This window comes from Proteus sp. fly-1067, assembly GCF_040139345.1.
GTDB classification, from domain to species: domain Bacteria; phylum Pseudomonadota; class Gammaproteobacteria; order Enterobacterales; family Enterobacteriaceae; genus Proteus; species Proteus vulgaris_B.
Map to the genome: position 1 here is coordinate 894,647 of NZ_JBEEUL010000001.1, position 57,671 is coordinate 952,317.

The window sequence follows — 57,671 nt, forward strand, 5'->3', positions numbered from 1 at the left end:
ATTTCTCTTTATCCTTTTTTCTAATATTTTCTCATCTTACCTACCCTACAAAATAATTAATTCAGCTTGCAAAAATTTATTGCGCAACAAAACGTTTAAAAAACAAGCAGTCAGCACCGTATTTTGATCACATCACTTAAATTTACCTTTTTTCGATTTTCTTCATAGAAATTAACCTCTATAATACGAAACATAATTTTGTTGAAAGGTTTCAGCGTATTGATTTACGGGCATCTTTAGAAAACAGAACAAATGAAACGTGATAGACTATAATGTAAGATGTCTACCAACCATTGATACAAAATAGTGACAAGTTTTTTATGGTGTTGCTAGATCATTAACATGTTGCGCAACTTATCCATTAGAGATGAGTTTACATATTCTGTTTCGCACAGTTGATTAAAAATAGCGACATTAACCCTTATTCATCCATTACAATACAACCATTAAATAGACTGCCATGAAAAAGACAAAAATTGTTTGCACCATCGGACCAAAAACCGAATCTGAAGAAAAACTGAATCAATTACTGGACGCAGGCATGAATGTTATGCGTCTAAACTTCTCTCACGGTGACTATGAAGAGCATGGCAACCGTATCAAAAACCTGCGTAACGTATGTGCTAAAACAGGCAAAAAAGCCGCTATTTTATTAGATACTAAAGGCCCAGAAATCCGCACCATCAAATTAGAAGGTGGTAACGATGTCGCTTTAGTTGCTGGCCAAACTTTCACTTTTACTACAGACAAATCTGTTGTTGGTAATAAAGATCGTGTAGCTGTAACTTATGAAGGTTTCGCAAAAGATTTAACCGTTGGTAATACTGTATTAGTTGATGATGGTCTTATCGGTATGAAAGTAACAAAAGTTACTGATACTGAAGTTGTTTGTGAAGTTTTAAACAACGGTGACTTAGGTGAAAACAAAGGTGTTAACTTACCGGGCGTTTCTATCGGTTTACCCGCATTAGCTGAAAAAGATAAACAAGATCTTATCTTTGGTTGCGAACAAGGCGTTGATTTCGTTGCAGCATCATTCATTCGTAAACGTTCTGATGTTGAAGAAATGCGTGCACACTTAAAAGCACACGGTGGCGAAAACATCATGATCATCTCAAAAATTGAAAACCAAGAAGGTTTAAACAATTTTGATGAGATCTTAGAAGCTTCTGACGGTATCATGGTTGCTCGTGGTGACTTAGGTGTTGAGATCCCTGTTGAAGAAGTTATCTTTGCACAAAAAATGATGATTGAAAAATGTAACGCTGCGCGCAAAGTAGTTATCACTGCAACGCAAATGTTAGATTCAATGATCAAAAATCCACGCCCTACTCGTGCTGAAGCAGGTGACGTTGCGAATGCTATCTTAGATGGTACTGACGCGGTTATGCTGTCAGGTGAAAGTGCAAAAGGTAAATACCCAGTAGAAGCGGTAACTATCATGGCAACTATCTGTGATCGTACAGACCGTATCATGCAATCTCGCCTTGATTACAAACAAACCGCTGCAAAATTACGCGTCACAGAAGCAGTTTGTCGCGGTGCGGTAGAAATGGCTGAAAACTTAGATGCACCTCTGATTGTTGTTGCAACTTTCGGTGGTAAATCAGCTCGTTCTATCCGTAAATATTTCCCAACTGCGCCAATCTTAGCATTAACAAACAACGAAGAAACTGCTCGTCAACTTCTATTAGTTAAAGGTGTAACAACTCAATTAGTTAATGAAATTTCTTCTACTGATGACTTCTACCGTATCGGTAAAGAAGCCGCATTAGCGAGTGGTTTAGCTCATGCTGGTGATCGCGTTGTTATGGTAACAGGCGCATTAGTTGATAGTGGTACAACAAATACTTCATCTGTTCACGTTCTGTAGTTTGCACAGTATATTAATTGTTCAAAACGCCGCTTTTTAAGTGGCGTTTTTTATTATTCACCCACATCTCGTTTATTTATTCACTTTTCTTTACCACTTCTTCTATCCTTTTAGTAAGCCTTTTATTCATATACGCTAAATAAGGATATAAAATGCCTGATGATAAAATAAATACTAATGTCTTCGCTTGTACTACCCTCGCGATTAAAGATAAAAAAAATCGTATTTACCATGGTAGAACAATGGAGTTCTCAACAGATAAACCCGCTTCAATATTTGCATATTATCCTAAAGCACATACTTTCCAACAGAATGCACCAGACGGTACACCAGGGCTAAAATATGCCGTTAAATACCCTTTTATTGCCATTACAGCCCCCATTAATTTAGAAGGGACAAAAGACGTACTTGAGGGCGTCAATACTCAAGGTCTTTCTTTTAGCTTAAATATGCTTCCTGATTCAAAGCTCGATGATATTACCCCGCAAGATTACTCAACGTCAGTACCTATTGCGGCAATCGGTGAATGGGCTTTAGCACAATATGCAACCGTTGAAGAGTTAAGGAAAGCCATTCCTAAAACGGCTTTTTGGTCACAAAAACTATTACTTTTACGCAACTTACCCAGCCCTTTTCATTATGCTTTTTATGATAAAACAGGAGCTTGCATTGTTGTTGAGGTTTCAGAAGGGAAATTGCATATTTATGATAATCCTACTTATTGCATGACCAATGGCCCATTATTCCCATGGCATCTTACTAACTTAAATAATTACACTCACCTTTCTAATGTTAATATTTCCACCAGCACATTGGGAAATATTAAAGTCAAACAACCAGATAGTGGAATTGCTTTAGCTTCCTTACCAAGCTCTGATACTTCTGTCGATAGATTTATTCGTGCGGTTTACTATACAACGTATTATCATCAGGTGTCTGATCCTGATATACAACTTGTTGAATTAGCACATATCATGAACCGTTTCGATCGCCCTAAAAATTCCACAATCGATCCATTGCTAGGCCATGATACGTTAAAAGCGCTTCATACAAGTGAATTTTCAGTGTGGACAACGCTCACCGATTTAGAACGAGGAATACTCTTTTTTAGAGGGTATAACAATCTTAACTTTCAAAAGTTTACGCTTGAAGCATTTAAAAATGAAGCAGAACCTATTTTCATAAAAGTAAATTTAGAAGGTCATTTATAGATAAAAGCGTGAGCAATAATAAAAAAGGACAGATAATATATTTTTCTATCAGACTTTTATGAATAAAATTCTTTTGTGAAATAACACGCATTTTTTGTACTGAATATTTGCGTTTTAGGTGTTATTTTTTCTATTGTTCAGTTAATGAGTAAGTAGAATATAGTAAATAAATCCAGCATTTTCTTATATCTGTGCCATACTTATTAATGGTTTCATATAAATGCTACTTGTTCCTTTACACAAATTAATAATAGAGGTTGTAACTATGAAAGCGAAACTTGTACTAGGTGCGGTAATTCTGGCTTCAGGCTTATTAGCAGGTTGTTCTTCTAGTAATAATGCACAGTTAGATCAAATCTCTTCTGATGTAAGTAGCCTGAACTCTCAAGTTCAACAACTAAGTAGTGATGTACAATCTGCGCGTGCTGAAGCTAAATCAGCTTATGACGAAGCAGCTCGTGCTAATCAACGTTTAGATAACCAAGTCACTACTTATAAAAAGTAATTTGACTCACCAATAAGCTGAAAACAGCTTTAGGTAAGCATTAATAGCAAAGCCCTAACAATGTTAGGGCTTTGGTTTTTATAAGGTTTTTAATTATTATTAAGTGTATCAATGCCAAAAGCTTTTATACGCTCATTTAAATTAAGATTCGTTGCTAGGTATGAGTTATATCTGATATTTTTGTCTGTTTGAGTAGATATCTGACTAAATGTATCCTTAATTTTATCAACATTTTTTTGTTGATTTTTCGTCAGTACAAAATATTCCATGTCACTGACTTTGAATACTTTGAGTAAGATACTCTGGAGCTAACCTTATCAGGCAAAGTCTCTATTTCAATTAACTCATATGCCCTACATCCCTCTTTAGGAATGACTCGCTGAAGAAGCTCCTCGCACATTAATTGAATATTTTCACTTTTTAGCTTTTTATCCCCAATTAAAAATGTTTTACAGCTATTTATCACCTGAGATAACTTATTAAATAGCAAACCAGAATTATCCGCCATGCTAGGCGTGATACTGTTATTTCTCTTTATCAGATTTTCATTATTAGCTGAAACTCTCATTAAATTTCCTTATTATCAGTAAAATAATATTACTTATAGTAAGGTATCTTTAACGCTATTGATTTTATAAAGCAGTCTTTTGCTACTTATAAACTATCATTCAAACTTAGTAGACTGTAACCTCTACAGGAATACCAGAACGACGAATAAGCTCTGCATCGACTTTATCTTTATCGACTTTGCCACTTTCATACCAAGCATTAAATTGCTTTGTAAATGTAAAAGGCATGGTTTGGGGGTCGTCATTCTCATTGCGTGATAGTGGCTGATGGACTTCAATAAATTGCCTACCGTCTGCAGTTTCAGTAAATTTAATCGGTTTATTGATAACCTGAACTCGGCTTCCTTTGGGTACAACATTAAATAATGTCTCAATATCATTCGGACGTAAACGAATGCAACCTGAGCTCACTCTTAAACCGATACCAAAATCAGCGTTAGTACCATGAATAAGGTATTCGCCCCTGCTATGAGCCAATCTTAACGCATAAGCCCCCATAGGGTTTTCAGGGCCAGCAGGAACAACCGCCGGCAATGTTATCCCTTTTGCCGCATAATTTTTGCGAATATTGGTCGTTGGTGTCCAAGTGGGATCTTTTATAAGTTGGGAGATAGAAGTCACCATTTCAGGTGTTTCACGCCCTAATTGACCAATACCGATAGGATAAACATCAACCGTACCACCTTTTTTGGGATAATAATAAAGGCGCAATTCGGCAAGATTGATAACAATACCTTTTCGTACAGTGTCCGGTAAAATCATCTGTAACGGGATCGTTAATGCCTTACCAGCATCGGGTAAAAGAGGATCAATTGCTGGGTTTGCTTCCATCATATTGAGCAATCCCACTTGATATTCAGACGCTATCGCTTCTAGTGAACGCTTATCATCCGGCACAATGTAAGATTGATTATTACCAATAATACGCTGGCCATCATCGGGTAATAGGTATTCTGTAGCATAAGATAAGTGACTACTCATTCCTAATAGCGATGCACCCAAGAGAGTTAACCATTTTTTCATCGTTTATCCCGTGTGTTAGAAATAAAATAAACTGACTATTATGATGATAACATTATCATTGTTATGCTATTCATATAATTAGTCAGTTTAGATCATTAATGAGGGATAAGATAACATTTACGCTACAGTGTATTCTGAAAAACGCCTAATAAGCGTTGTCACCATTGCATGTAAACCTTGTGTTCTAGATGGCGTTAAGTGACTTTCTAGTGCTAATGATGAGAAATAATGTTTTACATCCGTCGCTAAAGCTTGCTCAACTGTTTTACCTTGGAATAAGATAATAACCAAGGCGACTAACCCTTTAACAATGCCTGCATCACTATCACCAGCAAGGATAAGTTGTTTATTCTCATTAAGAGAAACAGCAATCCAAACTTGGCTTTGGCAACCTTCAATAAAGTTAGCTGAAATACGTTGTTCTTCTGTTAGAGAAGGAAGACGCTCACCTAGCTCCATCATATAAAGATAACGTTGTTCCCAATCCTGACAACGAGAGAAATTGCGTAATAATTTTGCTTCATCTGGCAAATTGGCAACTGCCATGAATAACCTCTTTGTTTTAATCTTTAACCTAATAGCATTTCGACACGCAATAATGCATTAACCAGTGCATCTATATCGTTTTTATTAGTATACAACCCAAGAGATGCACGACACATTGCAGGAACCTGATAATAATCCATAATTGGCATAGCACAATGATGCCCAGTACGGATCGCAATACCATAATTATCAAGAAAAGCACCTACATCATAAGCGTGATGTTTACCTAAATTAAAGGCTATCACACCTTGGCGAGAATCATTGCCATACAGCGTTAATGATTTTACTTTTTGTAGCTGCTCTTGTGCATACTTCATTATACTATTTTCATATTTCGCAATATTATTCATGCCTAAATCTGAAAGATAATCTAATGCTGCACCTAACCCAATCATCCCCATAATGTTAGGCGTACCCGCTTCAAAACGCCAAGGCGCATCCGCATAGGTAATATCACCATTGATATGGACATGTTTTATCATTGCACCACCACCTTCCCAAGGTGGCAATTCATCGAGAACTACCTTTTTACCGTACAACAAACCAATTCCTGTTGGTCCATAAAGCTTATGAGCACTACAAACAAAAAAGTCACAATCAAGTTGTGAAACATTAATGGGTTGATGCATTACGCTCTGCGCACCATCAACCAAGATATGTAATTCACCACCTTGTTGAGAAGCATATTGCCGAGCATCATAAATAATGTTTGCAACTGGGTTCACTGTGCCTAATACATTTGATTGATGAGTAATACTAAGTAATTTTGTTCGCTCATCAATTAAACTAGGTAACTGACTTAAGTCCAGCGTACCATCTTGTAATAACGGTAAAATGCGAACATGAAAACCATACTGTTTTGCCAGCATATACCATGGAACAATATTCGCATGGTGCTCCATTTCTGTGATGATGATATTGTCACCATCATTTAAAAATCGTTGGCTATAAACATTTGCAATTAGGTTGATCCCTTCCGTTGTTCCTTTAACAAAAACAATCTCTTCTTCGCTATTGGCACCTAGAAAATCACAGGCTTTTTTACGGACATTTTCAACCAACGTTGTCGCATTTGCACTTAACGTATGAATGCCGCGATGAACCGCGGCATATTGTGTTAAGGCAAACTGTTTTTCATGTTCAATGACGCAAGCCGGTTTTTGAGCACTTGCGGCACTGTCGAGGTAGACCAGTGGTTTTCCTTTCACTTGTTGTGAAAGAATTGGAAAGTCATCTCGCGCTTTTTCAATGGAATGCGTCATAATGCCTTATTTTATACCTCTAATAAGCGCTGATTAATTCTGTCTAATACAAGCGATTTAATCACTTTATTTTCTAACGATTCAGTTAATTCAGCAGCAAATGCATGAATAATCATTTTACGAGCATCACTTAAAGGGATGCCGCGTGAGCGTAAATAAAACAACTGTTCATCATCAATTCTACCCACTGTAGCGCCATGGCTACATTTTACATCGTCGGCATAAATTTCAAGTTGTGGTTTAGTATCGATTTGCGCCTTATCACCCAGCAACAGATTGTTATTCGTCATTTGACCATCTGTTTTTAATGCTTGTGGCGTAACAGTGATCATACCGTTAAATACGGCCTTTCCTGCATCCATTGCAATACTTTTATGTAGTTGACGACTTTGGCAATTTTTCTCACCATGAACCAACCAAGTACGAGTATCAGCAATTTCTCCGGCCTTAGGTAATACAACGCTATTCATCGAAAGCTCTGTATTTTCACCTTTTAGCGCAGAGCTAGTATGGTGCCGACTGAGTTTAGCGCCCAATAAGAAAGCATAACTATTAACACGAGCATCACGACCAATAGTCAGATCGTTATGCGCAAAGTGCTGACTTTCTGCATTTTCAAAACTTAATTTGATATGGCTAAAAGAGGCATTATCACCAATCGTTGCCGTTAATCTCGCGCCAGTAAAATGACGATTTTCATTATTACTGCTGATATAATGCTCAATGACCTGCATTTGTGTATTAGCACCCACATCAAGATGAAAACGATAATTCGCGTTATTCACCTTAGCACCATGCTCACCTTGTGTAATATTAAGGATATAAAGCGGTTTATCCGCAATAACACCGTTTTTCAGTGTAATAAGCAAAGGGTGTGGCGCTAAACTTTCAACTAAATGCAGAAAAATTTCACCATTGACGGCCTCAGGTAGCTCACTCTGATTATCAAGTAAGGTCACCTGATAAGGGCCGAATTCTTTACTACTTTCTGTTGGCGAAAACGTACCATTCACCATTACAACACGATAGCAATCAAGTGCTAAAGCATGTTTAGTAATTAAGCTTTGCACATCAAAAGGGGGTAACTGTTGATAACTTTGGCTTAACGTCTCATCTAATGGTGTATAGTGCCAATCTTCATGGCGATAAATAGGAAAACCTACTTTCTCAACTTGCAACCAATGATTACGAGCGTTGAAGTTATCGTCACCTTTACGTTGATGATATAACTCAGAAAATATTTTTAGTGCTTGTTGATTACGTAATTCAACTTGGCGCTGCTTTTCACGCTTTTCATTGAGGGTCAATAAGCCAGCCATAACCTTGTTCCTCCAATTTTTGCGCCAATGAAAAATCACCTGATTTAATGATTTTTCCCTGATAAAGCACATGTACAAAATCAGGTTTAATATAATCAAGAATACGTTGATAGTGTGTTACAACAATAAACGCACGTTTACCATCACGTAGGCTATTAACACCATTAGACACGATTTTTAATGCGTCAATATCAAGACCGGAGTCTGTTTCATCTAAAATGCACAGTTCTGGTTCTAGGGCGGCCATTTGCAAAATATCGTTACGTTTTTTCTCACCACCTGAGAAGCCCACGTTAACAGAACGTGTTAACAAATCTTGAGGCATATCCAGTAATTTGATTTTATCTTCAATAAAATCTTCAAAATCAAAGCGATCTAATGGCTCTTGTCCACGATATTCTCTTACCGCATTCACTGAAGATTGTAAGAAAAACTGATTACTGACACCGGGGATTTCAACAGGGTATTGAAATGCCATAAAAATACCCTCACCTGCGCGATCTTCAGGTTCTAATTCTAATAAATCTTTATTTTTGAAAGTAATAGAACCTTCATCTACTTCATATTCTTCACGGCCAGCGAGTGTTGCGGATAAGGTACTTTTACCTGAACCATTTGGCCCCATAATCGCATGAACTTCACCTGCACGAACTTGCAAATCTAGCCCTTTCAGGATTTCATTGCCTTCAACACTGACATGTAAATTTTTAATATCTAACATAATATATGCCTTAGGTATCGTTACACCCAGAATTTGATTAATACTTAACCAACGCTATGTTCTAAGCTGATTGCTAATAATTTTTGTGCTTCTACAGCAAATTCCAGCGGTAATTCTGAGAACACGTCTTTACAAAACCCGTTTACAATCATTGAGATTGCATCATCTTCACTTAATCCACGTTGACGACAATAAAACAGTTGATCTTCACCAATACGTGACGTTGTCGCTTCGTGTTCAAGCTGTGCTGAGTTATTCATTACCTCAACATATGGAAAAGTATGTGCGCCACATTGCGTACCAATTAACATAGAATCACATTGTGTAAAATTACGGGCATTTTTTGCACCAGGGAGGACTTTCACAAGTCCACGGTAACTATTTTGACTTTTACCCGCTGAAATACCTTTAGAGATAATGGTTGATTTGGTATTTTTGCCAATATGGATCATCTTAGTACCGGTATCTGCTTGTTGATTACCGTTAGTTAGAGCAACCGAGAAAAATTCAGCCGTAGAATTATCCCCTTTTAAAATCACGCTTGGGTATTTCCAAGTGATTGCAGAGCCCGTTTCTGACTGCGTCCACGACATCTTGGCATTTTCGCCTTCGCAGATAGCGCGTTTAGTTACAAAGTTAAGAATGCCACCTTCACTATCGCCACCAGAGAACCAGTTTTGTACAGTAGAATATTTTACTTCAGCATCTTTATGAATAATGACTTCAACCACAGCAGCGTGAAGTTGATAACTATCACGAACCGGCGCTGAACAACCTTCGATATAACTGACATAACTGCCTTCATCAGCGACCAAAATAGTTCGTTCAAATTGACCTGTTTGAGCCGCATTAATACGGAAATAAGTCGATAACTCCATTGGGCAACGTACCCCTTTTGGAATATAGACAAAAGTTCCATCAGACGCGACGGCAGCATTCAGTGCGGCAAAGTAGTTATCATGGCTTGATACAACAGTACCTAAATACTGACGCACTAAATCAGGGTATTCTTGAATAGCTTCGCTAAATGAGCAGAAAATAATGCCATGTTCAGCAAGCTCTTCACGATATGTAGTTGAAACTGAAACAGAGTCAAAAATTGCATCAACCGCAACCGCTTGCCCTTCTCTTACAGGAACACCCAGTTGGTTAAAGGCATCTTCAACTTCTTTAGTTAAATAATCTTGCACAGCTTGCTTATCACTAGTTACTGCTTCATTTGTACCACCAGCACAACTGCCGTTAGCACAACATGAACTGCAAGAAGGTGCAGAATAATAGCTATAATCTTGGTAATTAAGCGATGGATAATCCGCTTTTAGCCAATGTGGCTCTTCCATTTCTAGCCAATGCCGATATGCATCTAAACGAAATTCCAGCATCCACTCTGGCTCGTTTCTTTTTGCCGATATTGCACGTACAACCGCTTCATTTAATCCTTTTTCTAAGGTGTCAGTTGATATATCGGTATAAAAACCTTCTTTATAGTGGTGATCGCTTAGCCATCCCTGAACTTCATCACCAATTTCAACATTGCTCTGAGACATAATCTGACTTCACTATGTTATACCCCAAAGCTCTCACCACATCCGCAGACGTTTTGAGCTTTAGGATTATTAAATTTAAACATTTGATTAAGTCCTTCACGAACATAATCAACAACAAGCCCATCGATGAATGGCATTGCTTTCAATGAAACAAACAGTTTTGCGCCATTATGTTCATACACAATATCATCTTCATTAGGGCCTGCTACGAGTTCAATAACATAACCATACCCAGTACAACCAGAGGGTTTGATATTTAAGGAAAGCCCCTGTTTTTCAGGGTTTTTCTCAACTAAATGGCAAATATGTTTTGCTGCATCATCCGTCAGTACAATGCCTTGCCAAGCTGTGTCGTTAAGAGAAAAAGTTTCAACGTTGTTTGTCATTTCTGACCTCATTTCGAAAGGAGATTGATATCTTTCCTGACACTAATGGTAATGATAACCCTTATCACTTCAACCATGTCTTTTGAAAGGATATTATGCAAATGTATGTTTTTTGTTCTATTATTGCGTTAAATTTGTTAAATTTTATTTTTAACGCTATGTAATATATCACTTTTGTCTTTTTTTATAACAAAAAATAAAACTTTTAATTTTTCTTATAATTCGCACAATAAGCATATAAGTTGCAATATAAATGCACTTTATATGTTATCACTGAAATCGAGAGAAAAAAGCATAAAAATATGTATCTACACGATGGTATTTACAATACAGACATTTCATTTTTATGCTTGTCATGAGGGATAAGATAGCACCACTGATGGAATAACTTCTTATTGTATTGTGTGTTTGCTGAACTTATTTATTAATTGAAATGGTTTGAATATGTTCTCTTGTACATTCAATAAGTTGTTTGTATTTTTGCTTGTTCGACTGGCTATTTATCGTACTAATAAATTGCAATTGCCAAACGCGATTAGTGCTAAGGTCTGCCACTAAAACACCTTCATAGCTCACATTTTCTCTTGCCATATTTCCTTCAAAAAGAACATGACGGCTTTCAACATTTGGAATGGTTAATGGTTTTATTGATGTGAAAATCTCATTCATACCATCAATTATCGCAATATTATCAATGATGCCTTGTGCTCCAGCATCCACATCGTAAGTCATTGCATCGGCCATTTTAAAATAAACCAGACGAACTTCCGACAAATCACAAATAGGATTTGATTTATAAACTATCATTTCTGTTGTAACGTCCTGAACATTATCAGGCAATATTTTAAAATAGTTTTCAGTATCTTCTCTGCTCATTGAAAATGAAGTGGGATACGCCATATTAAAACCAGAAATATTTTGTACTGGAATATTACTTATATTGTTACTCGCTTTAGAGGTAGAATTATTATCACATCCGGTGAGTAATAAACCTGCAATTAATAATGCTGCGGTGTTGAGTTTTGAAATAGTTAACATTGTGAGCGTCTTTTCTTTTATTATGAAGATAATGATTATCATTAAAAATAAAGTCTAAATAAAGAATAATTTCTATTTTCGTTCTCTATTTTTATTCTTTTTCTCATTACCTATAAACATAAAAACGCACAAAGCGAGTATTTCACTTTGTGCGTTTAATTTTTTACTTTCTTAAGAAATAACCGATGTGGTTAACCTTGAAATACACACTTGACGATCCTCATCATCAAATATTTCTATTGACCACACTTGATGAGAACGCCCTAAATGAATAGGTTTACATACCCCTCTCACCTTACCTTCTCTGGCTGAACGAATATGATTGGCATTAATTTCTAAACCCACAATTTTCTGTTCTCCTTCGGTACAAAGATACCCAGCAACCGATCCTAGTGTTTCAGCTAAAACAACAGAAGCGCCGCCATGCAACAAACCTAAAGGTTGTTTTGTACGATGATCAACAGGCATTGTTCCTTCAAGATAATCATCACCGAGGCACGTTAATTCAATACCTAAATGGCTCATCATATTGTTTTGGCCAATATGATTAAGATGCTCGATTGTCGTTTCACGTTTCCATATCATGGCATAATCTCCAATAGCGCCTGTAGTGGGTGTTTAAGCTCAATATTATCAATACGTTTTACTTGGCTACGACACGAATACCCTGTGCTTAAGCAACGCATTGTCGGCAATGTTTTTAGTGCATTACCCCATGAGAGTTGGTAAATGCCTAATGAGTTTTCATAATTGTTCAGTTCATGTCCATAAGTACCAGCCATTCCACAACATCCAGTGCTTACAAATTCGAGTTGTTGCCCATAACGTTGGAAAATTGTCTGCCACTGTTTCATACTTTGTGGTAGTGCCGTCACTTCCGTACAATGCCCGAAAAGATACCATTTTTCAGCATCATCGCGAACAGCCATTGGTTCACTCACTAATTTATTTAACCATTCATGAACGAGCTGAACATTAAAATCACCACGCTTATCACCCAGTATTTCACGATATTCATCGCGATAACAAAGCACTAATGCGGGATCAACTCCCACCATTGGAATGTCTAATTTTGCAACACGATTAAGCATAATTGATGTTTTTTGTGCTGTTTTACTAAATTTTTGTAAAAAGCCTTTAATATGTTGCGCCTTTCCATTAGGTGAAAAAGGCAGTAAAACAGGTTTAAACCCAATTTTTTCAATGAGTTTGATAAAATCTGCGACCACTTTTGCATCGTAATAGCTAGTAAAAGGATCTTGCACCACCAACACATAATGACTTCGTTGCTTATCTGATAAACGTTCTAAATCTTCTAACGTCATATCTAGAGCGTGGTGACCAGCTAGTTGTTGTTTTAATGTTGGCGATGACAGTAACGGTAAATCTACCATTCCTATGGTATGTTTACTTAATGACTGCACCAAAGGCTGCTTCATAAAGAAATTAAAGAATTCCGGCGCTTTAGCCATGATAGGAGTTGTTAATTCAACATTCGCAACAATATGATCTTTTAATGGCCGTAAGTAGCGCTGGTGGTACAATTCAGTAAATTTAGAACGAAATGACGGTACGTCAATTTTAATCGGACACTGAGTTGAACAGGCTTTACAAGCTAAACAGCCATTCATAGCCGCTTTTACTTCATGAGAAAAGTCATATTCGCCACGTTTGGCTTTCCATGTATTACGTGTTTTTTCAATCAAACTTCTTAAGCTAGGTTTGTTATTTTCTAGGCTAGATCCAAGTTGTTTTGGGTTAACACCTTGCTCTGTTAATAAGCGTAGCCACTCCCTTACAAGTGTAGCTCGCCCTTTGGGTGAATGAATGCGTTGCCCACTAATTTTCATGGAAGGACACATCGGGCTTTTCGCATCAAAATTAAAGCAAAGCCCATTACCATTACAGTCTAAAGCCCCTTTAAAATCTTGACGGACAGATAAAGGGATGGTGCGATCAAAGGTGCCTCGTTTAATGGTATCAACTTGTTTCATAGGTTCATCAACCTCTAACGGAGGGCAGATTTTCCCAGGATTAAGTCGATTTCGAGGATCAAACACCGTTTTTATCTGGCGAAGTTCGTGATAGAGCGTTTCACCAAAAAATTCAGGGCTGTATTGCGCTCTAAAGCCTTTTCCATGTTCACCCCAAAGTAACCCACCATATTTGGCTGTTAACGTAACAATGTCATCTGAGATAGATTTCATCAGCAATTCTTGTTGTGGATCGCACATATCAAGTGCAGGTCTTACGTGCAATACACCCGCATCAACATGCCCAAACATGCCATAATTGAGTTGATGACTGTCAAGTAACGCTCTAAATTCTGTAATATAATCAGCAAGATGTTCTGGTGGTACACAGGTATCTTCTACAAAAGGAATAGGCTTTGCTTGCCCTTTTGCATTACCTAATAAACCAACCGCTTTTTTACGCATGGCATAAATGCGGTTAATATCCGCTAAATCATCACACACTTGATAACCAATAACACCGCTTTGTCCCTCTTTCATTAATGAGTCTAAACGCTGACATAATGATGTAACTTGAGAATGAATTAATGCTTCATCATCCCCCGCAAACTCAACAATATTAAGGCCTTGCATATCTTTATCTGCCACATCCGTGATCAGTTCTTTGACGGAATGCCACACAATATCTTCACGAGCAAGATTCAAGACTTTGGAATCAACGGTTTCAACAGAAAGTGCATTGGCTTTAACTAAAAAAGGTGCGTTACGCAATGCAGAATCAAAAGAATCATATTTTACATTTACTAAGCTACGTTGTTTAGGAATGGGCGTGATATCCAGCGTTGCTTCAGTAATAAATGCCAGTGTACCCTCTGAACCGGTTAAAATTCGCGTTAAATCAAAGCGTTTCATGTCATCACTAAAAACATGACGCAAATCATATCCCGTTAAAAAGCGGTTTAATTTAGGGAATTTTTCAAGAATAAGTTTTCGTTGCTCTTTGCAACGGGATAAAACTGTTCGATAAACCTTCCCAATAGCAGAGCTTTCTTGGGCGATATTCTCGGCTAATGCCGTATCCATGGAGCGGGTTTCAAGGAGTTCGCCACCTAACAAGACTGCCCGAACACCGAGGACATGATCAGAGGTTTTACCATAAACCATAGAACCTTGCCCTGAGGCATCGGTGTTAATCATTCCACCTAATGTGGCTCGGTTACTGGTAGAAAGTTCTGGTGCGAAAAAAAAGCCATAGGGTTTTAAAAACAGATTGAGCTCATCTTTTATCACACCAGCTTCAACTTTAACCCAACGTTCTTCTGGGTTTATCTCAATAATACGTTTCATATAACGAGATAAATCAACCACTATACCATCAGTCAATGCCTGCCCATTGGTGCCGGTACCTCCGCCTCTTGGTGTCAAAGAAAGCGAATGAAATTTGGGTTCATCGACCAGGCGTGCAACAATAGTAACGTCAGCCGTTGAGCGAGGAAAAACCACCGCCTGTGGCAATAACTGGTAAATACTATTATCTGTTGCCATAGTGAGTCTATCAGCATAACTGCTGGAGATATCACCAGTAAAGCCATTCTTACGGAGAGTATCAAGAAATTCTGTTGTGAGTTCACTAACTTGCGGTGCTTGCGATATACGTGGGATCATTTGTTATAGCTCTTTAATCTAATAGTCCACATTGCTTAATTTTTGATATTGAAATGTATGCTAAGAGGTACTTTTACTCATTTTGTACTTTCAGACCGATACCTGTTCACCTTATCATACAATTCTGGCAAATTGCGTAGTGATATAAACAACGTGATATTTGCAATGTTTATTCATCTGCTTCTAGCATTTTTATTCGTGTAGGGATTTAAAACCATGGAAAAACCGCAGATCCATACAGATATACCCAAAGTTTTATTCACTGTTCTTTTTATTTCTTTTTTTATTATCGCCAGTTTTTGGATACTCAACCCTTTTATTGTGGGTTTTATTTGGGCTGGAATGATTGTTGTTGCCACATGGCCTTTGCTCCTTATTATTGAAAAACGAGTAAAATATCGTTGGCTATCTACCATGATAATGATGATCTTGATATTACTGATTTTTGTTATCCCTATTATCTTGTTAATTAGCAGTGTTATTGATAATAGTGCCCCACTAATTGAGTTAGCTAAGTCACCTTCGAATATTCAGCCTCCTCAATTATTATGGCTTAATGATATCCCGATGATAGGAAGCAAGCTTTATGATGCATGGCACTCTATTCTCGTTTCTGGTGGCAATGCGTTAATTGCCAAAATTCAACCTTATGTTGGGCAAGCCGCTAACTGGTTTTTTGCTCAAGCCCTAAATATCGGTCGATTTGCTCTGCATTTAGGTGTGATGTTGTTATTTTCTGGCTTACTGTTTTTACAAGGTGAGAACGTTGTTGCTTGGTTACGTCATTTTTCTATTCGCTTAGCAGGTCAACGTGGTGATGCGGCCATTTTACTAGCATCAATGTCTATTCGTGCCGTTGCTCTGGGCGTGGTATTAACCGCCTTAATTCAAGCCATTGTCGGTGGCATTGGCCTTGCGGTATCAGGCGTGCCTTATGCCACAGTACTTACCGTTGTCATGTTCATTTGTTGCCTTGCTCAAATAGGCCCTTTATTAGTGCTAATCCCTTCTGTTCTATGGCTATTTTGGACTGGTGATACAACTTGGGGCATTGTCATGGTAATTTGGGGAGGTGCCGTGGCAACTATGGATGGTGTATTACGCCCATACTTAATCAAAATGGGGGCTGATTTACCGATGGTATTAATTCTAACGGGGGTTATTGGCGGCATTTTGACATTAGGTATGATTGGATTATTTATTGGTCCTGTTGTTCTTGCTGTTACACATAGTTTATTAAATGCATGGATAAATGAAGTACCAAAGCCTAATCCTGATCTAACTGAAACCGTAGAATTTATGAATAAAAACTTTATTGAGAAAGAATAAATAATAATGGGGCATGTAAGTGTAGCTACTTACATGCTCTAAAAATAATAGACTAAAGTTTAATAAAGATTATCAATTTAGGAATGAATTATTATATTTTTATATTCAAACTTACAATTTGAAACAAATTACATTTTTTTAAACCTGTTTGTTACCAGCTAGTTATATTCACTTTGAAATAGACTAATATTATTTTTATTGAGATAATTCTTAGAGCATAATTAACTCATTTCTCTTAATATAAATATCAACGAAACAAATGTTTCACCGAATTAATGATTTCGCCTTTCATATTAATAAATTAATTGGCGAAATTAAAGAATATAAAATATTGCTGTGTGTAGTCTTTGCCTGTCAGCCCATGATAGGCTTTTTTTTTGCCTATTATTTAATAATTGTATAAAAAAAGCTCACATTATTTTGTGAGCTTTCATTTATAACCTTTATATTAATTCTATTGTGCTAATTTCACCCAAGTTTTAATTACGGTATCTGGATTTAAAGATAAACTATCAATCCCTTCTTCCATTAGCCATTGTGCGAAATCTTCATGATCAGAAGGCCCCTGACCACAAATACCCACATATTTACCGTTACGTTTAGCCGCTTGGATCGCCATTGATAACAGCGCTTTTACAGCGTCATTGCGTTCATCAAATAACGAAGAAACCACTCCTGAATCTCGGTCAAGACCTAATGTTAATTGAGTCATATCATTAGAACCGATAGAGAAACCGTCAAAATGCGCTAAGAATTGATCAGCTAATAGTGCATTTGATGGAATTTCACACATCATAATCACTTTTAAGCCATTCTCACCACGTTTTAAACCGTTTGCAGCTAATTCTTCAATAACTTCTTCAGCTTGGCGTACCGTACGAACAAATGGGATCATCACTTCAACATTATCTAAACCCATATCGTTGCGAACACGTTTTACTGCTTCACACTCAAGCGCAAAACAACGACGGAAATCATCGGATACATAACGACCTGCTCCACGGAATCCTAACATTGGGTTCTCTTCATCCGGTTCATAACGGTCACCACCAACTAAGTTGGCATATTCGTTAGATTTAAAGTCAGACAAACGAACAATCACACGTTTAGGCCAGAATGCTGCCGCCAATGTTGCAATCCCTTCTGTTAATTTACTAATGTAATATTCAACAGGAGATTCATAGCCAGCCATCATCTCATTAATTTCAGCTTTTAATGCTTCGCTTTGATCGTCATACTCTAATAATGCACGAGGATGGACACCAATCATACGGTTGATAATAAATTCTAAACGCGCAAGCCCCACACCGTCATTTGGTAAACCAGCAAAATCAAATGCACGATCAGGATTACCGACGTTCATCATGATTTTCAGATCAAGTTCAGGCATGTTATCGATTGCGGAGCTTTGAATAGAAAAATCTAGTTTGCCATCATAGACAAATCCCGTATCACCTTCAGCACAAGAAACTGTAACGACTTGCCCTTCTGTAATACATTCAGTGGCATCACCGCAACCTACAACAGCAGGAATACCTAATTCACGAGCAATAATCGCAGCATGACATGTTCTACCGCCACGATTTGTCACAATCGCAGAGGCCTTTTTCATAATAGGTTCCCAATCTGGGTCTGTCATGTCAGTAACCAGTACATCACCAGCTTCAATTCTATCCATTTCATTTAAGTTATGAATAACTTTGACTGTGCCTGTACCAATACGATGACCAATAGCACGGCCTTCAATGATTACAGAGCCACTTTCATTTAACTGATAGCGTTCCATCACTTGCTGGTTAGATCGAACAGTTTCAGGGCGAGCTTGTACTATGTACAAACGACCATTATGCCCATCTTTAGCCCACTCGATATCCATTGGACGACCATAGTGGCGTTCAATCAATACAGCTTGTTTTGCCAACTCTTGAACTTCATTATCTGTCAAAGAGAAACGATTGCGCAGTGATTCTGGCGTATCTTCAATACGTACTTGTTTACCATGCTCTACACTGTCTGCGTAAACCATTTGGATTTTTTTAGAACCTAAGTTACGACGAACAATTGAAGGTAGGCCTTTTGCTAAAGTTGGCTTGTGTACATAAAACTCATCAGGGTTTACTGCTCCCTGAACAACCATTTCGCCTAAACCATAAGCTGATGTAATAAAGACAACTTGATCGAAGCCTGATTCAGTATCGATGGTAAACATCACACCAGAAGAGGCAAGATCAGAACGCACCATACGTTGAACACCTGCCGATAACGCAACACCGCGGTGATCGTAGCCTTGATGGACACGATAAGAAATTGCTCGGTCATTAAATAACGAGGCAAATACATGTTTAATCGCAACGAGAATGGCATCAATACCTTGAACGTTTAAAAACGTCTCTTGTTGGCCCGCAAAAGAAGCATCAGGCATATCTTCTGCAGTTGCAGATGAACGAACGGCAAAAGAAGCTTCTGACTCACCTTCACTTAATGTGAGATAAGCATCGCGAATATCTTTTTCAAACTGAGGCGTAAAAGGTGTATCAATTACCCACTGGCGAATTTGATTACCTGCTTGAGCCAGTTGATTAACATCGTCAACATCAACGCTATCAAGTAATTCATAAATACGCTGATTGATACCACTCTGTTCCAGAAAATCATTAAACGCTTGCGCTGTGGTAGCAAACCCATTAGGAACAGAAACACCCAGTTCCGCGAGGTTTGTGATCATTTCACCGAGGGAAGCATTTTTCCCACCAACACGATCAACGTCATTCATACCTAATTGGTTATACCAAAGTACATTGCACGGGGTGAGGCTATTGCTGGACATTGAGAACAATCCTTTTTTAAACAATTATGAGAGAGAGAAAAAAAGAAAAACCCGCTGTCAAAACGACAACTTAAATAAGCGTATCACAATGTTATAGTGAATATAGAAAGGTGAATCGATCAACCAGAAAACTTTATTTTTTTATCCTTTATAATCACTAAAAATGCTATAGATAATGTTGTTTGATTCGCTAATTCAGCTAAAAAAAGGTGAGCATTATGATATTAAGCTTAAATTCTATTAATTGTGATAATAATGAACCCATTGATAGAACAGTCTTTTTTATCTCTGATGGTACAGCTATTACAGCTGAAGTTTTAGGCCACGCCGTACTTTCTCAATTTCCACTAAGAATGAAAAGTTATACATTACCTTTTGTTTCTACGGTGGAAAGAGCTGAAGAAATAAAACAGAAAATCTCTGAAATTTATAAAAAGAGTGGCGCTAAACCCCTTGTTTTTTATTCTATTATTAGCCCTGAAGTTAAACGGGTAATAAATAGTAGTGAAGGTTTTTGTCAGGATATTGTGCAATCTCTTGTATTACCGCTTGAAAAAGAAATGGGTATTCAAGCCTCACCAAAATTAAATAAAACACACGGGTTAACAGAAAAAAATCTTAGTAAATACGATGCCCGTATTGCGGCTATTGAATACACGCTTTCTCACGATGATGGAATATCATTACGTAATCTCGATCAAGCACAAGTTATCTTAATTGGTGTTTCTCGTTGTGGTAAAACACCCACCAGCCTCTATTTAGCTATGCAATTTGGTATTCAAGCGGCCAATTACCCATTTACTGCTGATGATATGGATTTTTTAAAACTCCCTGCTGAATTAAAAGAGTATCAACATAAATTATTCGGTTTAACCATTGCACCAGAACGCCTTGCTGCTATCCGGGGTGAACGTCGTGAAAATAGCCGTTATGCATCAATTCGCCAATGTAGAATCGAATTAGCCGAAGTCGAAGCCCTTTTTAGAAAAAATAATATTCCTTATCTCAATACCACAAATTATTCTGTTGAAGAAATTTCAACCAAGGTAATTGATTCTATGGGATTAGCGAGAAGAATGTTCTAAGTCTTAACCGTATTTTTTTATTGGTTTTTCTCTAATAACGCTGTTGAAATTAGCTGAATTTCGTTTATTGTGATCTTAATCACTGGGTAGACTTACCCTGTATATTTATTGAGATGAATTATGTTAAAGACAGACGAACTACGGACTAAGGCTTTAGACAGTCTGGTGACACCAGAAACCTTAGCAAAAGAGTTCCCCATTTCTGATGAGATAATCCAAAATATCACATCAGCACGTAAACGAATTGAAGCTATCCTCACTGGTGAAGACAAGCGGCTTTTAGTGATTGTGGGTCCTTGTTCTATTCATGACCCCAAAGCAGCCAAAGAATACGCCACGAAACTTAACCAACAAAAAGAACGCTATCATGACCGCTTAGAAATTGTCATGAGAACCTACTTTGAAAAACCACGTACGGTTATTGGTTGGAAAGGCTTAATCTCTGATCCTTATCTTGATAATTCTTGCAATGTAAATGAAGGTATCCGCCTTGCAAGAAAATTATTAATTGAGATAAATACATTAGGTTTACCAACTGCAACCGAGTTTCTTGATATGGTAACTGGTCAGTATATTGCTGACTTAATTAGTTGGGGTGCTATCGGCGCAAGAACTACAGAGAGTCAGGTTCATCGTGAAATGGCATCTGCACTTTCTTGTCCTGTGGGCTTTAAAAACGGTACGGATGGTAATACTCGTATTGCTATTGATGCAATTCGTGCCTCTCGCGTAGGTCACACTTTCTTATCACCTGACAAAAATGGCCGTATGACAATTTACCAAACTAGCGGTAACCCTTATGGGCACATTATTATGCGAGGTGGTAAAAAACCAAATTATCATGCAAGCGATATTGCAGATGCTATTGATGCACTAAAACAAGTGGATTTACCTGAGCATCTTATTATCGACTTTAGTCATGGCAATTGTGAAAAGATCCATCGCCGTCAATTAGAAGTGGCTCGCAATGTCAGTCAACAAATTAAAGATGGCTCGCAAGCAATTGTTGGTGTGATGGCTGAAAGTTTTTTACAGGAAGGCTCGCAAAAAGTCTTGCCAGAAAAACCTCTTGTTTATGGACAATCTATTACTGACCCATGCTTAAGTTGGAATGATACCGAGCAATTGCTTGAATTATTAGCACAAGCCGTTGAAAGTCGATTTTAATAAACTTACTTCTTAAGGGGATAATCCTATCCCCTATTATTTTTCTTCTATATTCATTCTGTATTGTTCTTATTTTTCAGTAAAAAGATAAACCTCTTTTATTCCTTTGTTTTAAATTTCATCACATACCGCTTTATCACTCACAATATGACTTAAATTTACCTGTTTACGTTAAAAAAAGCTTGTCTAAATACATTTGTTAACGATAATGATTATCATAATGATAACGCTTATTACTCTTAGTGTATTATGAATAAAAAAGCCAATAATTTGGATAGTTCATTAGTTAAACAGGACTCTCATTCTTCAATAATTCAATCTATTAATAGTATTGAATTATTGGGCAAAGATGGCGTGGTTTACATTCAACATAACGGAGAGTTGTATCAACTACGTCAAACCAAAGCAGGAAAACTGATCCTGACTAAATAATCATTTTTGACAATAACTCGCAAGCCACCTATCGATTCAGCTAGGCAGCCAGCTAAATAACTCCATATACAAGGACTTTCTATGGATATTTATGGTATGTGTATGCTGAAAAAACATTTCAAATATTCAGGTATAGCAACAGCACTTTGTCTGTTGTATTCCCCTATTGCCTCTGCACACGCTGAAAACACACAAACGGACTCTCTTACTGTTATTGGTCATAAATATCATGAAATTGAGCATAACTTTCAATCTACAATTGAAACCTCAACCCCCCAGGCAAAAACAGCTTCAACAACCGGTGAGATGTTAAAAGAAGTCGCGGGTATCACTCTTTCAGGAACGGGAGTGACTAATGGTGCCAACATTCTAATGCGAGGATATGATCAAAAAGGCGTCAAAATTCTCGTTGATGGCATTCATCAACCACTCGAAAATACGATGAATAACTTAGGAGGGGTATTTCTTGATCCTTCTTTAATCAAAAGTATTAATGTCAAACACGGTTCTGCCTCAACTGTTCATGGCGAAGGCGCTATGGGAGGTGTTGTTGCTTTTAATACTCTCGATCCTCAATCAATATTGGCAAAGAATAAAAACTTAGGAGCTAAATTATTCAGCTCTTATTCTTCTGCTGATCGCCATTTTTCTTATGGCGGAATAATTGCGGGCCAACATAAATTATTTTCTGGTTTAATCTCTTACACTCAACGTCAGCGTGGTCCTATCTTATTGGCTGATGGGCAGAAAATGGATAACAATGAATCCATTAATAACTACTTTGCTAAAATCTATCTCTATCCCACAAATAACCAAACCTTTATTTTCTCAGCTCGCCATTATGATAATTCAGGTGAACAACGAGAAGTATTACATCGTATGGGTGGATATGGTAAAAATAAAAGTAACCAAGTATATCGGGATACTCAGCAAAAAAATTATTCTCTAACTCATCACTATGCCCCTGAAAGTAATTCTTGGATTGATTTAACAACTCATCTTTATTACTCACAGTTTAATATTGAGCAAACTTTCTTAACCGATGTAAAACTTACAGAAAGTGAACTTAAAAAAAATTTAAAAGGTAATATCGGTGCTTTCGAAGCTCGAACACAATCAACTTATGGTGGAAAATTAGAAAATTACACTAATATTACTCCTCATAATAATCTTAATTTATCTGTCATTCTGGGCACTGAAGCTTACCGACAGAAAATGACATCCAACGAAAAAGCAAAAAACTTCCCATTGGCAAAAATGGATTATGCCGCAGCATGGTTACAAAGCACACTATCGACACCGCTATTCCCTTTATCCTTAACAGCCGGTGTTCGCTATCACTATTATGAAAGCTCTCCAAATAAAAAGATTGATAGTTTCATTTACAATCATGCAGCTAGCGTTAGAAGTGTAGATGAAAATAAACTCATGCATAAAGCAAGTTATCGTGGTACCACTGAAAATGTAAAATTAACATTTTCTGCAACACCGTGGTTACAGCTTTACACGTCATACTCAACTGCATTTAGGGCACCTACATTAAGTGAGATGTTTAATGATTCACTTCATTTTAGTAAAGGTCGATTTTTAACATCTTATTGGATACCTAATCCTTACTTAAACCCAGAAAGAAACAGAACTTGGGAATATGGTGGAAAATTCTCATTCCAACAATTGCTATCCGAAAATGATGCACTAGAAATTAAAGTGGCTTATTTCGATACATTGTCAAAAGACTATATTTCCTATGCTCATTGGATGGGAACAATTCTTGGCAAGATGAGCCTAAAAGCCTATAACATTGCGAATGTTTATATTGAAGGTGCCGATATTGCTTTACGTTATACCCACACTTGGCTCTCTGCTGGGTTAAGTTATAACCATACAAACACATTCCAACTTACAGATAGTGAAACCATCTCCCCCGTAAGACCAGAAATTCTTACTGCCTTTATACAAGTTCCTATCGCCAAAACACCTTTCTCATTAGGTTGGTCAGGACAATTTGCCAGTGCTACTGATTCTAAAAGTAGCTACAAGGGCATGATTGCTCCACAAAATAGGGGAAAAGAAGTCACTCGATTACAAGAAGTTGTTCAACAATTTCCTGGATATGCTGTCCACGATTTTTCACTCAGCTATCAATCTAAGAAAAATAAAGATCTACAAGCAACACTTATGTTGGCAAATGCCTTTAATTATGAGTATTTCTCAACTCAAGGTGTGCCTCAAGAAGGCAGAAATATCAAAATGTCCGTCAGTTATCGCTGGTAGATGAGGAGCAATGATTTACATAACAAAGGGCTGTTTAAACAGCCCATTAAAATAATGGAGATCCATCTGCATGTCTCAGTCATTCCTATTAATTAAATTTAGTTTACTTGCTGTTGCTGTTTCTTCTGCTTGTGTATCAGCACAAGAAAAAACACACACTAGCGAGGAGAAAAAAACAGAAGTACTTACCGTTTATGCGACTGGTAATGAGCGTGATAGCTTTACGTTACCCATGATGTCAACCGTTATTAAAAATAACAATGCGTTGTCAGAAACCGCGGGTAGTGCATCTGAACTACTTCGTCATGTGCCCGGAATTTCTATTTCAGGCACAGGTCGTACTAATGGTGAAACCATCAGTATGCGTGGATACAGTAAAAATGGAATATTGACACTTGTAGATGGTGTACGTCAAGGAACTGACACTGGCCATATTGATAGTATTTTTGTTGACCCTCTTCTTATAAAGCAAGTTGAAGTGGTTAGGGGTCCTTCTGCATTATTGTATGGTAGTGGAGCACTTGGCGGTGTTATTGCTTACGATACAGTTGATGCGAGCGATCTACTTTCAAAAAATGAACAAGGCGGTGTACGTGTCACTGGTCTTGGTAATACCGCACAACATAGCCAAGGTTTAGGAGTTACCGCTTTTGGTAAACACGAGAAGCTTGATGGTCTTGTTGCATTATCAGCACGTGATAAAGGTGATATACGTTATGGTGGGGGTTATCGTGCACAAAATGATGAAACCATTATTAACCTACTCTCCAAAGGGCGTTGGTTTATTGATGATAGCAATACTTTAAGTGGTCAATTCCGCTATTACCATAATAATGCTCATCAACCTAAAAACCCTCAAATTGCTGGAAATTCCACACTGACAAATGTGGAAACTGACCGAACAACAACACAAAAAGATGCACAGTTAACCTATCAATACAATCCTTCAGATTTACAATGGATTAATCTAAAAACACAAGCCTATTACAGTGAAGTTGATATCAACGCTAAAACAGTACAAAAAGGATTTGAAGGTCGAGAACAAAAGACGTATGGCGTAAAACTAGAAAACCGCTCACAACTCGCCATGCAGAGTTTCGCATCACATGGTTTTACTTATGGTGGTGAAGTATATAAACAGAAACAATCACCAAGTCAAAATACAGAAAGCTTCCCACAAGCAGATATTCGTTTTATGTCAGGTTGGATTCAAGATGAAGTCACTTTACATGATTTGCCTGTCTCCTTAATTTTAGGAACCCGTTTTGATAAATATAAAAGCCAAAACGATCGTTATGATGATATTACCGCTGATAAATGGTCATCCAAAGGAGCCATCAGCATCACACCTACCGATTGGTCAATGCTTTATACCTCTTATTCACAAGCGTTTAGGGCACCTTCTTTAGGCGAAATGTACAATGATGCTAAGCATTTTGATGCCCCGTTCCCAGGAGCACCAACAAACTATTGGCGTCCTAACCCTAATTTAAAGCCTGAAACCAATTCAACCACTGAATATGGATTTGGTTTTCAATTCGATGACTTATTATCTAATAATGATAATCTGAAAATTAAAGCTGCCCATTTCAATACTCGCGCAAAAGATTATATTGATGCAGATGTCGCTATTTTTCAGGGATATACACAATCAACAAATATTCCAAGAGCAACTATTTGGGGGTGGGATGTTTCTATGAGCTACCAATCTAAATTCTTTAATTGGGACTTAGCGTATAACCACACCAAAGGAAAAGATAATGCTACAAATGCCTCAATTACTTCGATTGAACCTGATACTTTGACCAGTCGCTTTGATGTTCCAGTTCCAAGCACAGACTTTTCAGTAGGTTGGGTCGGTCAATTTACGAAAAAAACAGATTTTACCAAACATAATCGCTTTAATCGCCCAGTTAATAATCAACAAGCAGGTTATGGCGTCAATGATTTTTACCTTCGCTATGAAGGAAGTGCTTCATTAAAAGGATTAACAACCTCATTTGTACTGGGTAACGCATTTGATAAAACTTATTATTCTTCTGCCGGTATTCCTCAAGAAGGTCGTAATGCAAAAGTGCTTGTGAGTTACCAGTGGTAATAAACAATAAAATCAACAATATAATAGGAGTTTCTGTGAATAAACCTCTTTATGAGAGCTACCTGCAAGCTAAAGCGGATAAAAAAGCACCTTATGCCCGTGATCTGGCTACATACTTAAATGTAAGTGAAGCCGAATTAACCCATGCACGCATAGGACATGATGCAAAACGCTTACGTAACGATGTGCAAGAATTATTAAAAGCCTTAAGTAAAGTAGGTGAAGTCAAAGCCATTACTCGTAACGATATCGCCGTTCACGAACAACTTGGTGAATACACTAATGCTCGCTTTAACGATCACGCAGGTTTGATTTTAAATCCTCGTGCAATGGATTTACGCTTTTTCTTCGCTTATTGGTCTAGCATTTTTGCACTCGCTGAAGAAACCTCAAAAGGAACTCGCTATAGCATTCAGTTTTTTGATATGCATGGCGATGCATTACATAAAGTCTATGCAACTGACAATACCAATATGGATGAATGGAATGCGCTAATCCAATCATTCTTATCGGAAGAAAATCCAGCTCTCGACATTACCCCTATCGAACCTTATTCAAGCACACCGGTTAGTCATGAATTGGCAGAGCAACTTGAACAACAATGGCGTTCAATGACCGATGTTCACCAATTTTTCAAACTACTAAAAGAAAATAATTTGAGTCGTCAACAAGCCTTTAAAGCTGTTGCCGATGACCTTGCTTATCAAGTCGATAACAGTGCACTGAAAACCTTATTAACCCTCGCTAAAGAAGCACAAAATGAGATCATGATTTTTGTCGGAAGCCGTGGTTGTGTGCAAATCTTTACGGGGCAGATTGACCGTTTAGTTCCTCATCAATTTGAGAATAGCGATCAAGTCTGGATTAACGTTTTCAATCCCGCATTTACACTTCATTTAATTGAAAGCGAAATCGCTGAAAGCTGGATCACTCGCAAACCAACTCAGGATGGTTTTGTCACCAGTCTTGAAATCTTTGATAGCAAAGGCCAACAGATTGCCCAGCTTTATGGACAACGAACTGAAGGCACTGCTGAGCAACAACAATGGCGCGAGCAAGTTAATACTCTTGCTAAAATAGCCTAATCGGAGAATGAGTTAATGAAAAAATGGCTTCTTTTGATCCTGTGTAGCTTAATGTCGTTTGCCAACTCCGCCAATGAACGTATTGTCACTATTGGTGGTGATATCACAGAGATCGTTTTCGCATTAGGTTCAGGTGAACAAATTATTGCAAGAGACAGCACTAGTTTAGTCCCTGAACAAGTGAAAGCACTCCCTGATGTGGGTTATATGCGAATGCTAAACCCCGAAGGTATCTTATCGGTCAAACCAACATTAATTATAACCAGCGAACTCGCTCGCCCTTCTTTAGCACTACGCCGAATAAAAGAGGCAGGAGTCACTGTTAAAACGATTACAGGTACACATTCATTAGAAGCCATTAATGAAAAAATAGACACCATTGCCACCATTTTAAATAAACAAAAAGAAGGTGAGCAGCTAAAAGAAAAACTCACCCTATCTATTAGCCAAATACCCACAACTCCTATAGATAAAAAAGTCATTTATATCATGAGTCATGGTGGTGTTGTTCCTATGGCCGCTGGTCAAAATACTGCAGCAGATACCATTATTTCACTAGTTGGAGGTAAGAATGCAATGCAAGGCTTTACGAGTTATCGCCCTCTTTCTCAAGAAGGTGTCATTGCAAGCCAACCTGATATTTTGCTGGTGACTAAAGAAGGTATTAAAGGCATTGGCGGTATTGAAAAACTTTGGAATTTACCCGGTATAAAGTACACACCTGCAGGTAAAAATAAACATTATGTCGTCGTCGATGATATGGGTTTGTTAGGTTTTACGCTTTCAACACCTGATGTCATGCATCAAATTCGTCAAGCATTGGAGCAATAATGTCTCGTTTTCGTTCACCGTGGATGAGTATTTTAGTTTTACTCTGTTTGCTCACCATTGTTACATTAATCTCTGTGAATAGCGGTGCATTGGCACTCTCATTTCATACATTATGGAATAGCTCTTTTGATGATATGGAATGGCAAATTTGGCTTGATATACGCTTGCCTCGTGTGCTTTTGGCTATTCTTGTCGGTGGGGCATTAGCGATATCAGGTGCGATCATGCAGGGATTATTTAGAAACTCATTAGCTGACCCAGGGTTACTTGGCATAAGTAGCGGTGCAGCACTAATGGTTGCTATCGTGATTATATTACCCTTCTCTTTTTCACCTGTATTCGCATTTTACAGTCATATCATTGCCGCCTTTGTTGGCGGCTTAATTGTGGCAATGATCATCTTCTCATTACATCAATTGAGTGATGGTAATTTAGCAAGGTTATTACTTGCAGGGATCGCTATCAATGCACTTTGTATGTCCTTTATTGGTGTCTTAAGCTATATCAGTACAGATCAACAATTACGTCAATTTTCACTGTGGATGATGGGGTCATTAAGCCAAATTGACTGGAAAACCTTATCAATTGCAACCCTTGTGATCATCCCTGTCAGCCTTTTAGCTTGTTGGCAAAGCCATAAATTAAATCTATTACAACTTGGTGACGAAGAAGCGCACTATTTAGGATTAAACGTAAGACGAACCAAATTTATTTTATTACTACTTAGTGCCATTTTAATTGGTTGTGCTGTTGCTCTCAGTGGTGTCATTGGATTTATTGGCCTTGTGGTTCCACATCTTATTCGCATGCGCATTGGTAGTAATCACGTATGGTTATTACCTGCTACCATTTTAGGTGGTGCAACACTGTTGCTCGCCGCTGATACATTATCAAGAACACTGGTATCTCCTGCAGAAATCCCTGTGGGGCTCATTACAGGATTAATTGGTGGCCCTTATTTCCTTTGGCTTATATTACGACAACCCGCGGGAAGGATGTCATGATTCAAAAACAAAACACTTCGTTGCTCTATGGAAATAATTTGACGTATCAAATTGGTGAAAAAAACATTATTGATGATGTGTCTCTTTCACTTAATGCCGGAGAGTTAGTCACTATAATTGGACCTAATGGTGCAGGAAAATCATCATTACTACGTTTATTGACTGGTTATACGACACCAACACAAGGTGAGTGCTATTTTAAACAAAAGACTTATTCGCAATGGAATAGCCAACAATTAGCACAAAACCGGGCTGTTATGCGCCAAAATAGCCAACTCTCATTTTCTTTTTCTGTAGAAGAAGTGGTTGCAATGGGAAGAAGCCCTCATGGGCAACAACATAAAAAAATAGCTATCGAAACGGCTCTACTACAAACAGATTGCTTAAAGTTTAAAGATAGAGACTATCGTCAATTATCAGGTGGCGAACAACAAAGAGTGCAACTTGCCAGAGTATTAGCTCAATTATGGCATCCAACACCACAAGAAGCGGTGTTATTCCTCGATGAGCCGACTTCAGCACTTGACCTTTACCATCAGCAACACAGCTTGCGCTTACTAAAGCAATTAGCAAAAACACAACATCTTATGGTTTGTTGCGTTCTACACGACCTTAATTTAGCCTCACTTTATGCTGATAGAATTTTATTATTACATCAAGGGAAATTAGTTTGTGAAGGTACCCCACACAATGTCCTTACAACAGAAAATATCCAAAAATGGTATGGCGCAGATGTGAGTGTTGATACCCATCCAGAGCATTCGTATCCACAAGTTTTTCTCCGCCCATAAGTTACCTTAGTTTTACTCAGTTACCTTCTAACATATGTTTTCTAGATTGTGACTGAGTTAATTTATTTTTATATGCTTATTTATTTCAAATAAAATGCACTAAGTAACACCACCCCAATTGATTAATAAATCTTATTTTTAAACTTCCCTATTTGGTCAAATAAATTGACTTTAAAATACACCTTAATCATTGATTGGCTTATAAATCACACGGAAAAATATAACAATCTTAAAAATAAACGGTATAACAGAATGACGAAAGAAAAAATAAATCAATAAATTCAACAAAATAAAATGCATCCAAAGCAATTTTTTTAATCAAAAATTTCCATTAAGCTCTACCTTACTTGAGATATATAGCTTTCACCTATTAATTTGATAATGATTATCAATAACGAAAAGCACTTTTTGCCTACCAGTTATTTTCCCCATGCTTAAAATAGGTTATAAATAACATACGTTACTATTCTATTTACTTGGGCACTGTGTCCCCACCATTTTTGTGGGAGGTTTTATGGCTGAAAATGTCGTTAATGATATTCTAAAATGGTTAGAAACCCAGTTACAACGTAACGAAGGTATAAAAATCGATACTATTGCGAACAAAAGTGGTTATTCAAAATGGCACTTACAACGCATATTTAAAGATTTTAAAGGCTGCACATTAGGCGAATATGTCCGCAAACGTCGCTTATTAGAAGCGGCTAAATCATTACAAGAAAAAGATATGTCTATTTTAGACATCGCTTTAATGTATGGCTTTAGCTCTCAAGCAACATTTACTCGTATTTTTAAAAAACATTTTAATACTACACCTGCTAAGTTTAGAGAAAATGGCACTATGCCAGATACACATTGCTTTATGTCATGTGAAACTCACTGATTAATTTAGCATTTATAAGATGTCATAAAAAAACCAGCTATCATCGAGCTGGTTTTTTTGTGTTCTACTATATTTTTTGAACAAAAAATTAAGCAATTGCTGTCACTAACCACTCTTGAAGCTCTTTAAGCTCCATTTTATTGCTGGGATAACATGTTATCAGTTGTTCTATCAACACATTTAAAGATGCTGGTGTATAACGTTGTCCAACAAGCATATTTGACAGAGCTTCTAACGGTGCAGGATCTAAACTGTCAGTATAGATTTGACTTCTGACTACATTACCACGCTCAATATCAAAATGTAGTTCAACCCCACCCCATTTAAAACGATTATCTAACAAATGAGAAAATGCAGGAGCTTGTCCAAAATTCCATTCCCAACTACTTTGCTTAGCGAATGTCTCTTCAAAACCAGGTAAGTCAGGTAATTTTTGCGGGGAAATAATCTCTGCATCTACTCGTTCACCATAGTATTCAAAAAAGCTTTCGGTAATAGTTTCACAAAGTTTTTCGTGAGTAATATCAGTTTTCAGTTCGACTAAATTAGTCACTCGAGAACGTACAGAAGTGATCCCTTTAGCTTGAAGTTTTTTCGGATCTGGATTGAGGTAATTGGCTAATCTAGATAAATTAGCATTTATTAATAATGTGCCATGATGGAAACCACGATCTTTTGTCTCTTTATAAGCCGAGCCTGAAATTTTTCTTTCACCCTCTTCTTGCGGTACAACTAAATCATTACGCCCTGATGCTGTAGCTTGTATACCTGCCTTTGATAAGCCATCAAGTATAATTTGAGTTGAGATCGTTTTATTATATTCTGGTTTTCCCGCCATAAAGGTAAAACAGGTATTACCGAGATCGTGGAAAACAGCACCACCACCACTTGAACGCCGTGCTAATTTCACGCCATCTTCATCCATTTTTCGCGTATTACACTCTTTCCACGGATTTTGGGCTCGTCCAATAACTACCGTATTATCATTACGCCACAGAAAAAGTACACGCTGATCCGCTGGCATTTGTCTAAAAATACACTCTTCAACAGCAAGGTTAAACCAAGGATCATAAGATTCGGAAATTAACAGTCGCAACTTACCTGACATGAGGAATACCTATATGAAGAAAATAAGGTATAAGATAGCATAACTCTCAATATATTAGGGTCTTAAATGGCACTAAATTACAATCGGCGAGCTTGCCAGAATGTTTTTTTCCAATAGACATTATCAAGAGAGGAGCGAGTAACTCCTTTACTAGTTGATGCGTGAATAAATGTGTTGTCAGTGTCATAAATACCAACATGAAGCCCATTTTCACCACCACCAGTTTTGAAAAATACTAAATCCCCTGGCATTAAGTCACTTTTACTGATTTGTGTTCCATATTTGGTTTGATCGATAGTCATCCGAGGTAATTTAATATCAAAACGATCGCTGTACGTTTTATAGACAAACCCTGAACAATCAATACCTGAAGATGTCATTCCGCCATAACTATAAGGTGTACCATACCACTGCTCAAGTTGTGATTTAAGCTGCACTATCACCATAATAGGATCGGAAAGTTGCGTTTTTAAAGGAGGCGCTGGTGGAATGCGCTTTGACGGACTAGATGAACATCCAGCCAACAGGATAATACAGAGTAAGAAAGGATAGAAAACGGACTTTCTCATTGCATCCACCATTATTATTATGTGAGATTTTAAAATCTATCTGCTTTTTTAAGCAAAAACAAGTTATTGAAGGTGAATGAATCAAGATTAATAGAATAAATCGCACAATAACCAACAAGGTACAGAAAATAAAACCCAAACTTTGAATTTAGTGTGATATTGACTCTTTGGGTTTCTGGCTAATCAGCCAAACGCCTATCATAATAAAAATAACGCCCGCTGTTTTTGTCCATGAAGGGTTTTCTTGAAACCAAGGTAATATCACTGCAAGGATATAAACAAAAACATAGCTCAAACTAATAAGTGGATAAGCTTTATTTAAAGGGATAGTACGTAAAGTAAATAACCAACAAACCATTGACAGTACATACCCTACAAGCCCAGCAAATACGATACTTAAAGGTGTAATATTGTCCCATAGCCATGAAAAATCAAACCACCGTTTTTCTAGCTGTAAATCCGGTAGCTCAGACATACCAAACTTTAACAACAATTGAGCAGCAGTGACTAATAGTGCGCTTCCCATCGCCCATAAATAGCCTTTCATGCTTGCATACTCATCAATACAATACCAATCATAATCAATGCAATACCAATCCAATGCTTCACATTTACAGGCTCTTTATACACAAACTGCCCTATTAATGTCACCACAATAAAATTAATACTTAACATAGGATAAGCAATACTTAGAGGAAGAATTTGTAATAGTCGTAACCAAAACAGCATCCCTAAACCAAGCATCGCAATGGCAACAAAAAGCCAGAAAATCGTTTTTCTGACTTTTGTTAATGAGTCACTTTGCCAGCTAACCACCGCTTGTTTTTGACATACTTGCCCTATGCAGGTCAAAAAGCTCACAATTAGCAATAAAACAAAGGACATTAATTACGCTTCTCATACGTCAAAATAGCAACTCGATGATTTGTCACAAGTTCTTCAGGTCTTGGCAATTGAGCTAATTTTTTCGGATCTTTAAACGTAATAACGACTGATACATTACCTTCTTTTCTTGCTTGCTCTAACCATTGAGCAAAATTATCAGGTTTAATTAATTTATGCTGAGAATCAGGATACTCTCTAACACCATAAGTTAACTCACCTGTTCTTTCATAAAGATAAATATCACTACGCTGTAATTCCCACGCCAATCCAGCACCAACCCCTACACTGTTACTTACAATGTATTTGCTCGCATTGAGTGTATCAATATTTTGACGAATAAATTCTTGAGGTAACTTTCCATCAACACTACTGTTAGGTATTGCCTGCCCAATGCACAAACTCACACCTAACGAGCAAGATGCTGCCCATAGCCAATGTTTACCATTAAGTGTAGAGCAAAGATAACCAATAATACCCCATAAAGAGAATGCGACGATGGCTAAAACCCATTTAGACCACTCATAAGGCATGTATATAGGTTTTGAAGAAGCAAGTTGAATGATTAAGATAGCGACAACGGCGGCAACACCAATAAAAATGTTGATATAGCCATTAATACGCAGTGCTTTCATTCTAAATTTACGAGCACAATCTACGCCATATTTTGCCATTAGCATTGCAAGCGGCGCCATAAATGGCAACATATATGTTGGTAACTTTCCTTTCGCAATACTAAAGAATAAAAACGGAACAACAAACCAGCACAATAAGAAAAACAGTTCTGGGCGTTTACGTCTTTTCTTCCATGCCCCCATTAATGCACCAGGCAATAAACCAAGCCAAGGTATTACCCCTAACAATATAATAGGAATATAGTACCAGAATGGGGAACTATGCTGAGCATCTTCACCAGAAAAACGCTGAATATGTTCAATCCAAAAGAAATAATGCCAATAGTCAGGCTCTGCTTTTGCAATAGCTAACGCCCACGGCAAACTAATTAATGCAGCACTAAACACCGCAAGTAAGCCATAGAGCAACATTTGAGTAAATTGCTTTTGATAAAGAGTAATAGGTATCATCACAATGACAGGGATAGCTAATGCTAAAAACCCTTTAGTCATAAATGCCATACCACAAGCCAAACCTAATGTTATCCAAGCTAATATTCGTGTCTTTACCGTCGTCGCTTTCAGTGCCCAAAAACAGCAGACCATACTCGCGGTAACCCAAAGTGCTAACATAGGATCTAACACACTGTAAGTGCCTACGCTAAACACTAAAAACATGGATAAATAAATTAAGCTAGAAACAAAAGCGACTTGGCGGTTACGCCACATCATTCTTGCCAGTAAATAAACAAGTAATGTGCTTAATAGAATAGAAATAACTGAACCAAAACGCACAGCAAAATTTGTGTGGCCAAATATTAATTGGCTAACATTATTGATCCAATAACCTGCAACGGGTTTTTCGAAATAGCGAATATCGAGCATATGAGGAACAATCCAGTTCCCGCTCACCACCATTTCGCGGCTAATTTCCGCATAACGGGTTTCATCTGGTTGCCATAATAACCGGCTGTTCAATGGAAATAAGTAGGTAAGAACAAAAAAAAGAGCCAAGAGGATGGCCCCGATTTTACTCGCCCGGTTATTCAACATAGTTTCGTTAGACCTCTTGTTGGCACCCTAACCAGCCTTCTCGACCTGGAAAGTCAGATCGAACAACTTTACCCATCGGAAGCGTTTCTTTATCTTGTGGTAATAAATCGCTTAACGGACAGAATTCGATGCCTTCATTTGCAATCATTGCCAGTAACTGCTCAAACTGAGCTGCTTTTGACATTCCTTCAACTTCGGTATGGATAGTATAAACAGGTATTCCACTGTCTTTTTTGATTTCATCAATAATAAATTGATTAAAATCCTCATCCTTTACCTTTGTGCCGACGACTTCATCATAAGTTGGTAATGTTACTGGAATTTGCACCGTACCGATAGAACCATTTTCTAAAATAGGTCTAAAAGGATGCGTTCCTCGACAATCGCTATTGTAATCGAATTGAAAAGTTTCTTTAACTGTTAATACGCGTTCATCAGCACGCCATCCAGCAACTGCTGAACATTTTACAGGGTTTTCAAGTGCTTTTTCCAGTGCTTCTACACCTAAACGAACTTGTTGCATTAATTCTTCTGTTGACCAACGAGCAACTTTTGCTTGCCAACCTTGGTGATCCCATGAATGTAACCCTACTTCATGCCCAGCATTTTGGGTTTCTTTCATCAAATAACCTAGATTCTTAGCAATTTTTTTGCCTGGCCATGCTGTTCCTGCTAATAAAATATCTAATCCATACAACGATGCAGCGTTAGATCTCAGCATTTTCCATAAAAACTTTGGTTTTAAAAGGCGCCATAAATGGCGCCCCATATTATCTGGACCTACGCTAAAGAAGAAGCTGGCATGAATGTTATGTCTGGCAAATACATCCAGTAGCTGTGGAATACCTTGCTTCGTTCCTTGATAAGTATCCACATCAACTCTCAAACCAACTTTCTTCATTATCTGATCCTATTTATCGCCTAATTCTTCAACCGCACCACGTAAGAAGAAGTCTAATGTTTCCTCTACAGTTTGACGGGTTTCAATACTTGGTTTCCAGTCCAATAAACGCTCTGCATTTTTAATGCTAGGCTTACGGTGTTCAACATCTTGATAGCCTTTACCATAGTAACTACTACTTTCGATTTTCTTGAAGCCAGCAAATGGAGGAAAATGACCACGTAACTCATGTTTTTCAAAGCAATCTAACAGCATTTCTGCTAATTCGCGAATACTTGCTTCGTTAGTTGGGTTACCAATATTGATAATTTGACCATCACATTTGTTATCACGATTTTCAATAATACGGAATAAAGCTTCAATACCGTCATTAATATCAGTGAAACAACGTTTTTGCTCACCACCATCAACCAATTTAATTGGTGAACCTTCAACTAAATTTAGAATTAATTGTGTAATGGCTCGAGAACTACCAATACGCGCTGAATTTAAGTTATCTAAACGAGGTCCCATCCAGTTAAACGGACGGAATAATGTAAATTTAAGACCTTCTTTAGCACCATAAGCCCAAATAACTCGGTCTAATAGCTGTTTAGATACAGAGTAAATCCAACGTTGTTTATTGATAGGGCCAACAATCAGACGTGAATTATCTTCATCAAATTCTTTATCATCACACATGCCATAAACTTCTGATGTGGATGGGAAAATAATACGTTTATTATACTTAACACAATAACGTACGATTTTTAAGTTTTCTTCAAAGTCTAATTCAAAAACACGTAATGGATTACGGGTATATTCGATAGGCGTTGCAATAGCCACTAATGGCAGAATAACATCACATTTTTTAATGTGATATTCAATCCATTCTGTATGAATACTCACGTCACCTTCGATAAAGTGGAAACGTGGGTTACCAATAAAGCGTTCAATTGCTGAAGAACCGATATCCATACCATAGATATCATAGTTATCATCTTTCAATAGGCGCTCTGTTAAATGGTTACCAATAAAGCCATTCACACCTAAAATAAGAACACGTTTACGACGTTTAACCTGTGCCGTTGCTTTTGGCCCAACGCGAACATCTGTCACAATGCCCATTTCAGCCGCTAAACGGCTTCCTTGAACATAAAGGCCATTTTCACTTTGACCTGTTACCACTTCGATTGCGCCTTTCTCACATGCAATCACTAAAGGTTCTGTTGATATAACCGTACCTGGACGCTTACCTTGATTATCTGCAACAACACGAGAACGCCAGATAATCATTTTACGTTCACCTAAGAAAGTAAATGCACCTGGGTATGGTTCAGTAACGGCACGCACTAAATTGTGAACTGTTTTTGCGTCCGCATTCCAGTCGATTAAACCATCATCAGCACAACGACGACCAAAGTAAGTAGCTTGGCTTTCATCTTGTGCAGTTGTTGAATAATCACCTAATGCAATATGTGGTAATGCACTAGAGAGTAATTTATTCGCTGCTTCTCTTACTTTTTCATGTAAAATCAGAGAAGTATCATTGTCTGTGATGGTAACTTTTTCTTGAGCAACGATATCACCCGCATCAGCTTTCGCTGTCATTTTATGCAGAGTAACACCCGTTTCTGTCTCACCATTCACAATCGCCCAATTAATTGGTGCACGTCCACGGTATTTTGGTAATAAAGAACCGTGTAAATTAAATGCGCCTTTAGGTGCCAAATTCAGGATCTCATCACTTAACATGTGACGATAATAGAAAGAAAAAATGACATCAGGTTTCATTTCACGAATACGTTCAATCCATAATGGATGATTGACATTTTCAGGCGCGAATACTGTCAATCCCATTTCTGCACTCACACGAGCCACTGATGAGAAGAAATGATTTTCGTTTGGATCGTCAGTGTGGGTAAATACAGCCTGAATATCATAACCCGCTTTTTCAAGTGCTTTTAAACCAACACAGCCGATATCGTGATAGGCAAATACTATTGCTTTCATTAGTCTTTTTCCTGATCTTCGTTGGGTTTGTTAACACCAACCACTTTTTGGATAAAATACCGAGGACGCGCTCTTACATCATTATAAATTCGGCCTATATATTCACCTAATAAGCCCATTGCAACGAACTGCGCACCGATAAACATAAATAAGATTGCGAAAAGTGTGAATACACCTTCAGCGGCCCACATTGCACCGAAAATAATACGCAAAACAATTAGAAGTAATGCTAAAACAAAGCCAGAAACAGCGATCACACTGCCGACAATGCTTAATAAACGTAGTGGTGCTGTAGTAAGACAAGTTAAAAGGTCGTACATCAGATTAATTAGCTTTAAAAAACTATATTTTGAATCACCATATTCACGCTCTGCGTGTGCGACATCAATTTCAATAGTACGACGAGCAAATGTGTTCGCAAGAATAGGAATAAAGGTACTTCTTTCGTGACACTGTAACATCGCTTCAACAATATGGCGACGATATGCACGTAGCATACATCCATAATCTCCCATAGAACGACCTGTCGCCTTGGTTATCATGGAGTTAATCATTTTTGAAGCTGTTTTACGAAACCATGAATCTTGACGATTGCGACGACGGGTTCCCACAACATCATAACCTTCTTCTGCAGTTGTAACGAGTCTAGGGATCTCTTCAGGTGGGTTTTGTAAATCTGCATCTAATGTAATGATTAAATCACCATCAGCTTGATTAAAGCCAGCCATAATTGCAGAGTGTTGACCGTAGTTACGATTCAAAATAATTGCAATTACGTGATTTTCTTCAATAGCAGCGGCTTCTTCTAACATTTTGGCTGAATTATCACTACTACCATCATCAACCAAGATCAGCTCATACGCTTGTTTTAATTGCTTACAGCTTTTTATAGTACGCTCTAAAAGTTGAGGGAGGCTCTCTTCTTCGTTATAAACGGGGATTACAACCGATACTTTTTTGATTTTATCAAATGTTGACACTTAGATATGCTCCGAAAGAATTTCATTGATCGCATCTACAACGCGAATAACATCTTGATTACTCATATCAGGAAACAATGGCAGCGAGCATAACGTTGCAGAGTTCCACTCTGATTGAGGAAGTGATAAAGCGGGATAGCGCTCACGATAATATTTTTGTGTATGCGCCGCACGGAAATGAAGCCCTGTACCAATTTCCTTTTGCTTCAATTTTTCCATAAAAGTATCACGATCTATACCACAAATGCTTTTATCTACTCTCACCATAAATAGGTGATTAGCATGCAAATGAGGATACTCAGGAATACTCAACATCTCTAATGGTGAGTCTTTTAGTTTTTCACGATATAGTGCCACTAATTCAGCACGTTTCGCGTTCATTTCCTCTAAACGCCCTAATTGCACCACAGCAATAGCGGCATGAATATCAGATAAATTATATTTATAACCAGGTTCAACAACTTCAGCTTGAGGCTTACGCCCTTGAATTTGTCTATCAAAAGCATCAACACCTAAGCCATGAAATTTTAAGCAACGTACTCGATTAGCTAATTCGTCATTATCAGTAACAACCAACCCACCTTCAGCACAAGTTACGTTCTTAATAGCGTGAAAAGAGAAAATAGAGGTTCCTTTTTCACCAATCCATTCATTTTTATAGCGTGTGCCAATCGCATGTGCTGCATCTTCAATAAGAGGAATTCCCGCATCTCGTGCTACTTTTCGTAATGCATCCAGATCACAAGGCGCACCGGCATAATGAACCGGAATAATTGCCTTCGTTCTAGGGGTAATCGCCTTTTTGACATCCTCTGCACTTACCATCAAAGTATCACGGTCAACATCAATCATCACCGGCTCTGCGCCTAGTAATGTAATGATATTAATGGTTGACACCCACGTTTGTGATGGTGTGATAACTTCATCACCTGCGCCAATTCCCATAGCCATTAGAACAACATGCATACCTGCAGTGGCCGAGCAAATTGCAATAGCATGTTTGCTACCAAATTTTTCACAGAAGTCTTGCTCTAATTGATGGTTCTGAGGGCCTGTTGTGATCCAACCTGAACGTAATACATCTTCAACGGCTTTGATTTCTTCATCGCCAATCGCAGGGCGAGAGAAAGGAAGGAAATGACTCATAAAAATGTAGCCTAATTAATGAATGAATAAATACAATTATATACAAACTATTGTTCACCGACATCCGTCTTATTAAGAAAACATTAAAAAAACCTTAATAATTACTTGGAGATAATCATCTCAATAGCCATAATATTAAAAAATTTGCCAATCAATATGATCAACATCATTGATGCATTTGATATTTGTATTAAATGTAGTTGATAATAATTTTTCGTCCAATAAGAGCGCAGGTGATCCAGAATCAACCAAATATCCATTTTTTATTAGCCAAATTCTGTCTGCTTTTTGATAGGAATGATTTAAATCATGCGTACTCATAATTACTGTACCACCTTGTTGGCAAAATATATCAAGCCATTTGTCCAAAATTGCCAATTGTACGACATCTAGATTATTCGTTGGTTCATCAAGTAACATTAACTTTCCTTTTAAATCGTAACTTGACCATAACTGAATAAATGCGCCAGCGAGCCTGATACGTTGCCACTCCCCCCCAGACAAATGATGAATATTTTTTGATAATAAACCATCAATCTGAAAATCACTCAACAATACATTTAATAGCTCAACGTCCATTTCAGACACTTTGTGATATAAAGCAAGATAATGAAAAACGGGCATAAACGACAAAGCCTCTAATTGTTGTATAACAATGCTTTGCATTCTAGAAAGATCATCATATTTATAATGTCTTATTGAAGTTTCGTTTAGAATAATTCCGCCTCTAAATGAAATTTCTCCCGCTATAGCCATTAAAAGCGTACTTTTTCCTGCACCATTCGCGCCAATTAAGTGAATACGTTCACCATAATCCACAATCTCTGTAAATGTATGAAGTCGGTTATCAACATTCAAATTATCAAGCTTAAGCAACGCCATATTACAAACGTCCCATCTCTTTTGTTACTAATAACCAGATAAACACAGGGGCACCAAGTGTTGCCGTAATCACACCTATCGGAACTTCTGCACCATTTAGCATCAAGCGAGATAAAAGATCAGCAAGTAATAACAATCCACTCCCCGTGAGTGCGCACGCGGGTAACAGTGTTTTATAATGAGTTATGCCACTTAATCGTAATAAATGAGGTACAACAAGACCTATAAAACTAATAGCACCTGCTATCGCCACACTTAGCCCTATCAATAAACCGACTGCTAAGATAAATCCATTGCGCCATCGATTAACTGATACTCCTAATTGCTTTGCCCTAAACGAACCTAATGATAAATAATTCAGAGTATCTGCGTGTGAAATTAGGATCGCAATTATCGGAATAAGAGCCCAAAATAATACTTGATGACGCCAATCAATTCCCCCAAAGCTCCCCATCAACCAATACATTAATTGTCTTAAATCTAAAGCTGAACTGAAATAAACTAACCAAGTCATGACGGCACTCGCCATAACACCTAATGCTACACCTATTAATAGCAACTGGGCATTAGACAGTTTTTTTATTTGAGCAAAACACATTAATAAAATAGTAATACCTAACGCACCTAATACTGCCACACTGCTTATTAACCAAGGATTTGAACCAACGTGTAAGACAATCAGTAATACAATACACACACCAGCACCACTACTTACTCCCAATAATCCTGGCTCTGCCAACGGATTTTGAAATAAAGCCTGCATAATAGCGCCAGCAATGGCTAAGCTTGCTCCTACCATCATGACAGCAAGTATTCTTGGTAATCGAATTTGCCAAATAAATAATTTAGCTTCATCGGTTAACCACTGATGTGGAAATAAGGAAATTTCACCAAGAGAAAGGGAAAAAACAAAAAGCAGACTCAATATTGATGCCATCAAGAATAATTTTTTTCTATCGCCAATACTTTGCTTTTTTTTAAGTTCAATAAGAGGATTATCTTTACTCATTTTATTCCCTATTAACACTACCGCTTTTTTCATCGTTTTTATTTATAAAATACCTTTAATGCAACATAACATGTTCGTATTCAATGATGAAAAGCTAATTTTAAAACACCTTAATTGGGAGTGAATAATGACAGAGAGATGTGTTTATGATTACAGTATTTAACTAAATGATAAACAAGATAAACAATAAGAAACGAAGGTTATTAAAAAAACAAAAAATTCTCAATCTAAAGACAAATGTTTATTCAGATAATATCTGATAAATAAAACATCCTCTAAATTGGAGCTCCATAATAAAATTATGGATAAAAAAGCAAAAAAAACGGCCTTCAATAGAAAGCCGTTTTGGGTGTTTTTAATTTTTACTCTTTTGGTGTTGCGCTTTCAACCCGGCTTTTTAACTTTTGTCCAGGGCGGAAAGTAACAACACGGCGAGCCGTAATAGGAATGTCTTCCCCTGTTTTCGGATTACGACCTGGGCGCTGATTTTTATCACGCAGGTCAAAGTTTCCGAATCCAGACAGCTTCACCTGTTCTCCATTTTCAAGAGAACGACGCACTTCCTCAAAAAAGGCTTCTACAAGGTCTTTTGCATCGCGTTTGCTAACACCAAGTTTTTCAAACAGATTTTCTGCCATTTCAGCTTTTGTAAGCGCCATAGGTCTAGTCCCTCAAGGATGCTTGGAATCGCTGTTTCAATGCTGCGACACAGTTACTTACTGTTGCAGCAATCTCATCTTCTTCCAGTGTATGCTCGATATCCTGCAAGATTATGCTAATAGCGAGGCTTTTATAGCCCTCTGCTACTCCCTTACCACAATACACGTCAAATAAGTTTATGCCAACTATTTGATTTCCGCCAACTTTCTTACATTCAGCTAAAATATCTTCTGCAGCTACATCATTCGGAACAACTACAGCGATATCTCTACGATTCGAAGGGTAACGAGAAACTGCTTTTGCTTGTGGTAAACTACGATTTGCAATTGCATTCCAACGTATTTCGAATACTACCGTACGACCGTTTAAGTCAAGTTTGCGTTCAAGCTCTGGATGAACAACGCCAATACAGCCAATGTATTCATTTCTCAGATAAATCCCAGCACTTTGTCCCGGATGAAGCGCTGAATGATTAGCTGCTTTAAATGTAATTTCATCTAGCTGGCCTGTCAATTCCAGAATTGATTCAATATTACCTTTCAAATCAAAGAAATCAACAGTTTGCTTCTCTAAAGCCCAATGTTCTTCATAACGGTTGCCCGCGATCACACCAGCCAGCATCAGTTCCTGACGTATTCCATATTCTGCTTGATTATCAGGAACAAAACGCAGACCTGCTTCAAATAACCTAACTCTAGATTGTTGACGGTTTTGATTATATACAGTGGTCGTTAATAATCCGGTTAGTAGAGACAATCTCATTGCTGACATATCAGCTGAAATTGGATTAGGTAGAATTAATGCTTCTTCATTTGGGTGTAATAAAGCTTGGATCTTCGGATCAACAAAGCTATAAGTGATAGCTTCTTGGAAACCATTGTCTACCAGCATTGTTTTAACGCGTTTCAATGACAAGTTCGCTTCACGATGATTAGTCATCACTAAATCAGCACGTAATGGCACATCAGGAATATTGTTGTAACCATAAATACGAGCGACTTCTTCAATAAGATCTTCTTCGATTTGAACATCGAAACGCCATGAAGGAACGCTTGCTAACCAACCATCATTTTCAACAGTAACGGTGAAACCTAAACGAGTTAATGAATCCAGAACTTGTGCATCATCAATAACGTGACCTAATAAACGGTCTAACTTGTTACGAGTTAATTTAACTGGTGCAATATTAGGTAAATATGCTTTATTGGTTACATCAATTACTTCACCAACTTCACCACCACAAATCTCTAACAGTAGCTTAGTTGCACGTTCCATTGCCTTGTATTGAAGCTCAAAATCAACACCACGCTCAAAACGATGAGAAGCATCTGTATGTAAACCATAACGGCGTGCACGGCCTGTGATGGATAATGGAGAAAAGAATGCGCACTCTAAAAATACATTTTTAGTTTCTTCATTAACACCTGAGGATTCGCCACCAAAAATACCCGCCATACCTAATGCGTGTTTTTCATCAGCAATAACTAGAACATCATCTTTTAATGTAATTTCATTGCCATCAAGTAAAGTTAGTTTTTCACCTTCTTTACCCATGCGAACAACGATAGCTCCCTCAACGCGATCAAGATCGAACGCATGCAGAGGCTGACCCATTTCGAGTAGAATTAAGTTAGTTATATCAACAATTGGGTCAATAGAACGAATACCACCACGGCGTAATTTTTCTTGCATCCATAAAGGTGTTTTTGCCTTCACATTCATATTGGTGAAAACACGACCTAAATATCGAGGACACGCTTCTGGTGCTTCAACACGAATAGGAAATGTCGCTGAAGAAGTTGCTGCAACCGGCGACATATCAGGTACTTGGCATTCCATTTTATTGATAACAGCGATATCACGAGCAACACCTAAAATACCTAAGCAATCAGCACGGTTTGGTGTAATGCTAATTTCAATAGTATTATCATTTAATTTTAAGTATTCACGAATATCCATACCAATAGGTGCATCGGCAGGCAATTCAATAATGCCTTCATGATTTTCTGAAATAGCCAACTCAGAAAATGAGCACAGCATACCTTCTGAAGGTTCACCACGCAGCTTTGCTGCTTTAATTTTGAAATCGCCCGGTAATACAGCTCCTACTGTTGCGACTGCAACTTTTAGGCCTTGGCGACAGTTTGGTGCGCCACAAACGATATCTAATAATCTCTCACCGCCTACGTTGACTTTAGTCACACGTAATTTATCTGCGTTTGGATGTTGCCCACATTCAACAACTTCGCCAACAAACACACCGTGAAAATCACCGGCAACAGCTTCAACACCATCAACTTCAAGACCAGCCATTGTCAGCTGTTCAGAAAGTTCTTCGCTACTTATCGCTGGGTTTACCCACTCACGTAACCAAAGTTCACTAAATTTCATGAGATAATCCCACCTTATTTAAACTGTTTGAGGAAACGAAGATCGTTTTCGAAGAATGAACGCAAGTCGGTGACACCGTAACGCAACATAGTTAGACGTTCCATACCCATACCGAACGCAAAACCTGAATAAACTTCAGGATCGATACCTACATTACGTAATACATTTGGGTGAACCATACCGCAACCCAGCACTTCTAACCATTTACCATTTTTGCCCATAACATCAACTTCAGCAGAAGGTTCTGTGAATGGGAAATAGGAAGGACGGAAACGAATTTCCATATCTTCTTCAAAAAAGTTTTTCAGGAAATCGTGCAGTGTTCCTTTCAAATTGGTAAAGCTGATATCTTTATCAACAATTAAACCTTCAATTTGGTGGAACATTGGTGTGTGGGTCTGATCGTAGTCATTACGATATACACGACCTGGTGCAATAATGCGGATAGGTGGTTGTTTATCTTGCATGGTACGAATTTGCACGCCAGATGTCTGCGTACGCAGTAAACGTTTCGCATCAAACCAGAATGTATCGTGATCAGCCCTTGCTGGATGATGAGCAGGAATGTTTAACGCATCAAAATTATGATAATCATCTTCAATTTCAGGGCCTGATTCTACAGAAAACCCTAATTCGCCAAAGAAAGTTTCAATACGTTCAATTGTACGAGTTACTGGGTGTAGACCACCGTTTTCAATACGGCGACCAGGTAAAGAAACATCAATTTTCTCAGCAGATAAACGTTCGTTTAATAATGCTGATTCCATAATTTCTTTACGAGAGTTCAGCGCTTGCTGAACCTCTTGTTTAGCCTGGTTAATGACAGCCCCTGCAGCTGGACGATCTTCCGCGGGTAAGTCGCGCAGCGTGGACATCTGAAGCGTTAAATGACCTTTTTTCCCCAAGTATTCAACACGAACCGAATCCAGCGCAGCAACATCCTGTGCCTCTTCGATAGCTGCTTTAGCTTGAGCAACGAGTTCAGCGAGATGTGGCATCGTTTCCTCTTCCTTTGACCTGATGAGGTCTATTAGTTGTTATCAATGATGACGAATAAAATTGCCCTTTTTGGTTTCTAACCCAGTATTGGGATCTGAAAACAAAAAAGCCTCCATATTGGAGGCTCAGGCGCTACTTTTCGTTTCTTTTCTTACGCGCAAAAGCCCCTTAATTTAGGCGCTAAAGTAAAAAAAGAAACGGAAAAAAGCGATATTTAACATGAATAATGTCTCTTCAAATATTAACTTATTGAATTTATATCATTAAGCCACAAATTTAGACAAAATAAAAGAGGGAGAAAACTCCCTCTTCCATTGACTTAATAATTAAGCCAGAGCACCTTTCGCTTTTTCAACTAAAGCAGCAAATGCTACTTTGTCGAATACAGCGATGTCAGCCAGAATCTTACGGTCGATTTCAATGGATGCTTTTTTCAGACCATTGATGAAACGGCTATAAGACATACCGTTCTGACGAGCTGCTGCGTTGATACGCGCAATCCACAGCTGACGGAACTGACGTTTTTTCTGACGACGGTCACGGTACGCATATTGACCAGCTTTGATAACAGCCTGGAAAGCTACACGATATACGCGTGAACGTGCACCGTAATAACCTTTAGCTTGCTTTAAAATCTTCTTGTGACGAGCACGGGCAACAACGCCGCGTTTAGCACGAGCCATATTAAACTCCTAATGTCTATATTCTGTTAAAAAAATGATACTTATGCGTATGGTAAGCAAGCTACGACCAGACCTAAATCTCCTTTAGAGACCATGCCTTTTGGACGTAAATGACGTTTACGCTTAGTTGATTTTTTAGTCAGAATGTGACGGAGGTTAGCATGTTTACGCTTAAAGCCACCACCAGCAGTTTTTTTAAAGCGCTTAGCTGCGCCGCGTACTGTTTTAATCTTTGGCATTTCTATAATCCACTTCGCATTGTTGATAACATAAAATAATGAGGCGAATAGCAATCAGCCATTAAGGCTGACGCTATTACTTGAATTGCCCGACTATTTCTTCTTCGGCGCTAACACCATGATCATCTGACGCCCTTCAATCTTATTAGGGAAAGATTCAACAGCAGCCAGTTCATCCAAATCTTCACGGATACGGTTAAGCATTTCCATACCGATTTGTTGGTGTGCCATTTCACGACCACGAAAACGTAGCGTGACTTTAGCTTTATCGCCATCTTCAAGAAAACGAATCAGGTTGCGTAGTTTGACCTGATAGTCGCCTTCATCTGTACCAGGACGGAATTTAACTTCCTTGACCTGAATAACTTTTTGTTTCTTTTTCTGTTCTTTGAGAGTCTTACTTTTCTCATAGAGGAATTTGCCGTAGTCCATAATACGACAAACCGGCGGCTCGGCATTAGGACTAATTTCAACTAAATCAGCACCTGCTTCCTCGGCTTTCTCAAGAGCCTCTTTCAGACTAACAACTCCAATCTGTTCGCCATCCAAACCTGTTAAACGAACTTCATGAGCGCGAATCTCACCATTGATGCGATTCTGACGCGTTGATTGAATTCTTTTTCCGCCTTTAATACCTTATTCCTCCAACTGATGAAGACTTCTGCTTCTAATTTCTTGCAGAAGCTTTTCTTTAAATTCGTTAACGTCAATACTGCCAAGGTCTTTTCCTCGACGAGTACGAACCGCCACTTTGCCTGATTCAACTTCTTTATCACCACAGACAAGCATGTACGGAACACGACGTAAAGTATGTTCACGAATTTTAAAGCCAATCTTCTCATTTCTCAAGTCTGCTTTTGCACGAATTCCGGCATCTTGCAATTCTTTGACGAGTTTTTGTACATAATCAGCCTGTCCATCCGTGATATTCATCACGACAACCTGCTGTGGTGCTAACCAAGTTGGGAAGAATCCTGCGTACTCTTCTGTCAGAATACCAATAAAACGTTCTAAGGATCCTAGCACTGCTCGGTGAAGCATAACAGGTACTTTACGCTCGTTGTTTTCAGCGACATAAGATGCGCCTAAACGACCTGGTAGTGAGAAGTCTAATTGTACTGTACCACACTGCCATGCACGATCTAAACAATCGTAAAGTGTAAATTCAATTTTAGGGCCGTAAAACGCCCCTTCACCCGGTTGATATTCAAATTCAATATTATTATCAGACAAGGCTTTTGCTAAGTCTGCTTCCGCAACATCCCATAATGCATCTTCACCGATACGTTTTTCTGGGCGAGTAGACAGCTTAACAACGATTTTTTCAAATCCGAAAGTAGAATATACATCATAAATCAATTTGATGCAGTCATTTACTTCACTTAAAATTTGTTCTTCAGTACAGAAGATATGCGCATCATCTTGTGTAAAGCCACGAACACGCATTAAACCATGTAATGCACCTGATGGTTCATTACGGTGACAACTACCGAATTCAGCCATACGTAATGGCAAATCACGGTAAGAACGTAAACCTTGTTTAAAGATTTGTACGTGACCAGGACAGTTCATTGGTTTAATACAATATTCACGGTTTTCCGAAGAAGTTGTGAACATATTTTCTTTGTAGTTTTCCCAGTGACCGGTTTTTTCCCAAAGAACACGATCCATCATAAATGGACCTTTTACTTCTTGGTAATCATATTCTTTTAATTTACAACGTACAAATGTTTCTAACTCACGGAAAATTGTCCAACCATCATTATGCCAGAAAGCCATACCTGGAGCTTCTTCTTGCATATGATATAAATCAAGCTGTTTACCTATTTTACGATGGTCACGCTTTGCGGCTTCTTCTAAGCGATCTAAGTAGGCTTTTAGCTGTTTTTTATCAGCCCAAGCTGTACCATAAATGCGTTGTAGCATTTTATTATCGCTATTACCGCGCCAATATGCACCTGCGATTTTCTGTAACTTAAAGTTATGACAGAAACGCATGTTTGGAACATGTGGTCCACGGCACATATCAACATATTCTTGATGATGATAAAGACCCGGTTGGGAATCTTGACTAATATTTTCATCAAGAATAGCAACTTTATAATCTTCACCACGGGAAACAAATGTTTCTCGAGCTTCAGCCCAGCTTACGCGTTTTTTAATAACATCGTAATCTGTTTTCGCCAACTCTAGCATGCGTTTTTCTAGAGTTTCTAAATCTTCCTGCGTGAGAGAATGGTCTAAATCTACATCGTAGTAGAAACCATTTTCGATAACAGGACCAATCGCCATTTTGGTTTGTGGCCATAATTGTTTAATGGCATGCCCTAATAAGTGAGCACAAGAGTGACGAATAATTTCAAGACCTTCATCATCTTTTGCTGTAATAATCGCTAGATTTGAATCATGTTCGATTAACTCACAGGCATCTACCAGTTCACCATTAACACGGCCTGCAATACATGCTTTTGCAAGTCCAGGACCGATATCTGCAGCGACATCCATGACAGAAACTGCATTTTCAAATTGACGTTGGCTTCCGTCAGGAAGAGTAATAATTGGCATTTAAAATCCTTATTTACAGTGGTGACCCATACGCAAGATCACTTGTAAGCTTTTTATTTCATATATATTCAGTACGTTACGACAATTTCTCACTTTACCTCGCGAGGTTTGTACTCAGTTATGTACACAATATTTATTATATAAATATCCATAGCATTACTGAGCCTTATCGCAACTCAGGGGGGATATTATCACAGACAGTAAAGATTTATACATTTATCTGTCTTTCTTTCCTCAAGAAAATACCAAATAGAAACCACAAGAAAATGCACACATCATATTGTATTAATTGATTGATATCCTTTTCTCTATCTCTTTTTTATTATCTATATTTTTGAAGACAGGGTTATATCTAAAATATCGAAGTAAATAGCTAACGCAAATTTTTCTTTTTCTAATTTATTCGCTAACATAGTTATATCCATTACAGTGATAATCGCTTGTATTTACAAAGTTATTATCTAGTCTCCATCCGAACCAATTAAGTATATTCTTGTTATAGACAAACTTTGCTTTTTTTATAGGGTTTTATTACCATCACTAGTAACCAAGCGGAAACCGTGGCTTTAAAAATAATAGACTCTGGGGCGGGCCAGAACTTTCATCGTTAATATAAAAGGTGTATAACGTGTTTTATCTAAAGCCTCGTCCTCGTAAGTTAGTCTATGCCATTACTTTTGAAACTCTCGCGATTTTATTAAGCACTGTTTTACTTGCAATATTAAGCCAAAGCCAATCACATAATTCACTGCCTGTTGCAATTGCTGTTTCTGTTATTGCCCTAATTTGGAATTATATCTTTAATTCTTTCTTTGAATTTTTTGAGCTAAAGCTAAAAATAGAAAAACGTACAATTATTATACGTCTTATCCATGCTATTAGCTTTGAATTAGGTTTGTTTTTCTTTACGATCCCACTCTATATGTGGTGGTATAACGTTGTTTTTATAAAAGCCATAAGTATGGAAATCACCATTTTGGTGTTCTTTTTTATCTATACCTATTTGTTTACGCTAATTTTCGATAAATTATGTCCTCGAATTTACTCAGCCGAAAATGAAAATAAAGCAACGCAATAATTAGGTTTCCCTATATTCTGTAGGACTTTTATTAAAGTATTGACGAAATACCTGGCTAAATGCGGAATGAGAATCATAACCTACCACTAAAGCAATATTCTCAATATTTGTGGATGTATATTTCAATAACTCAGCGGCTTTATTAAGTCGCTGTTTAGTCACATATTGCATAACAGACATGCCCAGCTCAGATTTCATTTTTCGTTGTAACGTACTTGCTGAAGTATTAAATGCTAATGCAATATCATGTGTTGTGAGTGGCGTATGTAACTTATTTGCTAACCACGCATCAAGATTATCACGCCAATCTTTTTGTATTTCCATTTGAGCAAGTAAAAGTCGTGTTATGGTTGAATATTGCTCGGGAGGCTGGGGATATTGATGCAACCACTCTAATAACCCTATAGCAGCTGGTGACAAAGCGAATTGCCCCCCCTTTTCACTCAATTGCCATTGTGAAGTTACGGGCAATTCTAAGATAAGATTTTTATTATCTTTATTGCCAGAAAAAGCATGATTAATAGTTGGAGGGATAATTAAGCAATTTTGATTAGAAATAAGAAAATCTTCTCGATTAAAGTTAACCTCCATCGAGCCAGACAAACCAAAAATAATCTGCCATAAATTATCATGCTGATGAGATACAGTCTCTTGTGTATAACATCGTAAATGTAATTGAGGTAATAACAAAAGACACTCCTCCTTTTCAATACACTGGTTGATAAACACTATATCAAAACTCAACCGAACATCACTATCGAAGAGTATCTTGTTAGAAAATTATTATGTTAAACAAACTTAAGCCAAACGAGAACCATTTGGTAAAGGTAAATTAAATTCAGCTAATACAATCGCACCGGTTTCATCTGGTGCTCCGGTAATTAGCACTTCGGATTTAATGCCAGCTATACGCTTAACAGGGAAATTACAAACACATAAAATACGGCGTCCAATAAGTTCTTCAGGTGTGTAATTTACCGTAATTTGGGCACTAGACCGTTTAATACCCAACTCACCTAAATCTACCTCCATAACATAAGCAGGTTTATTCGCTTTTTTATTAATTTCGGCACTAATAATTGTTCCTACACGCATTTCTACACGGAGAAAATCATCCCATTCAATTACATTTATCATTTTTTACCAATCTATTTTATTTACAGTGATATCTTGATTACTGAGTTATAGATTAACATGCATCATGCAACCTCACCTGTAGCAAGACAATCATTCTCTGTTGAGAAAGAATCATCCTATTCTATTTTTTCACTATTTAAATTATTAATAATTTTCCGTATTTTTAACCATTATTTAAATAGTCGTACCATTTCATAAATTTGTTATGTATAAAAAGTATTCTTAATGGTGAGTCTTTTCATGCTAAAGCGGGAAAATATGAAATGAAAAAAATAACAGACTGGGTAACTCTTGAAGGAAAGCTCGTACGCTTAGTACCACTTAGTATGGATCACTATTCAGACTTATATGAGTTAATTAAGAAAGATAAACCCGATGAACTTTGGTTTACGACTGTTCCTTCAGTAACAGAATTGAAACGTGATATTGAACATAAGCTTCAATTACAACAAAAAGGATTAATGTTGCCCTTCACCATTTATTCTCAAGCAAATAACCGTATTGTAGGTATAACAACATTTATGAATATTGATAACCAAACACCAAGGTTAGAAATAGGCTCAACGTGGTATGCAAAAGAAGTACAAAGAACAGGAGTTAACACTGAAGCTAAATACCTATTACTTAAATATGCGCTAGAAGAGTTACAGTGTATTGCGGTTGAATTTCGTACTCACATATTAAACCAAACAAGCCGCAAAGCAATTGAACGCCTAGGTGCAAAACTTGATGGTATTTTACGCAATCATCGACTAACTACAGGCGGTCAAAAAAGGGATACATGTATTTATAGTATTACTGATTATGACTGGCACTCAGTAAAAATACATTTAGAGTGGTTAATGAAGAAATACCAATAAACATTAAGATTATTATGCTTAAAAATAACTTTTTTGCTGTTTAATTTGTTATCATAATTGCTCCTTAATTACCTGTTATTATAGGAGCTTTTATATTCCATGCACTCTGCTTACCAGTTTTTTCAGGCTATAGGCCTTGGTCTTATTTTACTTTTACCTTTAACTAATCCATTAACGACTGTTGCTCTCTGGCTTGGTCTTTCAGGAAATATGACCAAAGAACAGCGTAATCAACAATCTTTAATGGCATGTGTCTATATTTTCCTTATTATGACCATCGCGTTTTATGCGGGTCGCGTCATAATGACAACGTTTGGTATTTCGATACCTGGTCTTCGTATTGCTGGTGGGATGATAGTGGCTTTTATTGGCTTTAGTATGTTATTTCCTAATACACCTAATGTTGATGATCCTATTGCCGACGATAATAATCCTCACCACAACCCCAAAGAACCCAATATTGCCTTTGTTCCTTTAGCAATGCCAAGTACTGCAGGGCCAGGAACTATTGCAATGATAATCAGTACCGCAGCATCAATTCCTTCGCGTACTGATATTGCGCAATGGGTATTATATGTTGCCCCTGTAACGACCTTCTTTTTAATTAGCGTGATTGTTTGGCTGTCACTGCGTGGCTCCACCAGTATTATGAAATATTTAGGTCACAGTGGTATTGATGCTATTTCTCGTGTAATGGGATTTTTATTAATCTGTATGGGTGTTCAATTTATGATTAACGGTGTTCTTGAAATTATTGCAGATTTGCCTGCTTTATTAAAACAGGCTCAGGCTGTAGCTAATTTGCCCGATTAATTATCCCCTGCATGGTAAGCAGCTCTTACTTTAGCTAAATAACGTGGTGCTTGAGTTGCCGGATGATTTTTTTCAACATAACGATAAAAATCGTCCGCACTCATTGAATTAATTTTAGCTATCGCATTGTCTCTATCTTTATCAAATGTTCTCAATAAAGCGCCGGCGCCATTGACATAAGCAAGAATGGTGGCGTAATAAAGTGTTTCAGGATCAGCAATACCAACAAGGTGTCGCTCTCTTAATAGTTGAAGATAAGCAGTGCCTAAATCAATATTAATAGCAGGATCTTTCAATTGAGCTGTTGTTGGTTGTCCCGTTTTTCCTCTATTTTGATAAACATCTCTTCCTGCAGTTGATGCTTTAATTTGCATTAATCCAACTGCATTTGATTTACTAATTACCTCTGGCCTAAAATTAGATTCGACTTGGATAATGGCTTTAATTAATGTTTCATCAACATTATAACGGCTAGAGGCTTGTTGTATGTGGTTATCAAAAGGGGTTACTTTCCATTGTGCCGTGGATATTGAAGCATTATTAATACGGCTATTTATCGGCTTTTGGCTTAAAAATCGAGATGTGTCTTTTTGAATCGGTTGACGAGCATTATCAGCACAACCAGCAAGAAGCAAAATTGCCAAAGAAAAGATGATTTTTACTTTCACGTTTTATCCTTTTGCATAAAGGGTTGTACAAAGACATATTTATATATCAACAAGTTGGAGATATATTATTCTACTTCCACACAAAAATACATATTAAAATATGGCAAAGTGCGAGAAATAAATCAATCTATTACTATTTCTAGCACGTGCGTTTTATCTCAAATTTATCCTATATCCTATTTTCCCCCAGAAATCACTCAATCAAAATCGAGCCAAGCATAATAGGTTTTTATTACATATTCTAAAATAAATCATATGAATTAATTACAATAAGAAGGGGGTTTATGGGAACTATAAAAATGGTAGAAGTATAACAAACGTTGGTTTTTGAGGAAAAGTGAGCTTTTATTAGTAATAAAAATAATCTCTTGCACAAATAGTTACGAACGATTGTTAATTTTTGTGACAAAACTCGACAATCTACTTAACATTTATTGGAATACATGTTGTTATCTTATTTCTAGTCGTTATCAAATGAAGCTTTTTGCACAGAGATAACTTGACTTTTTTGAAATGATATTGATAATCATTATCAATTGAGAAGATAACTCTGCAACTATAAGGCAATAATAATATGGATATATTTCGTTCTGTAAACAAAATTTCACTTACAGCTTTATGCCTTATGGCAACTGTATTTTTAACCACACCTACACAAGCAAAAGATAAACTTAAAGTCGTTACTACCTTTACTATTATTCAAGATATCGCACAAAATGTCGCTGGAGATGCAGCGATCGTTGAATCAATTACAAAACCTGGCGCTGAAATTCATGATTATCAGCCTACCCCAAAAGATATTGTAAAAGCTCAAAAAGCTGATTTGATCTTATGGAATGGTTTAAACCTTGAACGCTGGTTCGAGCGTTTTTTTAATGAGTTACGTAATGTTCCTGCGGTCGTCGTAACAGAAGGCATCACGCCAATGGCAATTAGTGAGGGTGCTTACAAAAATAATCCGAATCCACACGCATGGATGTCACCAAATAACGCATTAATTTATATTGAAAATATTCGTAAAGCACTTGTTGAACACGATCCTGATAATGCGGCAATTTATAATCAAAATGCAGCAAATTACGCAGAAAAAATTAAACAACTTGATGCACCATTAAGAGAAAGATTATCTCGTATACCACAAGAAGATCGTTGGTTAGTGACCAGTGAAGGTGCCTTTAGTTATTTAACTAATGATTATGGCTTTAAAGAAGTTTATTTATGGCCAATTAATGCAGAAGAACAAGGCACACCACAACAAGTTAAATACGTCATTGATACAGTAAGAAAACACAATATCCCTGTTGTCTTTAGTGAGAGTACAATTTCAGATAAACCGGCTAAACAAGTCAGCAAAGAAACTGGTGCAAAATATGGCGGTGTTCTTTACGTTGATTCACTTTCCGCTGAAGGCGGTGAAGTTCCTACTTATATTGATTTAATTACTATCACTGTGGATACAATTGCGAAAGGATTTGGTCAATGAGTAAAATAGAAACGAATCCAACGTTGACAGTTGATAACGCTACTGTCACCTATAACAATGGTCATACCGCCATCTTTGATGCGAGTTTCTCTATCACGGGTGGCACAATTTGTGCCCTCGTCGGCATCAATGGTAGTGGTAAATCCACTCTATTTAAAACCATTATGGGGCTAGTAAAGCCCTCTAAAGGTAAAGTGACATTAAACGACAACCCTATTCAACAAGCATTAAAGCAAAACATGATTGCTTATGTACCACAAACAGAAGAAGTTGACTGGAATTTTCCTGTGCTCGTTTCTGATGTTGTAATGATGGGACGTTATGGAAAAATGGGATTTTTTCGTATTCCATCAAAACATGATCATGAGATTGTTGAAGCATCGCTAGAGCGTGTGGGGTTATCTGGATTAGGTCATCGTCAAATTGGTGAACTTTCTGGTGGTCAGAAGAAACGTGTTTTCTTAGCGCGAGCAATGGCTCAAGAAGGCACTGTTTTATTACTTGATGAACCCTTTACTGGTGTCGATGTTAAAACCGAAAATGCCATTATCGAACTTTTACGTAATTTACGTGAAGAAGGTCATCTCGTTTTAGTTTCAACACATAACTTAGGAAGTGTGCCTGAATTTTGTGACCACGTTATTTTAATAAACAGAACGGTATTAGATAGTGGACCAACTGAAACAACCTTTACCCAAAAGAACTTAGAACACGCATTTGGTGGTGTATTGCGTCATATCAGTTTGTCGGGTTCTGATCTTCACGATGACGATGATCCACGCTCACTTACTGTCATTACTGATGATGAACGCGCGGCCGTTTTTTATGGTCATCAAAAAGAACATACTCCAGCGCACCAAAGTCAGCGCAAACAAGGAGATTAGCCATGCTAGATTTACTCCTACAGCCTTTTGAATATAACTATATGGTGAAAGCTATTTGGGTTAGTGCTTTAGTAGGCGCTGTCTGTGCGTTTCTTTCATCCTATCTTATTTTGAAAGGTTGGTCTTTAATGGGAGATGCCCTTTCCCACTCCGTTGTCCCTGGTGTTGCGGGGGCTTATATATTAGGTTTACCTTATGCGGTCGGTGCTTTTTTTACGGGTTTGCTCGCAGCATTATCAATGACATTTATTCGCCATATCACTCGCCTTCGTGAAGATGCCGTTATTGGCTTTATTTTCTCTACTTTTTTTGCCTTTGGTCTGTTGCTGGTTTCGCTTAAACCGACAGCCGTCAACGTTCAGACCATCATCCTCGGGAATATTCTAGGTATTGCAGATGAAGATGTATGGCAAGTTGTTATTATTACAGGTGTCTCTTTTCTCGTCTTATTTTGTATCTGGAAAGACTTGCTGGTCGTTTTCTTTGATGAAATCCACGCCAGATCTATTGGTCTATCACCTTTAAAATTAAAAATTATCTTTTTTACTTTATTAAGTGCTTGCACCGTTGCTGCACTTCAAACTGTTGGTGCCATTCTGGTCATTGCAATGGTTGTAACACCTGGCGCAAC

At 37.6% G+C, this 57,671-nt stretch carries 53 protein-coding genes and 1 other annotated feature (1 of these 54 cut by a window edge); of the genes, 20 read left to right on the forward strand and 33 right to left on the reverse strand.

Features of this window, described 5'->3' with window-relative positions; genetic code table 11:
- The first annotated feature begins 460 nt into the window (after window positions 1-460).
- From pykF to ABN217_RS04145, 3 genes are all read left to right on the forward strand, one after another.
- Window positions 461-1,873: a pyruvate kinase PykF gene (gene pykF, locus ABN217_RS04135; RefSeq protein WP_196553148.1), complete on the forward strand. Its 1,413-nt coding sequence runs from the start codon at window positions 461-463 to the stop codon at window positions 1,871-1,873.
- Between the two features lie 152 nt (window positions 1,874-2,025).
- Window positions 2,026-3,084, forward strand: a complete 1,059-nt coding sequence (locus ABN217_RS04140; RefSeq protein ID WP_196553149.1) for a linear amide C-N hydrolase — start codon at window positions 2,026-2,028, stop codon at window positions 3,082-3,084.
- Between the two features lie 265 nt (window positions 3,085-3,349).
- On the forward strand, window positions 3,350-3,589 hold the full coding sequence (locus ABN217_RS04145; protein ID WP_036937280.1) for a major outer membrane lipoprotein: 240 nt from the start codon (window positions 3,350-3,352) through the stop codon (window positions 3,587-3,589).
- A gap of 250 nt (window positions 3,590-3,839) precedes the next feature.
- On the opposite strand, the gene ABN217_RS04150 is transcribed toward ABN217_RS04145, so the two are convergent.
- The 11 genes from ABN217_RS04150 to ydiJ all read right to left on the reverse strand — a co-directional run bounded on the left by ABN217_RS04150 (window position 3,840) and on the right by ydiJ (window position 15,638).
- Entirely contained in the window at window positions 3,840-4,157 is a 318-nt protein-coding gene (locus tag ABN217_RS04150; RefSeq protein ID WP_196553150.1) for a hypothetical protein, read from the reverse strand.
- Window positions 4,158-4,263: 106 nt separating this feature from the next.
- A complete protein-coding gene (locus tag ABN217_RS04155; protein WP_196553151.1) occupies window positions 4,264-5,181 on the reverse strand; it encodes a L,D-transpeptidase family protein in 918 nt (305 codons plus the stop codon).
- Between the two features lie 117 nt (window positions 5,182-5,298).
- Complete coding sequence (gene sufE, locus ABN217_RS04160) at window positions 5,299-5,727, reverse strand: cysteine desulfuration protein SufE (protein ID WP_072070310.1); 429 nt, start codon at window positions 5,725-5,727, stop codon at window positions 5,299-5,301.
- A 23-nt stretch (window positions 5,728-5,750) separates the two neighbouring features.
- A complete protein-coding gene (sufS, locus tag ABN217_RS04165; protein WP_196553152.1) occupies window positions 5,751-6,989 on the reverse strand; it encodes a cysteine desulfurase SufS in 1,239 nt (412 codons plus the stop codon).
- A gap of 11 nt (window positions 6,990-7,000) precedes the next feature.
- The gene (gene sufD / locus ABN217_RS04170) at window positions 7,001-8,308 is read right to left on the reverse strand and encodes a Fe-S cluster assembly protein SufD (RefSeq protein ID WP_196553153.1); all 1,308 of its coding nucleotides are present in this window, start codon (window positions 8,306-8,308) and stop codon (window positions 7,001-7,003) included.
- Window positions 8,283-9,029 (reverse strand): Fe-S cluster assembly ATPase SufC, encoded by a 747-nt coding sequence (gene sufC / locus ABN217_RS04175; protein WP_072070316.1) that lies wholly within the window; start codon window positions 9,027-9,029, stop codon window positions 8,283-8,285. The genes sufD and sufC overlap by 26 nt, the downstream gene beginning before the upstream one ends.
- Window positions 9,030-9,073: 44 nt before the next feature.
- Window positions 9,074-10,576, reverse strand: coding sequence for a Fe-S cluster assembly protein SufB (gene sufB, locus ABN217_RS04180; RefSeq protein ID WP_072070320.1), 1,503 nt, complete (start codon window positions 10,574-10,576; stop codon window positions 9,074-9,076).
- Window positions 10,577-10,593: 17 nt separating this feature from the next.
- The gene (gene sufA, locus ABN217_RS04185) at window positions 10,594-10,962 is read right to left on the reverse strand and encodes a Fe-S cluster assembly scaffold SufA (RefSeq protein WP_196553154.1); all 369 of its coding nucleotides are present in this window, start codon (window positions 10,960-10,962) and stop codon (window positions 10,594-10,596) included.
- A gap of 417 nt (window positions 10,963-11,379) precedes the next feature.
- Window positions 11,380-12,000: a hypothetical protein gene (locus ABN217_RS04190; RefSeq protein ID WP_196553155.1), complete on the reverse strand. Its 621-nt coding sequence runs from the start codon at window positions 11,998-12,000 to the stop codon at window positions 11,380-11,382.
- A gap of 171 nt (window positions 12,001-12,171) precedes the next feature.
- Window positions 12,172-12,585, reverse strand: a complete 414-nt coding sequence (gene menI, locus ABN217_RS04195; RefSeq protein WP_072070326.1) for a 1,4-dihydroxy-2-naphthoyl-CoA hydrolase — start codon at window positions 12,583-12,585, stop codon at window positions 12,172-12,174.
- Complete coding sequence (ydiJ, locus tag ABN217_RS04200) at window positions 12,582-15,638, reverse strand: D-2-hydroxyglutarate dehydrogenase YdiJ (protein ID WP_349459091.1); 3,057 nt, start codon at window positions 15,636-15,638, stop codon at window positions 12,582-12,584. The genes menI and ydiJ overlap by 4 nt, the downstream gene beginning before the upstream one ends.
- Before the next feature lie 216 nt (window positions 15,639-15,854).
- Here ydiJ and ydiK point away from each other — a divergent pair, with 216 nt between their 5' ends.
- Window positions 15,855-16,967, forward strand: coding sequence for an AI-2E family transporter YdiK (gene ydiK / locus ABN217_RS04205; protein WP_196553157.1), 1,113 nt, complete (start codon window positions 15,855-15,857; stop codon window positions 16,965-16,967).
- A 454-nt stretch (window positions 16,968-17,421) separates the two neighbouring features.
- On the opposite strand, the gene ppsA is transcribed toward ydiK, so the two are convergent.
- Window positions 17,422-19,794 (reverse strand): phosphoenolpyruvate synthase, encoded by a 2,373-nt coding sequence (gene ppsA / locus ABN217_RS04210; protein WP_072070330.1) that lies wholly within the window; start codon window positions 19,792-19,794, stop codon window positions 17,422-17,424.
- 218 nt (window positions 19,795-20,012) lie between these two features.
- On the opposite strand from ppsA, the gene ppsR reads away from it, so the two are divergent.
- From ppsR to ABN217_RS04260, 10 genes are all read left to right on the forward strand, one after another.
- Window positions 20,013-20,879 (forward strand): posphoenolpyruvate synthetase regulatory kinase/phosphorylase PpsR, encoded by an 867-nt coding sequence (gene ppsR / locus ABN217_RS04215; protein WP_115349637.1) that lies wholly within the window; start codon window positions 20,013-20,015, stop codon window positions 20,877-20,879.
- Window positions 20,880-20,999: 120 nt separating this feature from the next.
- Window positions 21,000-22,046, forward strand: a complete 1,047-nt coding sequence (locus ABN217_RS04220) for a 3-deoxy-7-phosphoheptulonate synthase (protein ID WP_072070331.1) — start codon at window positions 21,000-21,002, stop codon at window positions 22,044-22,046.
- A 270-nt stretch (window positions 22,047-22,316) separates the two neighbouring features.
- Window positions 22,317-22,478: a hemin uptake protein HemP gene (hemP, locus tag ABN217_RS04225; protein WP_231619304.1), complete on the forward strand. Its 162-nt coding sequence runs from the start codon at window positions 22,317-22,319 to the stop codon at window positions 22,476-22,478.
- Between the two features lie 81 nt (window positions 22,479-22,559).
- Entirely contained in the window at window positions 22,560-24,752 is a 2,193-nt protein-coding gene (locus ABN217_RS04230; protein WP_196553158.1) for a TonB-dependent receptor domain-containing protein, read from the forward strand.
- A 70-nt stretch (window positions 24,753-24,822) separates the two neighbouring features.
- On the forward strand, window positions 24,823-26,850 hold the full coding sequence (locus ABN217_RS04235; protein WP_196553159.1) for a TonB-dependent hemoglobin/transferrin/lactoferrin family receptor: 2,028 nt from the start codon (window positions 24,823-24,825) through the stop codon (window positions 26,848-26,850).
- 35 nt (window positions 26,851-26,885) lie between these two features.
- Entirely contained in the window at window positions 26,886-27,935 is a 1,050-nt protein-coding gene (locus tag ABN217_RS04240; protein WP_196553160.1) for a hemin-degrading factor, read from the forward strand.
- 15 nt (window positions 27,936-27,950) lie between these two features.
- Entirely contained in the window at window positions 27,951-28,766 is an 816-nt protein-coding gene (locus ABN217_RS04245) for an ABC transporter substrate-binding protein (protein ID WP_196553161.1), read from the forward strand.
- Window positions 28,766-29,770 (forward strand): FecCD family ABC transporter permease, encoded by a 1,005-nt coding sequence (locus tag ABN217_RS04250; protein ID WP_196553162.1) that lies wholly within the window; start codon window positions 28,766-28,768, stop codon window positions 29,768-29,770. The genes ABN217_RS04245 and ABN217_RS04250 overlap by 1 nt, the downstream gene beginning before the upstream one ends.
- The gene (locus ABN217_RS04255; RefSeq protein ID WP_196553163.1) at window positions 29,767-30,561 is read left to right on the forward strand and encodes a heme ABC transporter ATP-binding protein; all 795 of its coding nucleotides are present in this window, start codon (window positions 29,767-29,769) and stop codon (window positions 30,559-30,561) included. Before ABN217_RS04250 ends, ABN217_RS04255 begins: the two co-directional genes overlap by 4 nt.
- A 514-nt stretch (window positions 30,562-31,075) precedes the next feature.
- A complete protein-coding gene (locus ABN217_RS04260) occupies window positions 31,076-31,444 on the forward strand; it encodes a helix-turn-helix domain-containing protein (protein WP_196553164.1) in 369 nt (122 codons plus the stop codon).
- A gap of 88 nt (window positions 31,445-31,532) precedes the next feature.
- Here the strand turns inward: ABN217_RS04260 and lplA are convergent, their stop codons facing one another.
- The 18 genes from lplA to thrS all read right to left on the reverse strand — a co-directional run bounded on the left by lplA (window position 31,533) and on the right by thrS (window position 50,117).
- Window positions 31,533-32,552: a lipoate--protein ligase gene (gene lplA, locus ABN217_RS04265; RefSeq protein WP_349459092.1), complete on the reverse strand. Its 1,020-nt coding sequence runs from the start codon at window positions 32,550-32,552 to the stop codon at window positions 31,533-31,535.
- A 77-nt stretch (window positions 32,553-32,629) separates the two neighbouring features.
- The gene (locus ABN217_RS04270; protein WP_036913240.1) at window positions 32,630-33,121 is read right to left on the reverse strand and encodes a C40 family peptidase; all 492 of its coding nucleotides are present in this window, start codon (window positions 33,119-33,121) and stop codon (window positions 32,630-32,632) included.
- 148 nt (window positions 33,122-33,269) lie between these two features.
- Window positions 33,270-33,668, reverse strand: coding sequence for a 4-amino-4-deoxy-L-arabinose-phosphoundecaprenol flippase subunit ArnF (arnF, locus tag ABN217_RS04275; RefSeq protein WP_349459093.1), 399 nt, complete (start codon window positions 33,666-33,668; stop codon window positions 33,270-33,272).
- On the reverse strand, window positions 33,665-34,006 hold the full coding sequence (gene arnE / locus ABN217_RS04280; protein WP_349459094.1) for a 4-amino-4-deoxy-L-arabinose-phosphoundecaprenol flippase subunit ArnE: 342 nt from the start codon (window positions 34,004-34,006) through the stop codon (window positions 33,665-33,667). Before arnE ends, arnF begins: the two co-directional genes overlap by 4 nt.
- On the reverse strand, window positions 34,006-35,670 hold the full coding sequence (gene arnT, locus ABN217_RS04285) for a lipid IV(A) 4-amino-4-deoxy-L-arabinosyltransferase (RefSeq protein WP_115349629.1): 1,665 nt from the start codon (window positions 35,668-35,670) through the stop codon (window positions 34,006-34,008). Before arnT ends, arnE begins: the two co-directional genes overlap by 1 nt.
- Window positions 35,671-35,677: 7 nt before the next feature.
- Complete coding sequence (arnD, locus tag ABN217_RS04290; RefSeq protein WP_109408669.1) at window positions 35,678-36,571, reverse strand: 4-deoxy-4-formamido-L-arabinose-phosphoundecaprenol deformylase; 894 nt, start codon at window positions 36,569-36,571, stop codon at window positions 35,678-35,680.
- A gap of 9 nt (window positions 36,572-36,580) precedes the next feature.
- On the reverse strand, window positions 36,581-38,563 hold the full coding sequence (gene arnA / locus ABN217_RS04295; protein WP_349459095.1) for a bifunctional UDP-4-amino-4-deoxy-L-arabinose formyltransferase/UDP-glucuronic acid oxidase ArnA: 1,983 nt from the start codon (window positions 38,561-38,563) through the stop codon (window positions 36,581-36,583).
- On the reverse strand, window positions 38,563-39,543 hold the full coding sequence (gene arnC, locus ABN217_RS04300; protein ID WP_197269263.1) for an undecaprenyl-phosphate 4-deoxy-4-formamido-L-arabinose transferase: 981 nt from the start codon (window positions 39,541-39,543) through the stop codon (window positions 38,563-38,565). The genes arnA and arnC overlap by 1 nt, the downstream gene beginning before the upstream one ends.
- Window positions 39,544-40,689, reverse strand: coding sequence for a UDP-4-amino-4-deoxy-L-arabinose aminotransferase (arnB, locus tag ABN217_RS04305; RefSeq protein ID WP_196553170.1), 1,146 nt, complete (start codon window positions 40,687-40,689; stop codon window positions 39,544-39,546).
- 135 nt (window positions 40,690-40,824) lie between these two features.
- Window positions 40,825-41,571 carry a vitamin B12 ABC transporter ATP-binding protein BtuD gene (locus tag ABN217_RS04310; protein ID WP_196553171.1) on the reverse strand — a complete coding sequence of 249 codons (747 nt, stop codon included), beginning with the start codon at window positions 41,569-41,571 and terminating at the stop codon, window positions 40,825-40,827.
- Between the two features lies 1 nt (window position 41,572).
- Window positions 41,573-42,580, reverse strand: coding sequence for a vitamin B12 ABC transporter permease BtuC (gene btuC, locus ABN217_RS04315; RefSeq protein ID WP_197269265.1), 1,008 nt, complete (start codon window positions 42,578-42,580; stop codon window positions 41,573-41,575).
- Between the two features lie 362 nt (window positions 42,581-42,942).
- Window positions 42,943-43,239, reverse strand: a complete 297-nt coding sequence (gene ihfA / locus ABN217_RS04320) for an integration host factor subunit alpha (RefSeq protein ID WP_036937394.1) — start codon at window positions 43,237-43,239, stop codon at window positions 42,943-42,945.
- 4 nt (window positions 43,240-43,243) lie between these two features.
- Complete coding sequence (gene pheT / locus ABN217_RS04325; protein WP_196553173.1) at window positions 43,244-45,631, reverse strand: phenylalanine--tRNA ligase subunit beta; 2,388 nt, start codon at window positions 45,629-45,631, stop codon at window positions 43,244-43,246.
- A 14-nt stretch (window positions 45,632-45,645) separates the two neighbouring features.
- On the reverse strand, window positions 45,646-46,629 hold the full coding sequence (gene pheS, locus ABN217_RS04330; protein ID WP_072070368.1) for a phenylalanine--tRNA ligase subunit alpha: 984 nt from the start codon (window positions 46,627-46,629) through the stop codon (window positions 45,646-45,648).
- A gap of 100 nt (window positions 46,630-46,729) precedes the next feature.
- Window positions 46,730-46,852, reverse strand: a sequence feature (Phe leader region).
- Between the two features lie 104 nt (window positions 46,853-46,956).
- Window positions 46,957-47,313, reverse strand: coding sequence for a 50S ribosomal protein L20 (gene rplT / locus ABN217_RS04335; RefSeq protein ID WP_036937406.1), 357 nt, complete (start codon window positions 47,311-47,313; stop codon window positions 46,957-46,959).
- A gap of 41 nt (window positions 47,314-47,354) precedes the next feature.
- The gene (rpmI, locus tag ABN217_RS04340; RefSeq protein ID WP_004263702.1) at window positions 47,355-47,552 is read right to left on the reverse strand and encodes a 50S ribosomal protein L35; all 198 of its coding nucleotides are present in this window, start codon (window positions 47,550-47,552) and stop codon (window positions 47,355-47,357) included.
- 93 nt (window positions 47,553-47,645) lie between these two features.
- Complete coding sequence (gene infC / locus ABN217_RS04345; RefSeq protein WP_036937410.1) at window positions 47,646-48,185, reverse strand: translation initiation factor IF-3; 540 nt, start codon at window positions 48,183-48,185, stop codon at window positions 47,646-47,648.
- Between the two features lie 3 nt (window positions 48,186-48,188).
- Entirely contained in the window at window positions 48,189-50,117 is a 1,929-nt protein-coding gene (gene thrS, locus ABN217_RS04350) for a threonine--tRNA ligase (protein ID WP_349440232.1), read from the reverse strand.
- 628 nt (window positions 50,118-50,745) lie between these two features.
- Here thrS and ABN217_RS04355 point away from each other — a divergent pair.
- Entirely contained in the window at window positions 50,746-51,195 is a 450-nt protein-coding gene (locus ABN217_RS04355) for a PACE efflux transporter (protein WP_197269317.1), read from the forward strand.
- Here the strand turns inward: ABN217_RS04355 and ABN217_RS04360 are convergent, their stop codons facing one another.
- Both ABN217_RS04360 and ABN217_RS04365 read right to left on the reverse strand, forming a co-directional pair.
- Window positions 51,196-51,885, reverse strand: coding sequence for an AraC family transcriptional regulator (locus tag ABN217_RS04360; protein WP_197269318.1), 690 nt, complete (start codon window positions 51,883-51,885; stop codon window positions 51,196-51,198).
- Window positions 51,886-51,993: 108 nt separating this feature from the next.
- Window positions 51,994-52,332 carry a tRNA-binding protein gene (locus ABN217_RS04365; protein WP_349459096.1) on the reverse strand — a complete coding sequence of 113 codons (339 nt, stop codon included), beginning with the start codon at window positions 52,330-52,332 and terminating at the stop codon, window positions 51,994-51,996.
- Between the two features lie 263 nt (window positions 52,333-52,595).
- Between ABN217_RS04365 and ABN217_RS04370 the strand changes: the two genes are divergently transcribed.
- Both ABN217_RS04370 and ABN217_RS04375 read left to right on the forward strand, forming a co-directional pair.
- Window positions 52,596-53,192 (forward strand): GNAT family N-acetyltransferase, encoded by a 597-nt coding sequence (locus ABN217_RS04370; protein ID WP_349459097.1) that lies wholly within the window; start codon window positions 52,596-52,598, stop codon window positions 53,190-53,192.
- 99 nt (window positions 53,193-53,291) lie between these two features.
- Window positions 53,292-54,005 (forward strand): MarC family NAAT transporter, encoded by a 714-nt coding sequence (locus ABN217_RS04375; RefSeq protein WP_164526199.1) that lies wholly within the window; start codon window positions 53,292-53,294, stop codon window positions 54,003-54,005.
- Here ABN217_RS04375 and ABN217_RS04380 read toward each other — a convergent pair.
- Window positions 54,002-54,673 carry a transglycosylase SLT domain-containing protein gene (locus ABN217_RS04380; RefSeq protein WP_196553178.1) on the reverse strand — a complete coding sequence of 224 codons (672 nt, stop codon included), beginning with the start codon at window positions 54,671-54,673 and terminating at the stop codon, window positions 54,002-54,004. The genes ABN217_RS04375 and ABN217_RS04380 overlap by 4 nt on opposite strands.
- Before the next feature lie 625 nt (window positions 54,674-55,298).
- Here ABN217_RS04380 and ABN217_RS04385 point away from each other — a divergent pair.
- The 3 genes in view from ABN217_RS04385 to ABN217_RS04395 are tightly spaced (at most 2 nt apart) and all read left to right on the forward strand, a layout consistent with a single transcriptional unit that may run on beyond the window.
- On the forward strand, window positions 55,299-56,156 hold the full coding sequence (locus ABN217_RS04385) for a metal ABC transporter substrate-binding protein (protein WP_231619387.1): 858 nt from the start codon (window positions 55,299-55,301) through the stop codon (window positions 56,154-56,156).
- A complete protein-coding gene (locus ABN217_RS04390) occupies window positions 56,153-57,040 on the forward strand; it encodes a manganese/iron ABC transporter ATP-binding protein (RefSeq protein WP_196553179.1) in 888 nt (295 codons plus the stop codon). Before ABN217_RS04385 ends, ABN217_RS04390 begins: the two co-directional genes overlap by 4 nt.
- Window positions 57,041-57,042: 2 nt before the next feature.
- On the forward strand, window positions 57,043-57,671 hold the 5' portion of the coding sequence (locus ABN217_RS04395) for a metal ABC transporter permease (RefSeq protein ID WP_115349619.1). It continues 283 nt past the right edge of the window; the window shows 629 of its 912 coding nt (coding positions 1-629); the start codon lies at window positions 57,043-57,045; its stop codon lies off the right edge, out of view.

What these genes read in the sequence shown, in the direction of transcription:
- pykF (WP_196553148.1), top strand. Translation starts at nt 461, where the DNA reads ATGAAAAAGACAAAAATTGTTTGCACCATCGGACCAAAAACCGAATCT.
- ABN217_RS04140 (WP_196553149.1), top strand. Translation starts at nt 2,026, where the DNA reads ATGCCTGATGATAAAATAAATACTAATGTCTTCGCTTGTACTACCCTC.
- ABN217_RS04145 (WP_036937280.1), top strand. Translation starts at nt 3,350, where the DNA reads ATGAAAGCGAAACTTGTACTAGGTGCGGTAATTCTGGCTTCAGGCTTA.
- ABN217_RS04150 (WP_196553150.1), bottom strand. Translation starts at nt 4,157, where the DNA reads ATGAGAGTTTCAGCTAATAATGAAAATCTGATAAAGAGAAATAACAGT.
- ABN217_RS04155 (WP_196553151.1), bottom strand. Translation starts at nt 5,181, where the DNA reads ATGAAAAAATGGTTAACTCTCTTGGGTGCATCGCTATTAGGAATGAGT.
- sufE (WP_072070310.1), bottom strand. Translation starts at nt 5,727, where the DNA reads ATGGCAGTTGCCAATTTGCCAGATGAAGCAAAATTATTACGCAATTTC.
- sufS (WP_196553152.1), bottom strand. Translation starts at nt 6,989, where the DNA reads ATGACGCATTCCATTGAAAAAGCGCGAGATGACTTTCCAATTCTTTCA.
- sufD (WP_196553153.1), bottom strand. Translation starts at nt 8,308, where the DNA reads ATGGCTGGCTTATTGACCCTCAATGAAAAGCGTGAAAAGCAGCGCCAA.
- sufC (WP_072070316.1), bottom strand. Translation starts at nt 9,029, where the DNA reads ATGTTAGATATTAAAAATTTACATGTCAGTGTTGAAGGCAATGAAATC.
- sufB (WP_072070320.1), bottom strand. Translation starts at nt 10,576, where the DNA reads ATGTCTCAGAGCAATGTTGAAATTGGTGATGAAGTTCAGGGATGGCTA.
- sufA (WP_196553154.1), bottom strand. Translation starts at nt 10,962, where the DNA reads ATGACAAACAACGTTGAAACTTTTTCTCTTAACGACACAGCTTGGCAA.
- ABN217_RS04190 (WP_196553155.1), bottom strand. Translation starts at nt 12,000, where the DNA reads ATGTTAACTATTTCAAAACTCAACACCGCAGCATTATTAATTGCAGGT.
- menI (WP_072070326.1), bottom strand. Translation starts at nt 12,585, where the DNA reads ATGATATGGAAACGTGAAACGACAATCGAGCATCTTAATCATATTGGC.
- ydiJ (WP_349459091.1), bottom strand. Translation starts at nt 15,638, where the DNA reads ATGATCCCACGTATATCGCAAGCACCGCAAGTTAGTGAACTCACAACA.
- ydiK (WP_196553157.1), top strand. Translation starts at nt 15,855, where the DNA reads ATGGAAAAACCGCAGATCCATACAGATATACCCAAAGTTTTATTCACT.
- ppsA (WP_072070330.1), bottom strand. Translation starts at nt 19,794, where the DNA reads ATGTCCAGCAATAGCCTCACCCCGTGCAATGTACTTTGGTATAACCAA.
- ppsR (WP_115349637.1), top strand. Translation starts at nt 20,013, where the DNA reads ATGATATTAAGCTTAAATTCTATTAATTGTGATAATAATGAACCCATT.
- ABN217_RS04220 (WP_072070331.1), top strand. Translation starts at nt 21,000, where the DNA reads ATGTTAAAGACAGACGAACTACGGACTAAGGCTTTAGACAGTCTGGTG.
- ABN217_RS04230 (WP_196553158.1), top strand. Translation starts at nt 22,560, where the DNA reads ATGGATATTTATGGTATGTGTATGCTGAAAAAACATTTCAAATATTCA.
- ABN217_RS04235 (WP_196553159.1), top strand. Translation starts at nt 24,823, where the DNA reads ATGTCTCAGTCATTCCTATTAATTAAATTTAGTTTACTTGCTGTTGCT.
- ABN217_RS04245 (WP_196553161.1), top strand. Translation starts at nt 27,951, where the DNA reads ATGAAAAAATGGCTTCTTTTGATCCTGTGTAGCTTAATGTCGTTTGCC.
- ABN217_RS04250 (WP_196553162.1), top strand. Translation starts at nt 28,766, where the DNA reads ATGTCTCGTTTTCGTTCACCGTGGATGAGTATTTTAGTTTTACTCTGT.
- ABN217_RS04255 (WP_196553163.1), top strand. Translation starts at nt 29,767, where the DNA reads ATGATTCAAAAACAAAACACTTCGTTGCTCTATGGAAATAATTTGACG.
- ABN217_RS04260 (WP_196553164.1), top strand. Translation starts at nt 31,076, where the DNA reads ATGGCTGAAAATGTCGTTAATGATATTCTAAAATGGTTAGAAACCCAG.
- lplA (WP_349459092.1), bottom strand. Translation starts at nt 32,552, where the DNA reads ATGTCAGGTAAGTTGCGACTGTTAATTTCCGAATCTTATGATCCTTGG.
- ABN217_RS04270 (WP_036913240.1), bottom strand. Translation starts at nt 33,121, where the DNA reads ATGAGAAAGTCCGTTTTCTATCCTTTCTTACTCTGTATTATCCTGTTG.
- arnF (WP_349459093.1), bottom strand. Translation starts at nt 33,668, where the DNA reads ATGAAAGGCTATTTATGGGCGATGGGAAGCGCACTATTAGTCACTGCT.
- arnE (WP_349459094.1), bottom strand. Translation starts at nt 34,006, where the DNA reads ATGTCCTTTGTTTTATTGCTAATTGTGAGCTTTTTGACCTGCATAGGG.
- arnT (WP_115349629.1), bottom strand. Translation starts at nt 35,670, where the DNA reads ATGTTGAATAACCGGGCGAGTAAAATCGGGGCCATCCTCTTGGCTCTT.
- arnD (WP_109408669.1), bottom strand. Translation starts at nt 36,571, where the DNA reads ATGAAGAAAGTTGGTTTGAGAGTTGATGTGGATACTTATCAAGGAACG.
- arnA (WP_349459095.1), bottom strand. Translation starts at nt 38,563, where the DNA reads ATGAAAGCAATAGTATTTGCCTATCACGATATCGGCTGTGTTGGTTTA.
- arnB (WP_196553170.1), bottom strand. Translation starts at nt 40,689, where the DNA reads ATGAGTCATTTCCTTCCTTTCTCTCGCCCTGCGATTGGCGATGAAGAA.
- ABN217_RS04310 (WP_196553171.1), bottom strand. Translation starts at nt 41,571, where the DNA reads ATGGCGTTGCTTAAGCTTGATAATTTGAATGTTGATAACCGACTTCAT.
- btuC (WP_197269265.1), bottom strand. Translation starts at nt 42,580, where the DNA reads ATGAGTAAAGATAATCCTCTTATTGAACTTAAAAAAAAGCAAAGTATT.
- ihfA (WP_036937394.1), bottom strand. Translation starts at nt 43,239, where the DNA reads ATGGCGCTTACAAAAGCTGAAATGGCAGAAAATCTGTTTGAAAAACTT.
- pheT (WP_196553173.1), bottom strand. Translation starts at nt 45,631, where the DNA reads ATGAAATTTAGTGAACTTTGGTTACGTGAGTGGGTAAACCCAGCGATA.
- pheS (WP_072070368.1), bottom strand. Translation starts at nt 46,629, where the DNA reads ATGCCACATCTCGCTGAACTCGTTGCTCAAGCTAAAGCAGCTATCGAA.
- rplT (WP_036937406.1), bottom strand. Translation starts at nt 47,313, where the DNA reads ATGGCTCGTGCTAAACGCGGCGTTGTTGCCCGTGCTCGTCACAAGAAG.
- rpmI (WP_004263702.1), bottom strand. Translation starts at nt 47,552, where the DNA reads ATGCCAAAGATTAAAACAGTACGCGGCGCAGCTAAGCGCTTTAAAAAA.
- thrS (WP_349440232.1), bottom strand. Translation starts at nt 50,117, where the DNA reads ATGCCAATTATTACTCTTCCTGACGGAAGCCAACGTCAATTTGAAAAT.
- ABN217_RS04365 (WP_349459096.1), bottom strand. Translation starts at nt 52,332, where the DNA reads ATGATAAATGTAATTGAATGGGATGATTTTCTCCGTGTAGAAATGCGT.
- ABN217_RS04370 (WP_349459097.1), top strand. Translation starts at nt 52,596, where the DNA reads ATGAAAAAAATAACAGACTGGGTAACTCTTGAAGGAAAGCTCGTACGC.
- ABN217_RS04375 (WP_164526199.1), top strand. Translation starts at nt 53,292, where the DNA reads ATGCACTCTGCTTACCAGTTTTTTCAGGCTATAGGCCTTGGTCTTATT.
- ABN217_RS04385 (WP_231619387.1), top strand. Translation starts at nt 55,299, where the DNA reads ATGGCAACTGTATTTTTAACCACACCTACACAAGCAAAAGATAAACTT.
- ABN217_RS04390 (WP_196553179.1), top strand. Translation starts at nt 56,153, where the DNA reads ATGAGTAAAATAGAAACGAATCCAACGTTGACAGTTGATAACGCTACT.